Source organism: Nocardia takedensis NBRC 100417 (assembly GCF_000308695.1).
Classification (GTDB): domain Bacteria; phylum Actinomycetota; class Actinomycetes; order Mycobacteriales; family Mycobacteriaceae; genus Nocardia; species Nocardia takedensis.
This window is the reverse complement of record NZ_BAGG01000036.1, coordinates 56623-103921: the sequence shown is the minus strand read 5'-3', so window position 1 is coordinate 103921 and position 47299 is coordinate 56623. Positions and strand designations below refer to the sequence as shown.

General features: G+C 70.8%; 43 protein-coding genes and 1 other RNA gene (1 of these 44 cut by a window edge). 25 read left to right on the top strand and 19 right to left on the bottom strand.

What is annotated here, in order from left to right; all coding sequences use genetic code 11:
• The 4 genes from ON30_RS09100 to ON30_RS09085 all read left to right on the top strand — a co-directional run.
• The coding region (locus ON30_RS09100; protein ID WP_040705761.1) for a hypothetical protein at positions 1 to 618 on the top strand (618 nt) is incomplete at its 5' end.
• Positions 618 to 1703: a hypothetical protein gene (locus ON30_RS09095; RefSeq protein ID WP_040705742.1), complete on the top strand. Its 1086-nt coding sequence runs from the start codon at positions 618 to 620 to the stop codon at positions 1701 to 1703. The genes ON30_RS09100 and ON30_RS09095, both read left to right, overlap by 1 nt.
• Positions 1700 to 3184: a hypothetical protein gene (locus ON30_RS09090; RefSeq protein ID WP_040705741.1), complete on the top strand. Its 1485-nt coding sequence runs from the start codon at positions 1700 to 1702 to the stop codon at positions 3182 to 3184. The genes ON30_RS09095 and ON30_RS09090 overlap by 4 nt, the downstream gene beginning before the upstream one ends.
• A complete protein-coding gene (locus ON30_RS09085) occupies positions 3181 to 4518 on the top strand; it encodes an AAA domain-containing protein (RefSeq protein WP_051029105.1) in 1338 nt (445 codons plus the stop codon). The genes ON30_RS09090 and ON30_RS09085 overlap by 4 nt, the downstream gene beginning before the upstream one ends.
• A 32-nt stretch (positions 4519 to 4550) precedes the next feature.
• On the opposite strand, the gene ON30_RS09080 is transcribed toward ON30_RS09085, so the two are convergent.
• Positions 4551 to 5951, bottom strand: a complete 1401-nt coding sequence (locus ON30_RS09080) for a vWA domain-containing protein (RefSeq protein WP_040705740.1) — start codon at positions 5949 to 5951, stop codon at positions 4551 to 4553.
• A gap of 354 nt (positions 5952 to 6305) precedes the next feature.
• On the opposite strand from ON30_RS09080, the gene ON30_RS09075 reads away from it, so the two are divergent.
• On the top strand, positions 6306 to 6842 hold the full coding sequence (locus ON30_RS09075) for a hypothetical protein (RefSeq protein WP_040705739.1): 537 nt from the start codon (positions 6306 to 6308) through the stop codon (positions 6840 to 6842).
• A gap of 224 nt (positions 6843 to 7066) precedes the next feature.
• Here ON30_RS09075 and ON30_RS36010 read toward each other — a convergent pair whose 3' ends face one another.
• From ON30_RS36010 to ON30_RS09055, 4 genes are all read right to left on the bottom strand, one after another.
• Positions 7067 to 8062 carry an LppP/LprE family lipoprotein gene (locus ON30_RS36010; protein WP_051029104.1) on the bottom strand — a complete coding sequence of 332 codons (996 nt, stop codon included), beginning with the start codon at positions 8060 to 8062 and terminating at the stop codon, positions 7067 to 7069.
• 186 nt (positions 8063 to 8248) lie between these two features.
• Positions 8249 to 9079 (bottom strand): siderophore-interacting protein, encoded by an 831-nt coding sequence (locus ON30_RS09065; protein ID WP_040705738.1) that lies wholly within the window; start codon positions 9077 to 9079, stop codon positions 8249 to 8251.
• Positions 9080 to 9128: 49 nt separating this feature from the next.
• The gene (locus ON30_RS09060; protein WP_040705737.1) at positions 9129 to 9653 is read right to left on the bottom strand and encodes an MmpS family transport accessory protein; all 525 of its coding nucleotides are present in this window, start codon (positions 9651 to 9653) and stop codon (positions 9129 to 9131) included.
• A gap of 134 nt (positions 9654 to 9787) precedes the next feature.
• A complete protein-coding gene (locus tag ON30_RS09055) occupies positions 9788 to 10438 on the bottom strand; it encodes a maleylpyruvate isomerase family mycothiol-dependent enzyme (protein WP_245553982.1) in 651 nt (216 codons plus the stop codon).
• A 142-nt stretch (positions 10439 to 10580) separates the two neighbouring features.
• Between ON30_RS09055 and ON30_RS09050 the strand changes: the two genes are divergently transcribed.
• Entirely contained in the window at positions 10581 to 10859 is a 279-nt protein-coding gene (locus ON30_RS09050) for a hypothetical protein (RefSeq protein ID WP_040705735.1), read from the top strand.
• 4 nt (positions 10860 to 10863) lie between these two features.
• Here the strand turns inward: ON30_RS09050 and ON30_RS09045 are convergent, their stop codons facing one another.
• On the bottom strand, positions 10864 to 13500 hold the full coding sequence (locus tag ON30_RS09045) for a hypothetical protein (protein ID WP_040705734.1): 2637 nt from the start codon (positions 13498 to 13500) through the stop codon (positions 10864 to 10866).
• 295 nt (positions 13501 to 13795) lie between these two features.
• Here ON30_RS09045 and ON30_RS09040 point away from each other — a divergent pair, with 295 nt between their 5' ends.
• From ON30_RS09040 to ON30_RS09030, 3 genes are all read left to right on the top strand, one after another.
• The gene (locus tag ON30_RS09040; protein ID WP_040705733.1) at positions 13796 to 14050 is read left to right on the top strand and encodes a hypothetical protein; all 255 of its coding nucleotides are present in this window, start codon (positions 13796 to 13798) and stop codon (positions 14048 to 14050) included.
• 74 nt (positions 14051 to 14124) lie between these two features.
• Positions 14125 to 16320, top strand: a complete 2196-nt coding sequence (locus tag ON30_RS09035) for an elongation factor G-like protein EF-G2 (protein ID WP_040705732.1) — start codon at positions 14125 to 14127, stop codon at positions 16318 to 16320.
• Positions 16321 to 16372: 52 nt separating this feature from the next.
• Entirely contained in the window at positions 16373 to 17116 is a 744-nt protein-coding gene (locus ON30_RS09030) for a DUF4191 domain-containing protein (RefSeq protein ID WP_040705731.1), read from the top strand.
• 45 nt (positions 17117 to 17161) lie between these two features.
• Here ON30_RS09030 and ON30_RS09025 read toward each other — a convergent pair whose 3' ends face one another.
• Entirely contained in the window at positions 17162 to 17614 is a 453-nt protein-coding gene (locus tag ON30_RS09025; protein WP_040705730.1) for an RDD family protein, read from the bottom strand.
• Between the two features lie 252 nt (positions 17615 to 17866).
• On the opposite strand from ON30_RS09025, the gene glnA (ON30_RS09020) reads away from it, so the two are divergent.
• Both glnA (ON30_RS09020) and ON30_RS09015 read left to right on the top strand, forming a co-directional pair.
• On the top strand, positions 17867 to 19303 hold the full coding sequence (glnA, locus tag ON30_RS09020) for a type I glutamate--ammonia ligase (protein WP_040705729.1): 1437 nt from the start codon (positions 17867 to 17869) through the stop codon (positions 19301 to 19303).
• 169 nt (positions 19304 to 19472) lie between these two features.
• Positions 19473 to 19673 (top strand): hypothetical protein, encoded by a 201-nt coding sequence (locus ON30_RS09015; RefSeq protein WP_157183670.1) that lies wholly within the window; start codon positions 19473 to 19475, stop codon positions 19671 to 19673.
• Between the two features lie 2 nt (positions 19674 to 19675).
• On the opposite strand, the gene ON30_RS09010 is transcribed toward ON30_RS09015, so the two are convergent.
• A complete protein-coding gene (locus ON30_RS09010; RefSeq protein ID WP_040705727.1) occupies positions 19676 to 19873 on the bottom strand; it encodes a hypothetical protein in 198 nt (65 codons plus the stop codon).
• Between the two features lie 85 nt (positions 19874 to 19958).
• Here ON30_RS09010 and ON30_RS09005 point away from each other — a divergent pair, with 85 nt between their 5' ends.
• The 8 genes from ON30_RS09005 to ON30_RS08970 all read left to right on the top strand — a co-directional run bounded on the left by ON30_RS09005 (position 19959) and on the right by ON30_RS08970 (position 28234).
• A complete protein-coding gene (locus ON30_RS09005) occupies positions 19959 to 20507 on the top strand; it encodes a P-loop NTPase family protein (RefSeq protein WP_218006243.1) in 549 nt (182 codons plus the stop codon).
• A 332-nt stretch (positions 20508 to 20839) separates the two neighbouring features.
• A complete protein-coding gene (locus tag ON30_RS09000; protein ID WP_051029103.1) occupies positions 20840 to 21340 on the top strand; it encodes a GNAT family N-acetyltransferase in 501 nt (166 codons plus the stop codon).
• A gap of 34 nt (positions 21341 to 21374) precedes the next feature.
• Positions 21375 to 22598 (top strand): alpha/beta fold hydrolase, encoded by a 1224-nt coding sequence (locus ON30_RS08995; protein WP_051029102.1) that lies wholly within the window; start codon positions 21375 to 21377, stop codon positions 22596 to 22598.
• Between the two features lie 272 nt (positions 22599 to 22870).
• A complete protein-coding gene (locus ON30_RS08990) occupies positions 22871 to 23698 on the top strand; it encodes a hypothetical protein (protein WP_040705725.1) in 828 nt (275 codons plus the stop codon).
• A 140-nt stretch (positions 23699 to 23838) separates the two neighbouring features.
• Complete coding sequence (locus ON30_RS08985; RefSeq protein WP_040705724.1) at positions 23839 to 25503, top strand: CocE/NonD family hydrolase; 1665 nt, start codon at positions 23839 to 23841, stop codon at positions 25501 to 25503.
• The gene (locus tag ON30_RS08980) at positions 25500 to 26921 is read left to right on the top strand and encodes a M20/M25/M40 family metallo-hydrolase (protein WP_245553981.1); all 1422 of its coding nucleotides are present in this window, start codon (positions 25500 to 25502) and stop codon (positions 26919 to 26921) included. Before ON30_RS08985 ends, ON30_RS08980 begins: the two co-directional genes overlap by 4 nt.
• A complete protein-coding gene (locus ON30_RS08975) occupies positions 26918 to 27757 on the top strand; it encodes an alpha/beta hydrolase (RefSeq protein WP_040705723.1) in 840 nt (279 codons plus the stop codon). The genes ON30_RS08980 and ON30_RS08975 overlap by 4 nt, the downstream gene beginning before the upstream one ends.
• 9 nt (positions 27758 to 27766) lie before the next feature.
• Entirely contained in the window at positions 27767 to 28234 is a 468-nt protein-coding gene (locus tag ON30_RS08970) for a 6,7-dimethyl-8-ribityllumazine synthase (RefSeq protein WP_040705722.1), read from the top strand.
• A gap of 46 nt (positions 28235 to 28280) precedes the next feature.
• On the opposite strand, the gene ON30_RS08965 is transcribed toward ON30_RS08970, so the two are convergent.
• From ON30_RS08965 to ON30_RS08940, 6 genes are all read right to left on the bottom strand, one after another.
• A complete protein-coding gene (locus ON30_RS08965) occupies positions 28281 to 29729 on the bottom strand; it encodes a neutral zinc metallopeptidase (RefSeq protein ID WP_040705721.1) in 1449 nt (482 codons plus the stop codon).
• Between the two features lie 128 nt (positions 29730 to 29857).
• Positions 29858 to 30808, bottom strand: coding sequence for an endonuclease/exonuclease/phosphatase family protein (locus ON30_RS08960; protein ID WP_040705720.1), 951 nt, complete (start codon positions 30806 to 30808; stop codon positions 29858 to 29860).
• A gap of 68 nt (positions 30809 to 30876) precedes the next feature.
• Complete coding sequence (locus ON30_RS08955; RefSeq protein WP_040705719.1) at positions 30877 to 31446, bottom strand: uridine kinase family protein; 570 nt, start codon at positions 31444 to 31446, stop codon at positions 30877 to 30879.
• A gap of 283 nt (positions 31447 to 31729) precedes the next feature.
• Complete coding sequence (locus ON30_RS08950) at positions 31730 to 34759, bottom strand: bifunctional [glutamine synthetase] adenylyltransferase/[glutamine synthetase]-adenylyl-L-tyrosine phosphorylase (protein WP_040705718.1); 3030 nt, start codon at positions 34757 to 34759, stop codon at positions 31730 to 31732.
• A 51-nt stretch (positions 34760 to 34810) separates the two neighbouring features.
• Complete coding sequence (glnA, locus tag ON30_RS08945; RefSeq protein WP_040705717.1) at positions 34811 to 36151, bottom strand: type I glutamate--ammonia ligase; 1341 nt, start codon at positions 36149 to 36151, stop codon at positions 34811 to 34813.
• A gap of 167 nt (positions 36152 to 36318) precedes the next feature.
• Positions 36319 to 37866: an alpha/beta hydrolase gene (locus ON30_RS08940; protein ID WP_083911251.1), complete on the bottom strand. Its 1548-nt coding sequence runs from the start codon at positions 37864 to 37866 to the stop codon at positions 36319 to 36321.
• A gap of 187 nt (positions 37867 to 38053) precedes the next feature.
• Here ON30_RS08940 and panB point away from each other — a divergent pair, with 187 nt between their 5' ends.
• From panB to ON30_RS08920, 4 genes are all read left to right on the top strand, one after another.
• Positions 38054 to 38911, top strand: a complete 858-nt coding sequence (gene panB / locus ON30_RS08935) for a 3-methyl-2-oxobutanoate hydroxymethyltransferase (protein ID WP_040705715.1) — start codon at positions 38054 to 38056, stop codon at positions 38909 to 38911.
• Positions 38912 to 39040: 129 nt separating this feature from the next.
• A complete protein-coding gene (locus tag ON30_RS08930; protein WP_040705714.1) occupies positions 39041 to 39496 on the top strand; it encodes a hypothetical protein in 456 nt (151 codons plus the stop codon).
• Positions 39496 to 40458 (top strand): prolyl aminopeptidase, encoded by a 963-nt coding sequence (gene pip / locus ON30_RS08925; protein ID WP_040705713.1) that lies wholly within the window; start codon positions 39496 to 39498, stop codon positions 40456 to 40458. Before ON30_RS08930 ends, pip begins: the two co-directional genes overlap by 1 nt.
• Before the next feature lie 5 nt (positions 40459 to 40463).
• Positions 40464 to 41354: a CHAD domain-containing protein gene (locus ON30_RS08920; RefSeq protein ID WP_040705755.1), complete on the top strand. Its 891-nt coding sequence runs from the start codon at positions 40464 to 40466 to the stop codon at positions 41352 to 41354.
• Between the two features lie 15 nt (positions 41355 to 41369).
• Here the strand turns inward: ON30_RS08920 and ON30_RS08915 are convergent, their stop codons facing one another.
• Positions 41370 to 42797 carry an RNB domain-containing ribonuclease gene (locus ON30_RS08915; protein ID WP_174387436.1) on the bottom strand — a complete coding sequence of 476 codons (1428 nt, stop codon included), beginning with the start codon at positions 42795 to 42797 and terminating at the stop codon, positions 41370 to 41372.
• A 4-nt stretch (positions 42798 to 42801) separates the two neighbouring features.
• Positions 42802 to 43230 carry a hypothetical protein gene (locus tag ON30_RS08910; RefSeq protein WP_245553980.1) on the bottom strand — a complete coding sequence of 143 codons (429 nt, stop codon included), beginning with the start codon at positions 43228 to 43230 and terminating at the stop codon, positions 42802 to 42804.
• A 333-nt stretch (positions 43231 to 43563) separates the two neighbouring features.
• Here ON30_RS08910 and ON30_RS38380 point away from each other — a divergent pair, with 333 nt between their 5' ends.
• A complete protein-coding gene (locus ON30_RS38380; RefSeq protein ID WP_040705711.1) occupies positions 43564 to 43950 on the top strand; it encodes a hypothetical protein in 387 nt (128 codons plus the stop codon).
• 61 nt (positions 43951 to 44011) lie between these two features.
• Here the strand turns inward: ON30_RS38380 and rnpB are convergent.
• An RNA gene (gene rnpB / locus ON30_RS36015) (RNase P RNA component class A) lies at positions 44012 to 44434 on the bottom strand.
• A 75-nt stretch (positions 44435 to 44509) separates the two neighbouring features.
• Here rnpB and ON30_RS08900 point away from each other — a divergent pair.
• The gene (locus ON30_RS08900; protein ID WP_040705710.1) at positions 44510 to 45397 is read left to right on the top strand and encodes an alpha/beta hydrolase; all 888 of its coding nucleotides are present in this window, start codon (positions 44510 to 44512) and stop codon (positions 45395 to 45397) included.
• 61 nt (positions 45398 to 45458) lie between these two features.
• Here ON30_RS08900 and ON30_RS08895 read toward each other — a convergent pair whose 3' ends face one another.
• Together ON30_RS08895 and ON30_RS08890 are read right to left on the bottom strand one after the other, a co-directional pair.
• Complete coding sequence (locus ON30_RS08895; protein WP_040705709.1) at positions 45459 to 46163, bottom strand: S1 family peptidase; 705 nt, start codon at positions 46161 to 46163, stop codon at positions 45459 to 45461.
• A 115-nt stretch (positions 46164 to 46278) separates the two neighbouring features.
• Positions 46279 to 47299 carry the 3' portion of a bifunctional RNase H/acid phosphatase gene (locus ON30_RS08890; RefSeq protein ID WP_040705708.1) on the bottom strand. Its footprint extends 263 nt past the window's final position, so the window shows 1021 of its 1284 coding nt (coding positions 264-1284); the start codon falls outside the window, past its right edge — the gene reads right to left on this strand; its stop codon occupies positions 46279 to 46281.

Genomic DNA, 47299 nt, shown 5'->3' with positions numbered 1-47299 from the left:
GTCGTGGTGGAGCGGGAGGTGGTGGCGGTGCGCGATCACGTGCACCGCGCGCTGACGTTGCTGTCCGCCCCCGCGTCGCCGAAGGTGGTGATGGCCGTGCACGAAGGGTTCTTCTCCGGCCAGTTGGTGGCCGCCCGGCTGACGAGTCTGCGCCGCGACGAGGAGCGTTCCTTCCGAGCCGCCCCGTTCGGCCGCCCCTTCTACGTGTGCGCGGCGCTGACCACGGATCTGCTCGCGCCCGCGCGCGGGTTGCTGGCGGTGAGCACGTGGCCGCTGTCGCGCCGTATGATCGGGCCGCTCAGTCCGCGCGTGGATCTGCTGACGGCGGTGATCCGGTTGTCGGAGCACATGATCGATCAAGGCGCGACCGGACCGGCGGCGCGGCGGGTGCTGTGGCGGCTGGCGGTGTCGGTGCCCGGGGTCGCGGGCGCACCGGACGCGCTGGACCCGGCGCGGGTCGCGGAGGCGGCGCGGCGCGAGTTGGCGGTGCACGCCGACGACGACACGACGCATCGGGAGCAGGCGGCGCGGCGGGTGACCCGTCAGCTGGACGACGCGGCCGGTCAACTGTTCGGTGTTCGGCTGCGCGCGGCCGAACGGCGCGGAAACGAGTTGTGATGAACGATCTTTCGGCCCGGTTGGATCGGGTGCGGGACACGGCGCCGACCTGTCGGCACAACGCGCGCACGATCGCGGCACTGACCACCAACCCCGGCTGCGTGCGCCGCGCCCTGCTCGACGCCGCGGCGGTGGACAAGGCCGAGATCGCGCGGGAGTTGGGTCATCCGCCGCAGTTCGGTCAGTCCTCGTTCGCGATCACCCGCGGCAACACCTTCGAGGCGCAGGTGAAGGCGAACGGCTGCGCGGAGTTGCTGGCGCTGTTGCGGGAGACGCTGAACCTGTCGATTCCCGAGGTCGGCTACCTGGATCTGAACACGGTGGGCGACAACGCGAGCAACGCCGTCCGCCATCAGCGCACCAGGCAACTGCTGGGTCGGGCGATCCGCGACAACGACGCGACGCTGTTCGATCATCCGCTGCTGCGGCTCGACATCGCCGGAGCCCCGGCGTATCTGGAGCCGGACGTGGTGGCGGTGCAGGTCGAGGGGCTGTTCCACGTGATCGAGATCAAGTCGTTCCCGGTCATCGACGAGCAGGCCGACCCCACCCAGGTCGCCACGGCCGCCCGCCAGTCCGCGGTCTACGTGCTCGCGCTGCGCCAGATGTTCGAGGAGTTGGGCGAGGACCCGAACCTGGTGGCCCATCACGCGATCCTGGTGTGCGCGAAGGATTTCACCAACCGCCCGACCGCGGCGCTGGTGGATCTGCGCAAGCAGTTGGCGGCGGTGTCGCGGCAGCTGTCGCGGATGACCTCGGTGGATCGCCTGCTCGACCTGCTGCCGCCCGACGCGACGTTCGCGCCCGGCCCCGACCTGGCCGACACCATCGCCGCCATCCCCGCCCGTTACGCCCCGGACTGCATGTCGCACTGCGACTTGGCTTTCGCCTGCCGCGCCGAGGCGCGCGGCACGGGTTCGGTGGACGCGTTGGGCCGCGGCGTCTGCGACGATCTCGGCGGCATCGACAACATCGACACCGCGCTGGGACTGGCCGACGGTTCGGTCGCCCCCGGCCCGGAACATCTCGACATCGCGGCGGTGTTGCGCGCCGCGCACCGTCTGCAACTGGAGATCGCGGGATGAGTGTGCTGACCGCGCTGGCCCGGGTGCGGGCCATGCGCACCGGCCGCGCGCAACCGCTGGCCACGGTGCGGCACTACCACCTGTCCCCGCGTCCGTTCGTGCTGATCCCGCTGCGTCTGGCGGGCGAGGCGGCCGCACCGTTGGCGGTGATGTTCGGCACCGACCGCGACGAACCGACGGTGCTGATCGTGCCCCAGCCCCGCGACCGGGTGCTGCGCCTGCGCTTCCTCGAAGCGCTGGCCGGTCATCTGCTGCCGCACCTGGCCTCCTATCTCGACGCGGCCGAGGACATCACGGATCGGTCTGGCGAGGTCGTCGGCCGCCGCTGCCTGGACGCCGCACAACTGTGGGTGCCCAACACCGGCGGCGTCGACTTCCTCGGCCTGCTCGGCCGTTCCGTGCGCTACCACCGGGTGGACGGCCCGAATCCCGTCCCCGCGGAGATCCCGCTGCTCGGCCGCTGGCTGACCTGGTTCGCCGAACGGGCCGAACGCCCCGGCTCCGCGGCCCTGCTCCCCATGACCTCGGTCCTGGCGATGCACTGGGCCAGCGGCCAGTCCGCGCTCGAGGACGCCAACCTCGCCGCCCTGCTCGGCTGGATCGATCCGCCCGCCGGATTGTCCGGCGCGCAGGCCGCCGCGTTCGCCGAGGACCCGCTGGCCAGTCCGCCCGCCGGGCCCGCCACCGATCCCGGCTTCGACAACGAAGAGCTCGCCCCGCTGGTCAACGCCTACGACACCGCCATCGATGACGTCGACGGCACCGCGAAAACCGTGGCCGCGCAACGCCTCGAGGTCGCGCTGCGCGCCCAACTCGAACCCACCTGGCAGCTGATGTGGCGCGGACTGGACCTGCTGGCGCGCCTGCCCGAGGCCGCGAACGTGCCCACCCGCTGGCAGCGCGACCGCGGTTCGTTCACCTACTTCGCCGACAACATCGACGACAACATCGCCCAGGCCCGCCGCGACGCCGCCGTCTCCGCCGTGCGCCGCCTGCTCGACCGCGAAGCCGCCGCCGAAGCGTTCCAGGCCCAACGCGCCTACGACGACCCGCGGGTGATGGCCGAATACCGTGTCGCGGGCGCGGCGTTGCGCGGCGAAGTGACCGCCTGCGAACCCGACCGTGTCGACACCTCCGGCAAACGCGCCGTCCTGCGTCCGCTGATCCGCGTCGAGACCAGCGACCCGTTCACCGCCGCCCCCGGGGAAACCCTGTTCAGCGCCGAACGCCCCAACCAGAAAGCCAAAGTTCTCGACGTCGACGGCGGCGTCCTGGTTCTGGAACTGTCCGGCGGCATGGGCACCGGCCGCACCGCCAAGCCCGGCACCGTCCCGCAACCGGGCGACCAGGTCGGCTTCACCCGCTTCCCGCTCACCAACTCCGCCGGCAAACTCGTCCTGCCCGAACCCGAGGAAACCCCGTGGACCCACGGCGGACCGCCCCCGGAATTCGTCCCCGACCACACCGAGGAGTCCTGGTGACCCGTACCGCCGACGAGGTCACCGCCGACATCCTCGCCGACCTCGAACATCCCACCCACCGCGCCATCGTGGTCGATTCCCCGCCCGGCGCGGGCAAATCCACCCTGGTCGTGCGGGCCGCCCGGCAACTGGCCGCCGACGGCGCGCAGCGCATGATCGTCGCCCAGACCAACGAGCAGGTCGACGATCTCATCGACCGTCTCGCGAGCGCCGACCCCGCCCTGCCGATCGGCCGCCTCTCCGCGAGCAACTACCTCACCTCCGACCGCGTCGCCGCCCACGCCAACGTCACCGTCGCCAACCGGCCCGCGGACCTCGCCGACCGCGCCATCCTCATCGGCACCGCCGCCAAATGGGCCACCATCGACGAGGGCACCTGGGAGTGGGCCATCATCGACGAGGCATACCAGATGCGCTCGGACATGCTGCTGCGCATCGCCAACCGCTTCCAGCACGGTCTGTTCGTCGGCGACCCGGGCCAACTCGACCCGTTCGCCACCGTCGAAGTGGACCGCTGGAAGGGTCTGTCCTGGGACCCCACCATGAGCGCGGTCAGCGTCATGCTCGCCAACAACCCCGGCATCCCCATCCACCGCCTCCCCGTGTCCTGGCGGTTGCCCGCCTCCGCCGCGTCCGTCGTCTCCGCCGCCTTCTACCCCTTCACCACCTTCCGCGCGGGGACCGAACCCGACGCGCGCAGTATGGAATTCACCACCGCCGGACTGCTCGGCCCGCTCGACGACGCCCTGGACGAAGCCGCCCGTTCCGGTTGGGCCTGGTACGAACTGCCCGCCCGCCACACCCTGCGCACCGACGCCGAGGCCGTAGCCGCCATCGCCGACCTCACCAACCGCCTACTCGCCCGCGGTGCCCTCGCCCACTCCGAACACGGCACCCGCCCGGTCACCGCCGACCGCATCGCCATCGGCACCGCCCACCGCGACCAAGCCGAAGCTCTGCGCACCGCCCTGCGCGACACCCCGGGCGCGGCCGTCACCGTCGACACCGCCAACCGCCTGCAAGGCCGCGAATACGACGTCACCTTCGTCCTGCACCCCCTGTCCGGCCGCCGCGACGCCGGCGCGTTCCATCTCGAAGCGGGCCGCCTCTGCGTCCTGACCTCCCGGCACCGCCACGCCTGTGTGGTCGTCGGCCGCGCGGGCATCCCCGAACTCCTCGACGCCCACCCCTCCGCCGAACCCGTCCACCTCGGGGTCGAGATCAAATTCCCCGACGGCTGGGAAGCCAACCAGGCCCTGCTCGCCCACTTGGCCCACCACCGGATTCCCGCCGCCCCGACCACACCCAGATTGTCGATCAGCAACGCGCGCTGAAGCTTTCGCCCCTTCCTGTCTCTCGTCGTGGTTCAGCGCAGGATGCCCGCTGCCGTGGCGGCCCGCAACCAGTCCGGGAATTCACCGAGCAGGCGTCCGTAGAGTTCTTCGTCGGCGACGCGGTCGATATCGTCGATCGCGAAGAATCCCGCGTTGTCCACGACGCGGCCGTCCATCGTGTCCAGGTCACGCAGCAGTCCGTAGTTGGCCGCGCCCAACCCGACGAACTGCCAGAAGATCGGAAGAGTGGCGGCTTCGCGCATCAACTCGGTGATCTTGCGTTTCTCGTGGAAGCCCCCGTCGGTGAAGAACAGCACGAGCGTCGGGTCGGAATCGGGATCCAAGGTGGTCATGATCTCGCGCATGATCGGGATCTCGTTGTTCACACCGCCGATGCGCGAGTAGTCGATGCCGGCCCGCCTTCCCGACATGTGCAGGTAGGTGTCGCACCACTGGTCCGCGGTGTCGACGGTGATCGCGGGCAACGCGGCGAAACTCTTCGCGTACAAGTAGGGCTCCAGACGACCGTCGTCGTCGAGTTGGATCGCGACCGGAATCATCCGGTGCACGACCCGGTGCACCGCGCCGATGCGATACAACGTCGACATGCTTCCGGTCTTGTCGATGACCAGCACCACCCGCGCCCGCGCGGTAGGCGCGCCCTTGTGCGAGAGGACGGTGAGGATCGTCTGCTTGCGCAGGTTCAGTTCCCGACGTTTGTCCAGGGACAACCGCTGCTCGCCGGGCACGGTCCGCACGACCGGCCCCGGAGATGGACGGTGAGGCGTGGGCGCTGCTCCGTGCCCCGCTCCCGACGGGGTGAGCGCCCGCGGCGGCGGGACGGGCCCGGCGTGGACCGGACGGGCGATCGACGGAGCCTGCGCCGAATACGCTGCCGCGGGAACGGCACTCGTGACGGCGGGATCGTCGTCGACGACGATTCCGTGATCGGTCACCAGCGCCGCGAATCCGCCCGAATACCCCTGCCCCACCGCGCGCACCTTCCACGCCCGGTCGCGCCGATACAACTCCAGCGCGATGACCACCGACTCCTTGCCGAGGCCACCGATGCGGAACCGCGCCAGGGTGTTGCCCGCACCGTCCGCCACGGTGGCCACCGGCGCGGGCACCTGACCGAAGGTGGAGTTCTGGTCGTCCAGCGTGACCACCGCCCGGATCTCCTCGATCTCGGCCGGTATCCGACCGGTCGCGACCGCCAACACCGATCCCGGACCATCAGGACCATCGATCAATCGCACCCCCTGTCCGACCGGATGGTTGTAGAACACGAAATCCTCGTCGGAGCGCACCTTCCCGCGACCGGTCACCGATAGGGCCGAGAGGTCGACGGCCGCGGCGACCCGCACGGTGATCAGCAGATCCCCGGCGGGCAGCGGACTGTTCTGACCCTTGACCAACTCGATCGCGGACAACCGTGACTCCTCATCTCGAACGGAACCAACGCACGCCGGGGCGTCCCGTCACCGGCCGCGCACAACGAGCGAATCGTAGAGCCGACCTCCGCTGTCGCAAGCGGTTTCGATCGGTATCACTCCTGTCTCGACGCTTCGGAAACCCTCGGACCTCCGAACACTAACTCGAACGCGCCGCTCGACCCCGGCGTTCATCCACAGGTTGGGCGGTCGGCGAGAGTTGTCCACAACCGCCGATTTCGCGCCCGCGCATGCCCGTCCACTCGGGGTAACGTCGGCCGCGGTCGCTTCGGGCAGCGACGGGCGGCACAGCCTGTGCCGGACCACTTGTCACAGATCGAAGAGGAGATTCCGATGGCATCCACCTTCACCGCGCCGTTGGCCGTCATCGACGCGGTCGAGGACGCCTACGTGGTCTGGCACGTCGACATCGGGCAGGATCGCGCGCTGTCGCGGTTGTCCGGAGCGTGGGTGATCGACCGCGAGGACGTCGAGACGTTGCGCGATCTCGTCGACGGTCACCCGTGGACGTTCTGTCACGGGAACGTCGCACTGCCGGAGGGGATCACGAGCCCCCTCGTCGTGGATACGGCGGCGACGGCGCGGGCCGTGCGGGCGGAGATCGCGGCGGCGGACGCCCGGTTCACCGAACAGGTGACGACCAAACCCGGCCTGATCCGCCCGGATTGGCCCTCGGTCGAGGAGGTGGAGGAGACGGGAGCGCCCGTCGCGACCGACGAGCGGGCCCGCGCGGCGCTGGCCCTGGCACACGGGATGGCCGAATTGGCCACGGCGTGGCAGTCGTTCGAATCCCTGCGCACCGCACGGGACTATCTGCTCCCGCTCGGCGGCGAGTCCGCGCGGCCTCTGCCGTTGACGCCGGGAGTGTGAGTCGGGAGATCGTGCGGCGTACCCTTCCCGATCCGTTCGCGGACCGGAATGACGGGCTCCGCGGCGGAGGTCGAGCCCCGACGACGGCACCACGGCCCACGGCCGCCGAGGAGCGACGCGTCCGCTGTGGCGGGAACACCGCTTCGACACCCTGGTCTGCCGACGCGGAAGACGGTCTCGGCGTGGGTCGCGCGTTCGGAACCCACGCCGAGCGCCTCAGCCGCTCAGAAGCAGAGCTGATCGGCCACCGCGGCGGGCATCCCCCGATCGAGGCACGTGTCCCTGGCACGCAACGCGCTGCCGATGTCGACCGCCTGCCAGGCGCCGCCACTGTGCTGGAACAGGATCTGGGTCCGCTGCCGTTCTCCCCCGCCACTGGTCGCGAAGGCCCATCCGCCGTAGCAGGGGATCTCGTCGGCGAGTTCGACGGGCGGTTCCAACCGGTCCTCGAACGCGCTGCCGCTCAGCGCCTGTCGCAACGTCGCTTTGTCGACGGGGCACGTCCCGCTCGACGGGGCGGACGGGTTACTGACCTCGCCGGGAATCGCCGGGTTCGGCGTCACCGTCCGGCCGTCGGCCCCCAGGGTGAAGGTGATGACCGCTTCCCCCGAGGGGCAGCAGTTCGCCTCGCCCGCGCGCAGCCACTTGTAGCGGACCTGCACGTCACGATCGGCGGACCCGATCACCGAGGTGTAGGCGGTCGCCCGCTGGGTCGCGGTGCCCAGATAGCCGTCGTGATCGAAGAACAGGACGTGGAACGGCGAACTGGCCGTCCCACGCGGGGTCGCGGCCAATGCCCACAGCAACGCGGGGCAGGAACCTACCGCCGCGTCCGTGGTGCGCTGCACGACGTAGGACTCGCCCGGATAAGGCTCACCCAACGAGGCGATCGCGTCGCGCACCGCGGCCGAATCCGCGTCGACGCAGCGATCGCCCGCACTGGTCACCGGGTTGCCCGGGGGCTGCCCCGCTGGGTTCACGCCGCCCGGTCCGGGCGCGGGAGTCGTTCCCGACTGCTGTCCGCCCCCGTTGACCGGGCCGGGCTGCGCATCGCCCCCGCCGCTCGCCCCGGGCTGGGCCGAACCGCTCGGAGTCCGCGCGGTGACCGTACCGGTCTGGGACGTGCCGGTCGCCCCCGGCACGCTTTCGTCCTGACAGGCCGCCACCGTGGCGCACATCGCCACCGCGGCCAGTACCGCCACGAAGATCTTTTTTCTCATCTTGCCTCCCCTTTCGATGAATCCCCGACATCTTGGAAGTCGGATCAGGGGAGGCGCTGTTACGCCCCGGTATTCAGGGGCACCGTATCCGGGGCCGGCCCCTTCGCGGAGGTCGGCGATGGGACAGAACCCGCGGCACACACGCCGCGGGCGCCACGGGTTCGGTCGAAGGACACGGTGGCCGGGTCAGCTCGGGGCGGCCTTGCCGAAACGCCAGTAGCCGGTGAAGGTGATGTCGGCCTTGGGGATTCCGCGATCGTTGGCGAGGTGCCTGCGGGTGCCCGACGCCAACGCCTGCTCCCCCGCGACGAACGCGTAGACGCCGACGGGCGGGATGTCGGCGCCGCGCACGGTCTCGGCGGCGAGGGCGCCGATCGAGGCGTGTGGATCGGTGCGCGGCAGCCAGTGCACCTGCACACCCTCGGGCGCACCGAGTTCCTGCACGTCCTCGGCGTGCGGGATCTCGATGTAGGCCGCGCCGCGCAGGGTGCGGGGCGCCGAGCGCAGGACACCGGCCACGGCGGGCAGCGCGCTCTCGTCGGCCACCAGCAGCGACCAGTTCGACTCCTCCGGCGGCTGATACATGATGCCCTCGTCGAACAGGCCGACCTCGGTGCCCGCGCTGACGTTGTTGGCCCACGCCGCCGCGGGACTGTCGTCGCCGTGGGCGACGAAATCGATATCGATCTCGGGATGTTCGCCGTACTGGCCCGCGCCGGCGGGACGGAATTCCCGCACGGTGTAGTTGCGGACCAGCGGACGCGAATCCTTGCTCATCATCAGGTACTGGGCATACCAGAGGTTGTTCGCGACCGTCGGCAGCCGCAGCTCGGACTGCCCGTCCCGCTTCAGGAACAACCGGAACCACTGGTCGTAGCCCATGGGGGTGAAATCGTGCAGGTCCGGACCACCGACGGTGACGCGAACGAAATTGGGGCTGATCCGCTTGGCGGTCAGCGTCTCGGCGGACCTGATCCGCCGCGCCTCCGGTTTGACGTACTTCGCACGCTTGGCCATGACCTTTAGGTTAGCAAAACCTAACTGTCAGATCTCGTCGCAGGCGGATTCAGTCGCCCGCGTCGCCGCTACAACTCGCCGAGGCGTAGGGGCCGCTGGAAGTCTGCTCGGAGACCACCCGGTCGCCCGCCTTGATCCGGCAGGTGATCTCGCCGCCGTTCGCGCCGTTGGTCGCGCTGAGACTCACATACGAGCTGAATCCCTCGACGGTCACCTGCTTGCGCCACGGCATCGTCGCCGCGGTCTCCTGGGCGATGTCGAAATCACTGCCGGAGTAGGTGATCGACGCGTCCGTCCCGCTGCCCTCGACCTCATAGGTGACGGCGACCTGGCGGTTCAGTTCGTCATCGACCTCGTTGACGACGCCGGCGACCAACGCCACGCAACCGCCGACCACCACGAGCAGCACCACCGCGACGCCGCCGAGGATCCACGGCCAGACCGGCTTCTTCTTGGGCGGCTGCTGATAGTAGCCCTGGGGCGGCGCGGCGCCCGGTCCGTACTGGCCCGCCGGATAGCCCTGCGGCTGCTGCTGGCCCGGATACGGCGGTCGACCTTCCGGTGGATACGACATGGGACTCCTACGTCTGGACACGAACGAACGGGACTGAGACTTGGATCACACATCAGGAACGGGCAGATACTACCCAGACCAATCGGACGGATCGATCCGCACCCCAGCACCTTTCACCTCCGCGCCGCGGTCGATCAGGAGCGGGCCCGCCACGACTCGGCGCCGGCGCCGGTCAGTCGGCCGGGCTCGACCGCACGGCCGGAAACCAAGAGCAGCAGCGCCTCGGCCGTGCCGCGAATGGTCGCGCCCGCTCCGACCTGCCAGGCGTCGTCGTCGGTCACCAACCGGTACCCGGCGAATCCGGCACGGGCGCCGAACTGATCGTCCAGTTCCCACACCCGGTCGAGGGCCGCGCGCCCGGCGGCGTCCGGCAGCGGATGTGCGACACCGAGGGGGACGGCGATGTCCTGACCGTGCACGAGAACATCCATGAGTCGGTCGGCGGGAGTGGTGCCCAGCGCGGCGACGCGCAGCTCGATCCCGGCCGAGAATTCGGCGAGCAGTTGCTCGTTCGTGCGGCGGGCGGCGTGGCGGATCGCGGTGTCGCGGATCATCCGATGCAGATCGCCGCAGGCGCGGAGCAGGCCGAGCAGGATCGCGCCGACGGTCGGGCGCGCGGACAGGATCAGGTGCGCCACGACGTCACGGACGGCCCAGTCCGCGCACAGCGAGGCGTGTTCCCAGGCGCCATCGGGGAGGTCGCGCAGCAGTTCCGCCAGGCTCGCGCGTTCGACGGCGACCGCGCGCCAGATCTCTTCGGTGGTCATCGACGAGGTAGGGGGCATCGGCGTATCTCCTTGTGCTGCTGGTAGTCCGGCTACGCTAGGAACTCCAGCGGGGTGGAGGTTCCAGCGAACATGACGCAGAACACATCCCTTGCCGGGCTCGTGAGCATCGGAGAGCTGTCGCGGGTGACTGGTCACGGGCGTGGCCGAAGCCTGTTCCCTCGCCGACCCTTCGGTGGCGGCGGACGTCGACCCGCACCCGGGGCCCGCGCTCGACCGGTTCGTCACCGCCCACGCTTCGGCCCGCCGGGAACGCGACTCGACGGGTTTTCGACGGCGACTGCTCGACGCCGCGGCCACCGACCGTCGCGTCCTCCGATACTGGGACCTGACCGCCGAGATCCACACCGCGCAGACGTCGGGCGCGGCGCTGCACTGGCTGCATCGCGCGCTGGAGCGCGCGACCACGACCCCGGACTGACCGATCAGCAGTTGGTGGGCAGCGGGAAGCAGGCGGGCAGGGTGTCGAACGGGACCAGGGCGGGTTCCGTCCCCGGCGGCGGGGCTTCGACCCGGGAATTCGTGGGCCGCTGCTCCACGCCCTCGCGGTACGCGGTGGTGCCGGTGGTGGCCAGCATCCAGACGACGCCGGCGGTGAGCGCGATGACGCCGATCGCGACGGCGCGTTGCGGAAGGTGACCGTCGGCGTTGAGTTTCGCGAGCACCTTGCCCGCGGGGGCGACGCCCGCCCCGACCGCACCCGGCAGACGGGCGGCGACCACGGCGATCGACGGGATCGGACGGCGCTGCGGTTCCCGCTCGACCGGGGCGAGGACGGGGGCCGGGCGGCGCAACGGCGTCGGCGGCCTGTCAGTGTACTGGCGCGGTTCGATCCACGACGACCACTGGTCGGTGAAGGTGGCGCTCGCGTGCGCGGCGGGCGGCAGGGCCGCCGCCCCGTCCTCGTGCTCGAGTTCGGGATGGGGCACGACGGTCAGGGCCGGCCGCGGGGCGTCCTGCTCGCGGGCGCGGTCGTCGACGGGGCGCACCGGACGCATCGACTCGTCGTCCGGCGGAATCCACGGGGGACGCACGTAGGGCGGTTCGGGCGCGATGGTGTCGGGGCCGATCCACGGCGCGCCGTCGCCGCCCTGGCCGGGTGAGCGTGTCGGGCGTTGGCCGCCGACGACCGGCGCGCGCCCGGTGGAGCCGGGATCGATCGGGAGCGGCTGACCCGTAGTGGTCACGCCGTCGAATTCCGGGGGCTGCCCGTCGACGAACGCGCGGCCGAGATCCTGGTCGCGGACACCGGCGGGCGGCGCGTCCACGACGGCGATCTCGGGCTCGCGGGTGGTGGTGGCGGACAGCGCGGCCTCCAACGCGAGCATCAACGCCACCGGCGGCGTATCCCGACGAGCCGCCGGGGCCGGGGTGACAGGAACCTCGGCGACATCGGCCTGCTCCCCCGTCGTCGCGGCGACGGCGGGGACGGGCGGTTCGCGCCGGGCCTCGACGGCCGCACGGCGGTCGGCTTCCCGCGCGGAGAAGCCGGCCCAGGTCGCGCCCGGTTCCCGGCGGGCGAGCGTCGGTCGTTCCTCGGAGCCCCCGGAGACCTGTGCCGGCCCGCTCGCGGACTGCTCGACCCGCACGCGCGGCGCGACGGGAGAGTCAGCGGCCATCGAGTGTTCGGGGCCCACGTCAGTGGGAACCGCGGACACACCCGCAGCCGACCGCACAGGTGAAGCCTCGGTCGACCGCGCAGCTCCTTCGGCAGCCGACCACGCCGACTGCTCGGTGACCGACCGCCCGGGTCCGCCCGCCCCTCGAACACCCGAGACGACTTCGCCATCGACATACGCCGCGACCGGCTCATGTCGACCCGCGACCGCGAAACCCTCGGCATCAGCGCGCTCACGCGGACGACTGGCGGCGAACCAGGCCGCCACATTCGACGCGCTCCCCCGCCGTGAATCCGCCATCCCACCGGGGGACGCACCGCCCCGGTATGTGTCCGCCGCTTCCCCGTCGGCCGCGTTCGGGTCGAAGGCGGCGCGGGCATCCCTCCGGCGCTCGTCGGCCGAGCGCGCGTGCTCGGGTGCCTGGCGGAGCCCGGCTTCACCTTCCTCGTGCACCGCCACCGGGCGGCATGCACCTCTGACCGGATCGGCGAACGCGGACGGGTCGACGCCCGCCCGCTCGACCTGCCCGGCGGGTTCGCCCCGCGAGGGCTCGTCCACCCCGTCACCACGGGACGAACTCGGCGGATCGGTGTGGGGCTGATGCGCGGATTCCACGGCTGCGGCCTCCCTCGGTGCGCTCGGGATCTTCGGCTCGGGCCCGTTCGGAGCGTACGCCGAATCACCGGCGGGAGCGAGAAGCAGACCGGGCCGACCGGTTTCGGCGAGACGGCGTTGCGCGGGCCGGGCGAGGTGGTCCGGGTAGGCGGTGGTGGTCGCGAGGGGTTCGCCGGCGAGGGCGGCGCCGCGGCGGCGCCCGGTTGCCGACGGGAAGCCCTCGGCGAGAAGGGCTTCGAGGGAGACGAGGTGGTCGAGTTCGAGGTCCTCGAGCAGCGCGTGCACGGCTTCGGCGGTCCAGAGCAGTTTGCGGTTGGACGTGCGGTGCAGCCAGGCGCGCAGTTCGCCCGGGGTGGAGCCGAGGACGACGCCGCAGCCCTGCTGCGGGGTCTCGACCTCGAGGACGACGGTGGACTCCCACGGCGGCACCACGACGATCACGCCGTCGACGTAGGCGTCGGAATGGTGTTCGCGGACCAGGTCTTTCAGCGCCCCGAGGTTGTCGGCGACCTGCTCGAACGGTTCGGCGGCGTCGCGCAGCGGGTCGCCGTCGAATCCGGACAGCCGCCAGGGACCGGCGGCGCGGACGGACAGGACGCCGCTGGTGGCGTCGGGCACGGTGTCCCTGACTTCGACGACGACGACCGCGCGCGGGGTGATGACCACCAGTTCCGCTCCGCCGGGGTCGGTTTCGCCGTGTCGTCGCGGGACGTGACAGCCCGAGATCGCCAGGCCGACGATGATGTATTGGCCCTTCCAGGTTCGCATCCAGTCGAGGACTCGCTGTTCGGACCGCGGCACGGCCGCCCGTTCGTTGATGACCAGCATCGGCGGTCACCCTCCATCACGCTCGCACGATCGACCATCCCACGGTAGGGCGGCCGCGTGGTCGCCGACCGTGGGCCGAATACGAAAGGCACTGTAAGAGCAGCAGATTGGCAACAGAAAGTCCGGCGTGTACCGATGTGAGTGTCGACACATGTCCGGAAGATTGCCCGCCGGTCGCGACACGCCCGACATGCGGTGGCGTGTCGGTCGATACGCCGTATGAACCTCGAATCGGACACACCGCGCCGCAGCGCGTGGCACACTTCTGCTCCGCACTCGAATCGAATGGAGCACAATGCGTTTCGTCGCCACCCTCGGAATCTCGGCCCTGGCCGCCGGCTTCGTCGTCGCCGCGGCAGGCGCGGCCTCGGCCGCACCGCAGTCCGGTTGCCACCCCTCCTACACCCCCTGCGTCCCGTACGCCTCCGACGTCGACTGCGAAGGCGGCAGCGGGAACGGTCCGGCCTACACCGGGCGGGTCACCGTGATCGGTCCCGACGTCTACGACCTGGACCGCGACGGCAACGGCATCGGCTGCGAGAACAGCTGAGCAAACCGTGGACGCGACGCCCGCGATGGTGGGAAGCTCGAAGGACCCGGTGTCGAGGCGAGGATGCGTGACACATGGTGGACAAATCGAGTGGACCGGCCGCGGGCGACGGCGCGGCGATCACCGTGGACCGGCCCGAGCACATTCGCAACGTGGTGCTCGTCGGCCCCGGCGGCGCGGGTAAGACGACCCTGGTGGAAGCGCTCGCCTACACGGCGGGCGCGGTCACCAGGGCGGGTCGGGTCGAGGACGGGACCTGCCTGTCCGACTACGACGACATCGAACAGCGCAGGCGCCGGTCGGTGCAGTTGGCGGTGGTGCCGGTCGGCTGGTCCGGGACGAAGATCAACCTGATCGACACCCCCGGGTACGCGGATTTCGTCGGCGAGGTGCGCGCGGGGTTGCGCGCCGCCGACGCCGCCCTGTTCGTGGTGTCGGCCGCCGAGGGCCCCGAGGGGGTGAGCGGGGCCACGCGCGCGCTGTGGGAGGAGTGCGCCGCGGTCGGGATGCCGAGGGCGATCGTGATCACCCACCTCGACACCGCCCGCGAGGACTTCGACGACATGGTGTCGACCTTCCACGCCGCCCTCGGCGGCGGTGGCGCGGAGAACGTCCTTCCGCTGCATCTGCCGGTCTACGGACCGCGCGGCGGCGACGGGCACCGGCCGGTCACCGGCATGATCGAACTGCTCGCCGAGCGGGTTGCCGACTACGCCGACGGCGGGGCGCAGTTCGACGATCCGAGCGAGGACCAGCGCGCGCAACTTCGTCCCGCCAGGGAGCGGCTGATCGAGGCGATCATCGCCGAGAGCGAGGACGAATCGCTGATGGAGCGGTACCTGTCCGGGGCCGCGCTGGATCTCGACACCCTGGTGGGCGACCTGGAGCGCGCCGTCGCGCGCGGACAGTTCCATCCGGTGCTGTTCGCCGCACCGGCCCCCGACGGCGCGCGCCAAGGACTCGGCACCGTCGAACTGCTCGACCTGATCGCCGCGGGCTTCCCCACGCCCGCCGAACACGCCGTGGCCGCCGCCCCCGCGACCAACGGCAGCGCGCCCACCGCCCTGAGCTGCGATCCGGACGCCGCGTTGGCGGCCGAGGTGATCCGCACCACCTCCGACCCCTACGTCGGCCGGGTGTCGCTGGTGCGGGTGTTCTCCGGCACCCTGCACGCCGAGGACACCGTGCACGTGTGCGGACACGGCCTCGCCGAACGCGGACATCCCGACCACGACGTCGACGAGCGCGCCGGAGCCGTCACCGCGCCGTTCGGCCGCACCCAGCGGCCGCTCGGACGGGTCATCGCGGGCGATATCGCCTACGTCGCCAAACTCGGCCACGCCGAGACCGGCGACACCCTGTCCGGCACCGGCACGCCGCTGGTCATCGAACCGTGGGCGATGCCCGACCCGCTGCTGCCGATCGCGATCCGCGCGCACGGCAAAGCCGACGAGGACAAACTCTCGCAGGGCCTCGCGCGCTTGGTCGCCGAGGATCCGGCGATGCGGTTGGAGAACAACGACCAGACCCGCCAACTGGTGCTGCGGTGTCTCGGCGAAGCGCACCGCGACGTCGCGTTGGAGCGGTTGCGGGAGCGGTTCGGCGTCGCGGTCGACGTGATCGACCACGAGGTCGCCCTGCGCGAGACGCTCGCGGGGCCGGCGACCGCGCGCGGACGCCACGTCAAACAGTCCGGCGGACACGGTCAGTACGCGGTCTGCGTCCTCGAGGTGGCGCCGCTGCCCGCCGGGTCCGGGATCGAATTCGTGGACGCCGTGGTCGGCGGGACGGTGCCGCGCCAGTACATTACCTCGGTCGAGAAAGGCGTGCGCGCGCAGGCCGCGAAGGGAGTGGCGGCCGGCTATCCGCTGGTCGACATCCGGGTCACCCTCGTCGACGGGAAAGCGCATTCGGTGGACTCCTCCGACGCCGCCTTCCAGACCGCGGGCGCGCTGGCATTGCGGGAGGCCGCCGCGAGCGCGGGCGTCGCGCTGCTCGAACCGTACGCGCGGGTGTGGGTCCTGGTCGCCGACGACTATCTCGGTCAGGTGCTCGGCGACCTGTCCGGGCGGCGCGGGCGCGTGCTGGGCACCGAACCCGACGGCCGCGGCCGCACCCGCGTACGCGCGGAGGTCCCCGAACTCGAACTCAGCCGCTACGCCATCGACCTGCGTTCGCTCTCGCACGGCACCGGCGAATTCGGCCGCGCGCACGTCGGCCACGAACCCATGCCCGCCCAGCGGGCGCAGAGCGTGCTCGCCCGGCCGTGACCCGCGCGTCCCGCCGCCGACCGGCCCATACGCTGCCACTATCCTGGGCACCATGGCTGTAGGTAAGGGCGGCAAGCCGTCGAAGGAAGCGAAGGCCGCGGCGAAAGCCGAGCGCAAGGCCGCGTCGAAGCAGCGGCGTCAGCAGTTGTGGCAGGCGTTCCGGATGCAGCGCAAGGAAGACAAGCTGCTGCTGCCCCTGATGATCGGCGCGCTCGTCGCGAGCATCGTCGTATTCCTGGTGATCGGCCTGCTCACCGGCCTGCTGTGGTACCTGCTGCCGCTGGGCGTGCTGCTCGGTCTGCTCGCCGCGTTCATCCTCTTCGGCCGCCGGGTGCAGAAGAACGTCTACGCCAAAGCCGAGGGCCAAGCGGGCGCGGCGGCCTGGGTGCTCGACAACCTCCAGGGCAAATGGCGGGTCAGCAACGGTGTCGCGGCGACCACCCAACTCGACGCCGTGCACCGGGTGATCGGCCTGCCCGGGGTCATCTTCGTCGCCGAGGGCTCACCGCAGCGGTTGAAGGCGCTGCTGGCCCAGGAGAAGAAGAAGACCGCGCGACTGGTCGGCGACACCCCGATCTACGACGTCATCATCGGCAACGAGGACGGTCAGATCCCGCTCAAGCAATTGCAGCGCTACCTCACCAAACTGCCGCGCAACATCGACACCAAGCGCATCGACCTCATCGAGGGCAGGCTTTCCGCGCTCGGCGCCCGCGGCGGTCCGGCGCTGCCCAAGGGTCCGATGCCCGCGGGCGCGAAGATGCGCGGCGTCCAGCGCACCATCCGCCGCCGCTGACATTTCTCCGACGAAAGCCCGCACCCGGTGCGGGCTTTTCTCGTCTCAGCGGGAGTTGACCACGGCCGTTCCGGTCGCGCGGTCGTGCATGCCGCGGCCGTCGGCGTCGGTGAACAGCGCGGGCACCACGAACAAGAGCAGGACCTGGCGCGCCAAGGCCCGCACGAATCCCACCCCGACCGGCCGATCGATGCGGATCACCCGCAGCCGCAGAAAGTACTGCCCCGGCGTGAACCCGAACAGCGTGACCGCCAGCACACCCACCGCGAACCAGATCGCCAACGGCAGGTTCGCGTTCACATGACGCAGGATCAGCAGCGAGATGCCGACCGCCGTCAGCCAGTCGACGAACATGGCCGCGATCCGGCGCAACTGCCCCGCGATCGACCCCGCACCCGTACGTGGGAGGCCGAGATGTTCGCCGGGAAACTCGGGCGTAGCCGGGTCGTTCGACTCCGCCGAGGGTCCGGATAGCCAGGAACCGGTGATGCGCGCCATGGCTCCAGAGTAGGCGGCGGCCCTGTCCGGCCGGTCATCCACATAAGGGGAGTTCAGCGTCCCGGGCCGGCGCGGGGGTGGCAGGATGGGGCGGGAGGTCGCGCTCGGGTGACCATTCACACCCGGCCAGCCGCACGCGTAACACTGGCGAAACACAGCCTTGATAGCCGGGAAACACCGCCTCCATAGGTTCTGGACGCGACGAACCCACGCAATCGACACGGGCTGGGAACCGATCCGTAAGGAGAACAAGTGACGTTCAGCACGGCCGAAGAGGTCATCCAGTACATCAAGGAGCAGGACATCGAATATGTCGATATCCGCTTCAGCGATCTTCCGGGTGTGCAGCAGCACTTCTCGATCCCGGCCAAGGCCTTCACCGCTGACCTCGCTGAGGAAGGCCTAGCGTTCGACGGGTCCTCCGTTCGCGGCTTCCAGTCCATCGACGAGTCGGACATGCTGCTGCTGCCCGACTTCAGCACCGCCCGCATCGACTCCTTCCGCGCCGCCAAGACGCTGAACCTGAACTTCTTCGTCCACGACCCGTTCACCCGCGAGGCCTACTCCCGCGACCCGCGCAACATCGCCCGCAAGGCCGAGGAATACCTGCGCTCGACCGGTATCGCCGACACCGCCTACTTCGGCGCCGAGGCGGAGTTCTACATCTTCGACTCGATCCGCTACGACTCGGGCATGAACGGCGCGTTCTACGAGATCGAGTCGATCTCCGGTTCGTGGAACACCGGTGCCGAGTTCAACCCCGACGGCACCCTCAACCGCGGCTACAAGGTCCGCAACAAGGGCGGCTACTTCCCCGTCGCGCCCTACGACCACTACGTCGACCTGCGCGACAAGATCTCCACCAACCTGCAGAACGCGGGCTTCGAGCTCGAGCGCGGCCATCACGAGGTCGGCACCGCCGGACAGGCCGAGATCAACTACCGCTTCAATACCCTGCTCGGCGCGGCCGACGATCTGCAGCTGTTCAAGTACATCGTCAAGAACACCGCGTGGCAGGAAGGCAAGACCGTCACGTTCATGCCGAAGCCGCTCTTCGGCGACAACGGCTCGGGCATGCACGTGCACCAGTCGCTGTGGAAGGACGGCAAGCCGCTGTTCCACGACGAGGCCGGCTACGGCGGCCTGTCGGACCTGGCGCGTCACTACATCGGCGGCATCCTGCACCACGCGCCGTCGCTGCTGGCGTTCACCAACCCGACCGTGAACTCCTACCACCGCCTGGTCCCCGGCTACGAGGCCCCCATCAACCTGGTGTACTCGCAGCGCAACCGCTCCGCCGCGGTCCGCATCCCGGTCACCGGCAACAACCCGAAGGCCAAGCGCCTGGAATTCCGCGCGCCGGACTCCTCGGGCAACCCGTACCTGGCCTTCGCCGCCATGATGATGGCCGGCCTCGACGGCATCAAGAAGAAGATCGAGCCCCTGGCCCCCGTCGACAAGGACCTCTACGAGCTCCCGCCGGAGGAGGCCAAGAACATCCCGCAGGCCCCCACCAGCCTCGCCACGGTCATCGACCGCCTCGAGCAGGACCACGAGTACCTCACCGAAGGCAACGTCTTCACCGACGACCTCATCGAGACCTGGATCTCGCTCAAGCGCGAAACCGAGATCGCCCCGGTCAACCTGCGTCCGCACCCGTACGAGTTCGAGCTCTACTTCGACGTGTAAGCCGGATGTGCTGTCCTGCCCCTGATTTCGGTCTCGGGTAGGCAGTGGTGGGTTCTGAGTCCACCCGTCGAGCGGTTGCTCGGCGGGTGGACTCGTTTGTGTGGAGATGGGTGTACAGGAGAGCGAATCATTTTCCGCTGTCGTGTATCCGGCGTCCCAGCCCGAACCAATGCCCGATGAGCACGACGTGCAGGTATCCGTGGAAACTGTGGGCGGCCTGCGCGAATACGGCTGGTCGTTACGGAAGGTGGCCGGGGGGATGGCTTCCTCTCAGGAGGAGGCGCTGCGCGGAGTGCGTGATCTCGTGCGGGACGTCGTCGGCGATCTGGTTCGCGATGGCGAGGTCGTCCCGGCGGTTGCCGTGAGGTGAATCTATCGCGGGTTGGCGAGTAGGGCGTGCGGTGGCGTCGTTTCGGCGGTGAGGGGCCGGTCGGGGTGATGGGCGGGGATTCGGGTCACGAGTCGACGGCCGATGGCGATGAACAGCAGTTCGGCGACGGTCAGGTTTGCGGGTCGGCCGGTGTGATCGTGATCATCGATGGACAGTTTGGGGCACAGGGTTTCGGCCATCCGACCGCACCGAGCGCCCCGGCGCGACTGCGGTGGGCGGTGGGTGGAAAGGTGGGTGGGTCGCAAATCTCGGGGAGGAGTGGGTGTGGGGCGTCGGGTCTGGGTGATGGGGACTTCGGGGTCGGGGAAGAGTTCGTTGGCGCGGGAGATCGCGGGGCGGTTGGGGGTGGAGCACGTCGAGTTGGACGGGATCTATCACCAGGCGGGGTGGGTGGCGTTGCCGCGGGAGGAGTTCCGGGAGCGGGTCGAACAGATCGTGGCCGGGGACGAGTGGGTGGTGGACGGGAATTATCGGGGCGCGTTGGCGGAGGTGGTGTGGGATCGGGTGCAGACGGTGGTGTGGTTCGATCTGCCCCGGTGGCGGGTGATGGTCCAGTTGGTGCGGCGGACGATCGTGCGGGTGGTGACACGGCAGGTGCTGTGGAACGGGAATCGCGAGCCGTGGGGGAATCTGTGGTGGGTGGATCCGGACAAGTCGGTGGTGGCGTGGGCGTGGACGACGCACGCGCGGAATCGGGAACGGCATCTGGCGGCGCTGGTCGACCCCCGGTATCGGCACGTCGAGTTCGTGCGGGTGGGGTCGCACGCGGACGGGGCGCGATTCGTGGCGGGGCTCGGGCCGCGGAGGGGGTGAGGGCGCGACGCGGAAAACCGACCGCCTGACCGGGCGCGGAAACGAGGGGAACATCGGCCGGGGCGCGGCTCGTTCCAAGGGGCGGATGGGCGGTTCCGGACGCTCCTCGATCGGTTCGATACGCGGGTTCTCCGGATTGTCCGGCGGTTCGCTGACGCCCGCCGAAAACCGGACTGATCAGATCCTTCCGGACGGAATCGATCGCCGCGTTACGGGCACCGGGAGACGAAGGTGACTACGGCCCTCCCGTTTTCGCGGTACCCTGCTGGTTCCCGGCCGTGCGTTGGCCGTGTTCGTTTCACCGCTTGCCGTCACGATCGATGGGGGAGCGTATGGATAGCGACACCGAGGCACAGCCGCTCTACCGCTCGGCCCGTTTCGAGGATATCGAGGACATCGCCGCCATCGAGGCCGAGGCGTTCGACGAGCCGTATCGGTATCTGATGCTGCGGCAGTTGTTCGATCTGCACAGCGAGGAATGGATCGTCGCCGAACTGGACGGTTCCGTGGTGGGTTACGCGTTGACCCTCACCAGGGCCGGGCGCGCGCTGCTGTTCACCTTCGCGGTCACGGAGGGGCGTCGGGGGCGCGGGATCGGTCGGGCGCTGTTGGACCACGCGTTGCGCAACGACGCGCGACTCGGCGCGGAGATCGTGTACCTGACGGTGCGGCCGGACAACTCGGTCGCGCGGAAATTGTTCCTGGACATCGGTTTCGAGCTGGTCATGCACGACAACCACTATTTCGGGACGGTCGAGCCACGCGACGTGCTGGAGTGCCGGTTGGATCGGTTGCGCGACCCCGGCGCGGACCGTTCCGGTCGCCGGGGCTAGCGTCGGCCGCGAGACCGGCACGGCAGGGGGCGTCATGGCCAGGCAGATCGTTCGACCCGACGGCGTGGTGCTGCGCGGCGAGGAGGCGGGTGACGGGCCGACGGTGGTCCTGTTGCACGCGGGCGGCGAACGTCGGCGGGTCTGGTCGCCGGTCATCGAAGTGCTCGTCGCGGCGGGGTTCCGTTGCGTGGCCTACGACCAGCGCGGCCACGGGGACAGCGACGGTGCGGCCAGGTCGCTGGCGGTGTGCGCCGCCGACGTGGCCGCTGTCCTGGCCGCCGAACCGGTCGGCTGCGTGCTGGTCGGCGCGTCGCTCGGCGGGTTGGCGGCGGTGGCCGCGCTGGCGGATCCGGCGGTGCGGGCGCGGGTGGCGGGGTTGGTTCTGGTCGACGTCGTTCCGGGTCTCGATCCCGATCGGGTGCGGGCGTTCCTCGGTCGCACGCCGGGGGCGGAACGCCATTCCGGTCTAACGGAGGACATCCTGGCGCGGGGTGCGGAGTTGCGCCGGATCACCGGATCGCTGGATTGTCCGATCCTGCTGGTCCGTGCGGGCGGCGGCGGACCCCTGGTCGACGAGGATGTCGCCGACCTGACGGGCCTCGCCCCGCACGCGACCGTGACGGTGATTCCCGATACCGGACATCTCATCGCGCGCGAGCAACCCGTGCGCCTGGCCGAGGCTCTCACCGTCACCCTCGACTGGCCCGCGCGCGCCCTGCTGACCGACCTCGACGCGCGCCGACTCGACCATCCCGGCGGCACGCTGGTCGAGCATCTGGTGCGCGTCGGGCAGGTGGTCGCGGACGGGAGTCCACGCCTGCGACTGGCCGCGTTGTGTCACGCCGCCTACGGCACAGACGGTTTCGCGCACCCGCTGCTCCCCCTCGACCGGCGCGACCGGTTGCGCGCCGCGATCGGCACCGACGCCGAGCGCCTCGTCTACCTCTACGGGGCGTGTGACCGAGCGGCCACCTACGCGCGGATGGACGAGGTTCCGCTGCCGGTCGCCGATCGGTTCACCGGCGCGGTCACCGCGCTCGCGGGCGCGGATCTCGCCGACTTCGCGACGCTCACGGTCGCGAACGAACTCGACGTCGCGCGGACCGCGTCACTCGAACCCGGAACGCGGCGGCAGATCCGCGAACTGGTCACGGCGCTGGCCCCACACTGCCCGGCACTCGCGGCGACGGCGCTCGCCGATCCGGCGTTGTCCGACGCACCGAACGGATTCGACCGGGCACCGACGGGTCGGACGTAGCGGCAGCGTCCGACGACAACCTCCTTCGCATTGTCACCGGCTTCGTAGCGGCCCCGATGAACGACCGTGTCCGGCCCGCCTCGGGGACGAGAGCTCGGCTGAGCCCTCGGAACACACCCTTGTCGGCCAACCTCGACCGCGAGGAAAGCAGCGTGTCCGGGGCGGATACAGCCCATTCGCCGAGAGCGCGGGGCACAAAGCGGCGACCGTGTGCGGAAGCGATCCGTTAACGCCTATGGGGTGCGGGGGAATACACCGGTATGGGGTTTCGGATGCGGTGGATGGTGGCGTTGGCGGCGGGTCTGCTGCTGGCCGGATGCGATGCGCGGGCCGAACCGACTCCCGGGTCGGGTGAGGTGCTCGACGCCGAGGTGGTCGAGTTCGACGCTTCGGGTTTCCACGGTCCGCCGTTCGCGGCGGTGATCGACGATCCGCGCTCGGCCGACGCGTTCGCGGGGTGGTTCGCGGGGCGTGCGGACCCGCCGCAGGTCGTGCGACAGCCCGAGATGCTGGGTGACCTGGACGCGCACGCGTATGTGGCGGCCGTGACGAGCACCGGGTGCCGGTTGCCGTCGACGGCGACGCTGCGGCGGGTCGGCGCGCAGTTGCGGGTCGAACTGCTCGGCGGGATCGATCGGCCGGAATGTGTGCGGGCGTATACGCCGTTCGTGGTCTTCGAGGTGCGGCGGTCGGTGCTCGACGGGGTGGAGTCGATCGCGGGCGCGCCGCTCGATCGGGACGGGCCCGCGGAGTCGGTGGGCCGGGTCGAACTCGGGCCGGGAGCGGCGGAGTTCGCGCCCCGCGAGGTGACCGATCCGGCGGCGCTGGTCGCGGAATTGGGCGACGGGGTGCGCGAGGTGCTCGGGCGACCCTCGCGGCTGTCGAACGAGTACGGGTCGAACGGGGTGCGCCGCTACGCGTTTCCGGTGCGCGCCTGTCCGTCGGACCTGCTCACGCTCAGGGTGAGCGCCGCAGAACTGCGCGTCGAGGTGGCCGCGGCCCCGGACGCTCCGGTGACCTGCGAAGCGCCCACGCCGCACTTGGCGGTGTTCGACATACGGACCGTGTACGTGCCGGAGGCGGCGCGACCGGTGGCCTGAGCGCGAGAGCCTGGCAACGCATCCGGCACAACCTGATTCCGCAGGCCGGACGCCCGCACAAGCGCGCTTAGTCGCTCGAGCAGGAGGAACCCCCGTTCCGGGGGCTGGACTCGCGGAGGACCGGCCGACATAGTCCAGGGGTGGACTGGGTGTTGCGCGTGCTGGTGGGGTTGGTTTCGGTGCTCGGGCTGGCGGCGCCGGTGGCGTCGGCGGACCCGTCCACGGAGCCGGTGACCACGCCGCACGTGTACGAGGAGCACTGGTTGACCGCGCCGGACGGGACCCGGTTGCATGCCGATGTGCTGCGACCGGCGGGGTTGTCGCCCGAGGCGCGGACGCCGGTGTTGTTGGCAGTGAGTCCGTACCGCTCGCACACGGCCTACATTTCCGAGCCGCGCCTGGCGGGCGGTCCGTCGACCGATTTCCTGCCGGTCGACATGGCGTTGCGGGCGGGGTATTCGTTCGTGATCGTGGATCTGCGCGGGTTCGGCGGGTCGAACGGCTGTCCGGATTACGGCGGGCCCGGTGAGCGCTCGGATGTGGCGACGGCGGTGGAGTGGGCGGCGAGCAGGCCGTGGTCGACCGGCCGGGTGGGCATGGTGGGGATGTCCTACGAGGCGTGGACGGGGTTGCTGGGCTTGGCGGCGCGGCCGGCGGGGTTGGCGGCAGTGGTGGCCTTCGAGCCGGTGGTCGACCCGTACTCCTACCTGTACATGCAGGGGGTGTCGTGGAAGTTCACCGGGAAACCGGTGACGGAGAACGGGATCCGGCCCAGCGATCAGGTCGGGATCGAACATCTCGCGATCGCTTCGACGCCGGGCAGACCGGACGACTCCCCCGAGTATCGGGCCAACGCGGTGGCGATGACGGAGGACTGCGCCCGCGACTACTTGGCGTTGACACAGAACCACGACGCGGCCGACCCGGGCTGGGTGGCCCGCGATCTGGTGGCGGCGACCCGCGGCAACACGATCCCGCTGTTCCTCGGGCAGGGTTTCGTGGACCAGAACACCCGGCCGGACCGGGTGTTCGAGTTGTGGCGAGCCCAGGGGCCGGGCGAGCATCGCGCCTGGTTCGGGCAGTGGGGGCACAACGACTGCCGGTTCAAGTGCGGCACCCCGCATTTCGACGCCGAGGTGATGGCGTTCCTGGACCGGCACGTGGCGGGGCGCGACGTCGAGGTGCCGGGTCCGCCGGTGACGGTCCAGCAGTTCGACGGACGGTGGCGGGCCGAGGCCGCTTGGCCGCCCGCGGATTCGCGACGGCACACCGCCGCGGTGCGGGCGGGCACGTTCGTGGATCGCGGGTACGTGCCGGGCGCGGACCGGGAGATCTACTCGCTGTCGCGGCCTTTCGAGCGCGAGACTCACCTGTCGGGGGTGGCGACGGCGACGCTGGATCTGCTCGGTCCGCCCGCGGCCACCGTCGCGGTGGAACTCTACGACGTCGAACCGAGTGGGCGGGCCACCGTCATCACGCGCGGGATCGCCCCGGTCGCCGCGACCACCGCGATCAGGATGCTCGGTCAGGACTGGCCGATCGCCGCGGGCCACCGACTCGGAATCCGGGTCACCGACGTCGTCGACGACGTGTGGGTGCACCCGCCGACCGGCGCGACGGTCACCGTCGTGGCGGGGCGGGTGGAGTTGCCGCTGCTGGACCGGCCGCGGGTTCCGGATCTGGCGGGCGGCCTCAGCGAGGCGCACGAGAAGTGGCGGGTCCAGAAGACGACCACGATCGGAGCGGAGGTGATGAACAATGCAGTGGTGCCCATGAACCTCCCGAACGAGACAGGTCCGCGGTGAGTCCGGCATCGCGCGGCGTGACGACCCGCGCCGCCGGGGTGGACGACGTGACCGCCGAACGGCTCGCGGTGGCGCTGCGCTGCGCCACGATTTCCACCGAGGAGCCCGCCGACACCGCCGACGCCGAATTCCGTCGCCTGGCCGAACACCTCGAGGCGTCCTTCCCTCGGGTGCACGCCGAACTGGAGTTGCGGACCTTCGGCCACAGCAGGCTCTACCGCTGGGCCGGGCGCGAACCCGAGCACGTGGCGGCGATCCTGCTCGCCCACCAGGACGTGGTGCCGGTGGACGACGAGCAGCGCTGGAGCCACGGGCCGTTCGACGGCGTGGTCGACCGGACCCACATCTGGGGTCGCGGCGCGATCGACGACAAGAGTCGGGTGCTGGCGATCCTGGAGGCGGTGGAGGCGGCGTTGACCGCGGGTCTGCGGCCTCGGCACACCGTGTACCTGGCCTTCGGCCACGACGAGGAAGTGTTCGGCGACGACGGCGCGGTGCGCATGGCCCGCCATCTGCGCGCGCAGGGGGTGCGCGCGGATCTGCTGCTGGACGAGGGCGGGGTGATCACCGAAGGCGTCGCCGACGGCGTGCGTCGCCCGGTGGCCTCGATCATGCTCGGCGAGAAGGGCTACGCGACGGTCCGACTGTCGGTGCGGGAGGTGGGCGGACACTCCTCGATGCCGGGCAGGCAGACCGCGGTGGGCCGGATCGCGCGCGCGGTGGCCCGCGTGCAGGACAATCCGATGCCGTTGCGGCTGACTCCCGGCGCGCTGGACATGCTCGGCCGGGTGCGCCACGCGATGTCCGAACCGCGACGTCAACTACTCGGCCTGGCGCATCTGCCCGTGGTCGCGCCGGTGGTCGCCCGGATTCTCGCCGCCCGGCCGCAGACCGAGGCGATGGTGCGCACCACCACCGCGCCCACCGTCATCCGGGGCGGGGTGAAGGCGAACGTGCTGCCGCAGCGGGCCGAGGCGCTGGTCAACTTCCGCATCCTGCCCGGCGACTCGGTGACGACGGTGCTCGAGCACTGCCGCCGGGTCGTCGACGACGAGGGCGTGCGGATCGACCTGGTCGGGATGTCCTCGGAGCCGTCGCGCCCGGCCGAACCCGGCCCGGCCTTCGCGGTCATCGCGGGCATCGCCGAGGCCATGGTGCCCGGTGTCGCGGTGACCACCGGCCTCGTGCCCGGGGCGACCGATTCGCGGCACTACGACGATCTGGCGGCCGCGCGCTGCAATTTCGCGCCGATCGTGCTGACCCAGGCCGACCTGGACACGATCCACGGAACCGACGAGCGCATCTCGCGGGTCAACTACGCTCGGCTGATCGAGTTCAACAGCAGGCTGTTCGAGGCGTTGGCGACCGGGTCGCCGTCCACGCCCGCGGCAGGCGCGCAGCGGGAGGAGCGGCAGTGACCGGCACCGAGGAGGGCGAATTCGTCAGCGGCGGTCATCGGATCGCCTGGCGCGCCTGGCTTCCCGAGCAGGCGACGCGCGGCGTGGTCGTGCTGGTGCACGGCATCGCCGAGCACTCCGGCCGCTACGCCCACGTCGGGGCCCGGCTCGCGGAGTCCGGATTCGCCGTCTACGCCCTCGACCACATCGGACACGGCCGGTCGGGCGGCGGCAAGGCCAATATCGGGTCGATGGACCAGGCCGCCGACAGCGTGCTCGAACTGCTGGCGCTCGCGCGCGGCGAACAGCCCGGCGTGCCCGCGTTCCTGCTGGGCCATTCGATGGGCAGCCTGATCACGCTGTATCTGGAGACCCGTTCCCCCGTCGAGGTGGCGGGCACGGTGCTGTCGGCCCCGCCGCTGGACATCCCCGTCGGCAACCCGTTGCAGAAGCTGGCCGCGCCGCTGCTGAGCCGGTTCACCCCGGATCTGGGCGTGCTGACCCTCGACTCCTCGATGATCAGCCGCGACCCCGCCGTGGTCGCCGCCTACGACAACGACCCGCTGGTGTTCCGCGGGAAGGTGCCCGCGCGGACCGGCGCGGAGATCCTGCGCGCGACCGATCTGGTCAAGCGGAACCTGGGCGAGCTCACCGGGCCGCTGCTGGTGCTGCACGGCACCGAGGACGCGCTGGCCGCGCCGTCCAGTGCCGACCTGGTCGAGCGCGGCGCGGGCTCGAAGGATCTGACGGTCTTGCGCTACGAGGGCCTCTACCACGAGGTATTCAACGAACCCGAGTGGGATCGGGTGCTCGGTGACGTGGTGAGCTGGCTGGAGAGCCATCTGACCGGACCGTAGAATCACGGGATGGGAACGACTTCACCCGGATCGGTGGCCTTCATCCGTGCCACGTGGCACAGCCAGATCGTCGGTAAGGCCCTGGAGGGTTTCACCGCCGAATACACGGGGCTCGGATTCGACGGCGAGAACATCGACGTGTTCGAGGTGCCCGGCGCGTTCGAGATCCCGCTGCACGCGCAGCGGCTCGCGCGGACCGGGCGGTACTCGGCGATCGTGGCCGCGGCACTGGTCGTGGACGGCGGCATCTACCGGCACGATTTCGTCGCCACGGCCGTGATCGACGGCCTGATGCGCGTCCAACTCGACACCGATGTGCCGGTGTTCTCGGTGGTGCTCACCCCGCACCACTTCCACGAGCACAGCGAGCACGTCGACTACTTCACCGGGCATTTCGTCACCAAGGGCGCCGAGGCGGCCCGCGCGGTGGCCACCACGCTCGGTTCGCTCAGCGCGCTGCCCACCGCCGCCGACTAGGCGCGATCCGCCCGGGGGCGCGGTGCACAGCCCGCGCCGTGCCCCATCACGGGAACTTCGCGTAGCAGGAGCGCGCGCCGTCGAGCACCCCGGTGCGGAACGCCTCGAGGCGCTGGTAACCGCTCTCGGCGACGCGGCCGTCCACGTCGGCGGCGGCCAGGCCGTCCGAGAGCAACCCCGACACCGCCTCGTCCAGGTCCTTGGCCGACAGCCGCGGGTCACTGGTCGGTTCGCTCAGCGCGGTGGTGAACGCGCCGCTCAGGCAGGCGGTGCGCAGGCCCGCGGTCTGCGCGCCGGTCAGCGTCAGGCCGCGGTCGCGCTGCACGGCCAACATGTAGCGCGAGACGAACACCACGAAAGCGTTGTAGTCGCCGGTCACCGTCGAGGACAGGATCTTCTCCTCCCCCGCGTCCGCTTCCCCGCGCTCGGCCAGCGCGGGCACGTCGGTGCTGAGGGTGTTGGTGGCGGGGCAGAACGACACCGGCGCGGTCGGGGTGACACCCGCGCACCCGCGGGCCACGCCCTCGTATTCGAAGCGCGGGGCCTGGCGCGCGGGGAAGGCGGTGGTGAGCGCCTTGGCGAGACTGCCGAGCGAGTCGACGTCGACGGGCAGTTGGTTCTGTTCCTCGTCCTCGGTCTCGAAGGTGGTCGGCAGTGTTCCGCGCCGCTTCCTGATCTCGGTGCGGTCGATCTTCTTGCAGGCCGCCGCGCCGTCGGTGTAGCCGAGTTGCACGGCGGTGACCCGCTCGAACGCCGACCCGTGCACGTTGTCCGGGTTGCTCGGATCGGTGTCGCGGATCGCGACCGTCGCGCCCAGGACGCCGTCCAGGCCGTCGGTCATGTTCATCGTGAAATGCGGGGAATCGCCCTCGGCCACATGCCGCAGGAATACGCCCGCCAGGCAGTCGGCCTGCTGTTCCTGCACCAGCACGGGGGTGAGAAAGCCCGCGATCTTCGCCTGCCCCTGGATGGCGTGGCCGTACTCGTGGGCCAGCACCATCACCACCGCCATCGGCCCGAATTCCTCCTCGACCTCGGGCAACAGCACACCGCGGTCCCAGCCGATGGTGTGGTCACCGGAGCAGTAGGCGGCGTTGACCACCTGGTAGGTGTCGGATTTGCAGAACCGCGGGGCCTGCCCGGCCGGTGCGGTCGCGTCCCAGGAGATCAGCCGTTGCACCGGTTCCAGGGTGCCGGGAAAGGTCTTGGCGTATTCGGCGGTCCAGTACGCCTCGATGTCGGCGATGGCGTTGAGGGCCAGCCTGTCCACCGCGCCGCCGTCCCCGTTCTCCGCGGTCAGCGGCGCGTCCGGCACGCCGGGGCGCGGACCGCTTGTCCCGGCGGTGGTGGCCGCGCTCGCCAACTGCCACGGGTTGTTCGGGTCGAGCAACGGCGCGGCGTCGTCGGTCGCGGGCGTCGACTCGCAACCGCTCAGCACGGCGGCCAGGGCGGCCACGACGGCGAGCACCCCGAGGCGCAATCGTGCTGTCCTCATCAGGTTCCTCCCCGGATCCACTGCGGGACCGCGCCTTCCACGGCCCCGCCGGCGCAGACACGTCTGGGCCGATCGAGCGTTCACATGGTAATCGCAGAACGCGCGCCACGCGCAGCGTGACATGTGCCTCAGGAATCCAGGCGGGTCCTGGCCAGCACGGCCTTGTGGTCGGAACCCGCGATCGTCAGCGACCGGATGTCCTCGGCGGTGCCGCCCGCGACCAGGATGTGGTCGATCCCGACGATCGGACCCCAGCGTTTGTCGGTCGGATAGGTCGGCATCGGGCCCGCGCCCACGAGTTCGGCGGCCGAGGCGAAGCCGTTGTCCAGCAGGGCGCGGAACGCCGCGTGATCGCGGGTGGCGTTGAAATCCGCGCCCACGATCGCCGGACCCCGCTGCGCGCCGAGAATCGATTCGATCCGCCCCATCTCGGCCCGCCAGGCCGCGAAGTCCACCACCGGCGGAATCGGATGGAAGGCGTAGACTGCGACCTCCCCGCGCTGCGGATGGTCCAGCACCGCACCGATATTGCTCATCACGAACCCGTCGTATTTGCGGGTGTCGCGCAGCGGGTAGCGGCTGAAGATGCCGGTGCCCTGCGCGTACCAGCCGGGCTCGACGTAGCGGTAGGGCAGCAGGTCGGCGATGCCCGCGTCGTCCAGGCGCTGGACGGCCTCGGCGGTCAGTTCGTCCACGGTCAGCAGGTCGACGTTCTCGGTGCGGACGGTGTCCACCACTTGGGTGACGTCGGCCCGCCCGAACAGCAGGTTCGACTGGAGCACCGTGACCACCGGGCCACCCGCCGCCCGACCGTCGGGAACGAACATCGGCACCTGGGTCCACAGCACCCCCGCCAGCACGACACAGGCCGCTCCGGCGCTGCGCCACCCGCGCGCGAGCAGGCACAGCACCAACCCGACCAGCCCGCCGACCATCAGATACGAGGCCCCCGAAGCCGCGACCACGAACATCTCGACCTGACCGCCCGCACCCAGATACAGCACGATCCCGGCCGCTCCCGCGACGAGCGCGCCCCACCCCAGACCGAGCAGCGCCCGGTTCATCCACTTACGCACCATGCCCCGACTCTAGGTCGGGTTCGTGGGCGGGTTGCGCGGCAGTCGTGGAGATTCCGTGTGCACCCCCCTCAGCGGGGAGAGAAGCGGTAGCGCGAGCCTTGCCGTCGCACCGAGACGTCGGCGTGCGGACGTGACGGGTCGTGCGCGAAGTGGCGTTGTTCGGCGGGGATCCAGTCGTCCCAGAACGCGGCCTGCTCCGGTCCGTCGCGGTGGCGGCCGCGCGCCCAGGATTCGGCGGCCGCGACCTCCATCCACAGCAGGTGGGCCAGCGCGGGCCGCAGGGCGCGGCGTCCCGCGCCGACGCCTTCGATCAGCACCACCGGGGCGGCCGGCACGGTGCGGCGGGAGGCGAAGCTCCGCAGTCGCCAGTCGTAGACGTCGTGGTCCGCGGGCCGTCCGGCGGCGAACGGCCTCAGCACCTGGTCGGCCACCGCGTCGACCCAGCCGAAAGGGGCCGTGTGGGTGGCGAAGTCGTCCAGATGCAGGACCGGGGCGTCATCGAGCACGGCGGCCAGCGCACGGGCCAGGCTGGTCTTGCCGGAACCGGCGTGGCCGTCGATCCCGACCAGGCGCACCGGTCCGCACGAGGGCGGCAGTTCGCGCAGACGGCGCGCGAACTCGACCACGGCGTCGGTCACGCGGGCGCACACCACACAACTCCGAGCGAACTCGGAAGGTCCCCTGCCCCACCCCCGGCGCGCGGTGTCAGTCCTTGGGGAATCCGATCACGAAGCCCCAGGCGATGACCAGTGCGCTGACGACCGACAGCGGGAGAAGCGTCCACATGACCCCAGACCCTACGAACCCGCGCCCGCGCGCGAACCGGATTCGGCACATTCGGCCCGAATCGGTCAACCCGTTGCGGCGCAGCGCAATTCGCTGACCGATTGCGGAACGGCGCGGCTTCCGGACGATCCGCGCTCACGCCCCGAATACCCGCTCCACCACGGCCTTCGCGCGCCGGGTGATACGCATGTAGTTGTCGAGGAATTCGCTGCCGTCGTCGTTGGGCCAGCCCGCGACCCGCGCGACCGCCGAGAGCACCCGCCCGGGGCCGGGCAGTTGGTCGGCGGGTTTGCCGCGCACCAGCACCAGCGCGTTGCGGGCTCTGGTGGCGGTGAGCCAGGATTCGCGCAGCAGCGCGACGTCCTCGGCGTCGAGCAATCCCTTCTGCTCGATGACGTCCAAGGATTGCAGCGTGGAGGTGTTGTGCAGTTCCCGGATCTCGTGGGCGTGGCGCAACTGCATCAGTTGCACGGTCCATTCGATGTCGGCCAGGCCGCCGCGGCCGAGTTTGGTGTGGGTGGCCGGGTCGGCGCCGCGCGGCAGGCGTTCGGAGTCGACGCGCGCCTTGATGCGGCGGATCTCGCGGACCGCGTCGGCCGACACTCCACCCACCGGGTAGCGCACCTTGTCGATGACGTGCAGGAAACGCACGCCCAGTTCTTGATCGCCCGCGACCTGGTGCGCGCGCAGCAGCGCCTGCACCTCCCACGGCTGGGCCCACTGCTGGTAGTAGGCGGCGTAGGCGGCCAGCGTGCGGACCAGTGCGCCGTTGCGTCCCTCGGGGCGCAGGCCTGCGTCGACGTGCAGGGGCGGGTCGGTGCTGGGCGCGCCGAGCAACCGCTGCACCCGCTCGGCGACCGAGATCGACCATTTCACGGCCTTCGTCTCGTCCTGCCCCGGGCGCGGATCGCAGACGAACAGCACGTCGGCGTCGGAGCCGTAGCCGAGTTCGTGGCCGCCGAGGCGGCCCATGCCGATGACGGCGAGGTCGGCGGGCGCGCGTTCGCCGAATTCGGCCTCGTCGGCGCGGATGACCGCGGCCAGTGAGGCTTCCAGCACCGCGACCCACACCGAGGACAGCGCGCGGCACACCGCGGGCACGTCGAGCATGCCCAGCAGGTCCGCGGAGGCGACCCGGGCCAGTTCGTGCCTACGCAGCGAACGGGCCGCGGCCACCGCGCGTCTGGGATCGTCGTAGCGGGCGGCGGCGGTGAGGATGCCGCGCGTGACGTCCTCGGCCTTGGGGCTGAGCAGCAGCGGCCCGGACGGTCCGTCGGCGTACATGCGGATCGTGTCGGGCGCGTTGATGAGCAGGTCCGGCAGGTATTCCGAGGAACCGAGCACGATCATCAACCGCTGCGCGACCGCGCCTTCGTCGCGCAGTTCACGCAGGAACCAGGTCTGGTCGTCCAGGCCCTCGGAGACGCGCCGGTAGGCCAGCAGGCCCGCGTCGGGATTCGGTGTGTCACCGAGCCATTCGAGCAGGGTGGGCAGCAGCAGCGCCTGGATCCGGCCCTTGCGCGACACCCCGCCGGTGAGCGCTTTGAGGTGGCCGAGCGCGTGTTCGGGGGCGACGTAGCCGAGGGCGGCGAGCTGGCGGATGGCCGCGTCGGGGCTCAGCCGCAGCGCGTCGGAGTCCAGCTTGGCCACCGATTCCAGCAGCGGGCGGTAGAACAGTTTCGCGTGCAGGCGGCGCACCCGCACGGCGTTGCGCCGGATCTCGGAGGTGAGCACGCCGATCGCGTTCTGCCTGCCGTCGGGACGGATGTGGGCGGCGCGGGCCAGCCAGCGCATCCCCTCCTCGTCGTCGGCGGCGGGCAGGGTGTGGGTGCGGCGCAACCGCTGCAATTGCAGCCGGTGTTCGAGCAGCCGTAGGAATTCGTAGGAGGCGGTGAGGTTGGCGGCGTCGTCGCGGCCCACGTAGCCGCCCGCGGCCAGGGCCGTCAGCGCCTCGACCGTGCCCTGCACGTGCAGCGACTCGTCGACCCGCCCGTGCACCAATTGCAGGAGCTGCACGGCGAATTCGACGTCGCGCAGACTGCCGTGGCCGAGTTTGAGTTCGCGTTCGCGCAGGTCCTCGGGAACCAGATCCTCGACGCGGCGGCGCATGGCCTGCACGTCGGGCACGAAATCGTCGCGCTCGGAGGCCGTCCACACCATCGGCATGAGCGCGGCGCGGTAGTCGCGGCCCAGGTCCAGATCGCCGGTCATCGGGCGGTTCTTCAACAGCGCCTGGAACTCCCAGGTGCGCGCCCAGCGCTTGTAGTAGGCCAGATGCGAATCCAGCGTGCGGACCAGCGCGCCCGCCTTGCCCTCCGGCCGCAACGCGGCGTCGACCTCGAAGAACGCCTGACTGCCGACGCTCATCATCTCCGCCGCCAACCGGGTGGCGGTCGGGTCGGCGGGTTCGGCGACGAAGACCACGTCCACGTCGCTGACGTAGTTCAACTCGCGCGCACCGCATTTGCCCATGGCGACGACGGCCAGGCGCACCCGGCAGGGCCCGTCCTTGCACACCCGCGCCACGCCGACGGCCAGTGCGGCGGTGAGCGCGGCGTCGGCCAGATCGGTCAGGTGGCGGCCGACCACCTGGTAGGGCAGCACCGGTTCGTTCTCCACGGTGGCGGCCAGGTCGAGGGCGGCCAGCAGCATGAGCTGGTCGCGGTAGCGCCTGCGCAGCGCCTCGACCACCTCGGGACCGTGGACGCCCGCGCGGTAGAGCAGGGCCTCCGGTGTCTGTCCGTCCGGGCGCGGCGGGGCGGGTTCGGGGACCGCGGCCACCACGTCGAGCAGGTCGGCGAGCAGTTCCGCGCGGTCGGGCAGATCCTTGCGTTCGAGCACGTGCCAGGACGACGGATCGGCGACCAGGTGGTCGGCGAACGCGCTGGAGGACCCGACCAGGGCGAACAGGCGTCCGCGCAGCGAGGTATCGGTGCGGATGGCCGAATCCAGTGCGGCCCACTCGGTTCCGAGCTGTTCGCGGAGCCGGATCATGGTGTTCAGCGCCAGATCGGCGTCGGGCGCGCGCGAGAGCGCCCACAGCACGGGAACAGCATCTACGTTGTCCCATGCCAATTCGCGCAGGGACTCGGCGGCGGTCGGCTCGAGCAATCCGAGCCGACCGACGCCGGGGACCGCGGAGCGGGCGGACGGTGGCCGGACCATGACACCTAAATTACAGGGTCGAGGCCCTCCACAGTTCCGTCAGGCCGGGGGTTACAGACCGAGGTACTCGCGCAGTTCGTACGGGGTGACCTGGCTGCGGTAATCGGCCCATTCCCGGCGCTTGTTGCGCAGGAAGAAGTCGAACACGTGCTCGCCCAGCGTCTCGGCGACCAGTTCGGAGCGCTCCATCGCCTGCAACGCCTCGTCCAGGGTGCCCGGCAGTTCGCGGAAGCCCATCGCGCGGCGTTCGGCCGAGGTCAGCGACCACACGTCGTCCTCGGCCTCCGGCGGCAGGTTGTAGCCCTTCTCGATACCGCGCAGACCGGCCGCGAGCAGCACCGCGAACGCCAGGTACGGGTTGCAGGCCGAGTCGGGGCTGCGGATCTCGACGCGCCGCGAGGAGGACTTGTTCGGGGTGTACATCGGCACCCGGACCAGCGCGGAACGGTTGGACCGACCCCAGGAGGCCGCCGTCGGCGCTTCGCCGCCGTGGATCAGGCGCTTGTAGGAGTTGACCCACTGGTTGGTGATCGCGCTGATCTCCGGGGCGTGTTCGAGGATGCCCGCGATGAACGCGCGCGCGGTGCCCGACAGGTTCATCGGGTCGTCGGGGTCGTGGAAGGCGTTGGCCTCGCCCTCGAACAGGCTCATGTGGGTGTGCATGGCCGAACCCGGGTACTCGGCGAACGGCTTGGGCATGAAGGTGGCCCGCACGCCCTCGTCGATGGCCACCTCTTTGATCAGGTAGCGGAAGGTCATCACGTTGTCGGCCATCGACAGCGCGTCGGCGTAGCGCAGGTCGATCTCCTGCTGGCCGGGCGCGCCCTCGTGGTGGCTGAACTCCACCGAGATGCCCATCGACTCGAGCGCGTCGATGGCGTGCCTGCGGAAGTTGGGGGCCGAATCGTGCACGGCCTGGTCGAAGAAGCCGCCGGAGTCGGCCGGGCGCGGCGGGCTGCCGTCGCGGGGGCCGTTCTCGAGCAGGAAGAACTCGATCTCGGGGTGCACGTAGCAGCTGAAGCCGACGTCGCCCGCCTTGTTCAACTGGCGGCGCAGCACGTGGCGCGGGTCGGCCCAGGACGGCGAGCCGTCGGGCATGGTGATGTCGCAGAACATGCGCGCCGAGTGCTGGTGGCCTTTGCTGGTGGACCAGGGCAGCACCTGGAAGGTGGACGGATCGGGCCGGGCGACCATGTCGGCCTCGGACACGCGGGCGAAGCCCTCGATGGCCGAGCCGTCGAAACCGATGCCCTCCTCGAAGGCCCCTTCCAGTTCGGCGGGCGCGATCGCGACGGACTTCAGATACCCCAAGACGTCGGTGAACCAGAGACGCACGAAGCGGATGTCCCGCTCTTCGAGCGTCCGCAGCACGAATTCCTTCTGGCGATCCATGTCCGCGAGAGTAAAGACCCGGCGTTAAATCCGTGTTACGTACAGGCTCAGGTTTGCGTTGGAAGCGCCCGGGGGGCCATCCGGTATGAACCTCACGTCCGAACTGTCACGATTGTGAGGTATGACTCCGCTCGGCCACGACGGTCGATCGACCCCACGGTCACCGGTCAGCAGGTGAGCCCGGGAGCCGGTTGTACCAGGTCCACGAGGTAGGCGGTCACCGCGTCGTCCAGGCAGGCGTCGCCCGCGACCAACGCCGCCGTGTGCCGATTGCCACGATAGGTGATCAGGGACGCGCCCAGTTGCTCGGCCAGATCCACCCCCGCCTGATACGGCGTCGCGGGGTCGGCGGTGGTCGACACGACGACCAGCTTCGGCAGCCCGGGAGCCGAAACCCGATGGGGGGTGCTGGTGTTGGGCACCGGCCAACTCGCGCAGATGTCCAGCGGAGCGGCCCCGGTGCCACGACCGTCGTCCAGGAACGGCGCGGCCTTGCGGTACTCGGTGTCCTGCCTGCCCACCAGCGCCGGGTCCAGTACGCGCGGATCATCGACGCAGCGGATCGCGGTGAACGCGTCCTGGGTGTTGGCGTAGCTGCCGTCCTCGCCGCGCCCCTCGTACAGATCGGCCAGTTGCAGCAGCGTGTCGCCGCGCCCCTCGCGCAGTTCGTCCAGCCCCGTGGTCAGCACCTGCCACAGTTCGTCGCTGTAGAGGGCCTGCTGCACGCCGGTGATCGCGTCGTCGTAACCGAGCCCGCGCGGATCGGTCGTCGCGGCGGGCGTGTCGCGCAACGGCTCGAGCAGCGCGCGGAAACGGGTGACCGCGGCCGACGGGTCCGACCCCAGCGGACAGTCCGGTTTCGCCGCGCAGTCGGCGCTGTAGTTCTCGAACACCCGCTGGAACCCCGCCGCCTGCCGCAGCGACTCCTGCACCGGGTCCTGGGAGGAGTCCACCGCACCGTCGAGGACCATCGCGCGCACCCGGTCCGGGAACTTCTCCGCGTAGGCCGACCCGAGGCGGGTGCCGTAGGAGTAGCCGAGATAGGTCAGCCCGGGATCACCGAGCACCGCCCGCAGGACGTCCATGTCCTGCACCACCTCGCGGGTGCCGACGTGGGCGAGGAAATCCGCGCCGGTGCGTGCGGCGCAGCGGCCCGCGTACTCGCGGTTGTCGGCCTCCACCGAGGCGATGCCCGCCGGGCTGTTGTCGGCGGGCCGCTCGGCCCGGTCGGCGTCGGCCTCCGGGCCGGTCAGGCACCGGATCGCCGGGGTGGAGGCCCCCACGCCGCGCGGATCGAAACCGACCTGGTCGAAGCGCTCCCCCAGCGTCGTCCCGCTGACCATCCCCGCCATCGACAGCCCGGACGCGCCCGGACCGCCCGGATTCATCAGCAACGCGCCGACACGGTCGCCGAGCGCGGGAATCCGTGACACCGCCAGACGCGCGGTGGGGCCGTCCGGACGGGCGTAGTCGACCGGGACCTCGATCCGTGCGCAGCGCGCGATGGGCGGCAGGCGTACGTCCGGGCCGGTGAACTCCTGACAGGAACTCCAGTCGGGGGTCTGGCCGTAGAACCGTTCCAGGCCCGCGGGCGCCGGCGGCATCGGCACGGGCCGGCGATCGGCCGGATCGTCGGCGGATACCGCGCACCCCGCCACCACCGTCGCGAGAACCGCCCCGACCAGCACACCGCGCCATCGCCGCACCCGACCCATGCTCACGATCCTGCCGGCCCCCCGCCCGCGCGACCACCACCACCTGCGCGTATCGCGGCCGGTCGCTGTGACCGATCGCACCGTCCACCGGCCCTATTGCCCGTTCCGGGCGGGTGGCACACTGGAGAGGTCAGACACCCGGGGACCCGAACGGGCCTCGAGGAGACACGCAGCGAAAGGGACGATGATGTCCGCATCCGAATCGGAAACCCCTGCCTACGGCGCCGCCCCCGCTGACGGACCGAAGAAGGCGCGCAAGACCCGCGTGCCCCACCTCCAGCAGATGAAGGCCGACGGCGAGCGCTGGGCGATGCTCACCGCCTACGACTACTCCACCGCGCGCCTGTTCGAGGAAGCCGGCATCCCGGTACTGCTGGTCGGCGACTCGGCCGCCAACGTCGTCTACGGCTACGACACCACCGTGCCCGTCACCGTGGACGAACTGATCCCGCTGGTGCGCGGCGTGGCGCGCGGCGCGCCGAACGCCCTGGTGGTGGCCGATCTGCCGTTCGGCACCTACGAATCCTCGCCGCAGCAGGCCCTGGCCACCGCCATCCGCTTCATGAAGGAAGGCCAGGCGCACGCGGTCAAACTCGAAGGCGGCGAACGGGTCGCCGAGCAGATCGCGCTGATCACCGCCGCGGGCATCCCGGTGATGGCCCACATCGGCTTCACCCCGCAGAGCGTCAACACCCTCGGCGGCTTCCGGGTGCAGGGCCGCGGCGACGGAGCCGAACAGCTCATCGCCGACGCGGTCGCCGTCCAGGAGGCGGGCGCGTTCTCGGTCGTCATGGAGATGGTGCCCGCCGAACTGGCCGGTCAGGTCACCCGCAAGCTGACCATCCCCACCATCGGCATCGGCGCGGGCGCGGACTGCGACGCGCAGGTCCTGGTGTGGCAGGACATGGCCGGGTTCACCAGCGGACGGACGGCGAAGTTCGTCAAACGCTTCGCCGACGTCGGCGGCACGCTGCGCGAGGCCGCGAGCGCCTACGCCGACGAAGTGCGCCGCGGTACCTACCCCGGACCCGAGCACAGCTTCTGACCCGAAGGGGTTCGGGCGGAGCCGATCCGGCCGAACCCCCTCCGGTACCTCCGCGCCGCGACCGCCGCCGTCCCCGAGCGAGGGTGGCAGACTCGTAGCGACATCATCGACACGATCCACGAGGTACCGATGCCCCACAGCCGATGGCTCTCCCGCGGTGTGCCGCTGGCGGCCGGAGTTCTCGCCGCCGCCGCGCTCACCGCCTGCGGGACCACCGCCGACCCGAACCCCACCGGTAGCGCGGGGTCGGCCACCTCCAGCGCGGCGCCGTCGAGCGCGCCCGCGAGCACGGGCAAGTCCACCGGCACCGGCAAACCCGAACCGCAGGTCACCGATGCCGCGGCCACCTCGCTGTGCGATCAGATCCGCCCCGAGCTGTCCAACTTCCGGGTGCAGGGGCCGAGTCTGGGCCGGATCGGGATGAACCTGATCGTGCACCCGTGGGGGTTGCAGAACGGAATCGACGTGCTGGGCAACAAGACCGTCGTCGACACCGTCACCACCAAGGCGTGCCCCGACGTGCGGCAGCAGGCGGTGGAAGCACTGGGCACGCCGGATCTGGCCTCGGTCATCGTGGGTCTGTGATGCGCGTCCCGTATCCGCCGATCGAACCCCACGAGACCGGACTGCTCGACGTCGGCGACGGCCAGACGCTGTACTGGGAGGTCAGCGGCAACCCCGACGGCAAGCCGGTGGTCTTCCTGCACGGCGGTCCGGGCGGCGGCACCTCCGAAGGGCAGCGCCGCTTCTTCGACCCCGAGCGCTACCGGATCGTGCTGTTCGACCAGCGCGGATGCGGGCGCTCCACCCCGCACCTGGCCGACGGCGCGTCGCTGGCCGCCAACACCACCTGGCACCTGGTCGCCGACATCGAGGCGCTGCGCGCGCATCTGGGCGTCGAGCGCTGGCAGGTGTTCGGCGGGTCCTGGGGTTCCACGCTGGCGCTGGCCTACGCCCAGAAGCATCCCGAGCGGGTCACCGAGATGGTGCTGCGCGGCGTCTTCCTGCTGCGGCGCACCGAGATCGACTGGTACTACAACGGCGCGGGGGGCAACGTCTACCCCGACGAGTGGGAGAAGTTCCTCGCCCCCGTGCCGCCGGCGGAGCGCGACCGCGACCTGGTCGAGGTCTACCACCGACTGCTGCACTCCCCCGATCCCGAGGTGGCCACCGCCGCGGCGGTGGCCTGGTCCACCTGGGAAGGGGCGACGAGTTCGCTGCTGCCGCAACCGGACCGGGTCGCCGAGACGGGCGACCCGCGCTTCGCGCTGGCCTTCGCCCGCATCGAGAACCACTACTTCCGCCACGGCGGCTTCCTCGACGAGGGGCAACTGCTGCGTGACATCGACGCCGTCGCCCACATCCCGGTGGTGATCGTGCAGGGCCGCCACGACATCGTCTGCCCGGCGGTCAGCGCCTGGGATCTGCATCGCGCCTGGCCCGGGTCGACCTTGCACATCGTCGACGACGCGGGGCACGCCGCCACCGAACCCGGCATCACGCACCACTTGGTCGAGGCCACCGACCGTTTCGCGAAGGAGAGGTGAGCCCGGTGAACCCAGGACAGAGCGCGGGACAGGCGTTGGGCGCTGCCCTGAGCGAGGACGTCGACCGACTGGTCGCCGCCGAACCCGACGTGCGGGCCGACGCCGAGGATTCGGTGCACCAGTTGCGGGTCGCCACCCGGCGACTGCGCAGCGTGCTGCGCTCCTACCGGACGCTGCTGCGCAAGGACGCGGTCGCCGAGACGACCGAGGAATTGAAGTGGCTGGCCGACCTGCTCGGGGTCGCGCGGGACGCGGAGGTGCGGGCCGACCGCTTCCGCACCCTGCTCGCCGAGCGGACTGCGCAGGACACCCCGCCCGCCGAGATCGCCTCGGCGACGCACCGATTGGTGACCGCCGAGCGCGACCGCTACGAGCGCGCGCACGCCGAGATCCTCGCCGCCCTGGACGGGGAGCGCTACCGCGCGCTGCGGGATCGGCTGGTCGGCTGGCGCGGCGAGCCACCACTGCGCACCGCCCGCGCCGCCGCACCCGCCGCCGACTTCTTCGGCGTCGTGCTGGACCGTGACCGGCAGCGGGTGGAGGCCCTGGTGCGCGCCGAACCCAGCGCCGCACCCGCGGACCGCGTGGAACTGCTGCACGACATCCGCAAGAGCGCCAAGCGTCTGCGCTATTCGTGCGAGGCCGCCGAACCCGTGCTCGGCGAGGACGCGACCGGTCTGGGCAAACGCGCCAAACGCCTCCAGACCGTGCTGGGCGATCACCGCGACGCGGTCGAGTCGCGCAAGGCGATCCTGCTCCGCGCGGGCGAGGCCGGGGAGGCGGGCGAGTCGGTCGGGATCTACGAACGGCTGGCCCGGGCCGAACAAGCCGCGGCCGACAAGGAACTCGAGCGCTACCCCGCGGCCGCCGCAGCCGTCACCGACGCTCTGCGCTGACGCACGGCCGACGCCTCACTCCCCGAAGGCGAAGCCGATCTTGCGGGTGACCGGATCGGCCGCGGCCAATCGGACCCGCACGCGCGCGCCTTCGGGCGGTGCGCCCGCGCACGGGCCGAGGATCGGCGGGTGCGCGACGAAGATCTCCGCGGCCCGGCGGCCGTCGGCTTCGCGCAGCACCACGGCCTCGAACTCCTCGCCGACGCGGGCGGCCAGCAGGGTCGACTCGGTGAGGTCGAGGCAGGCGCGGTCCACCTTGCCCGCGACGGCGTCGGTGCGTTTCATCGTGTCGGCGACGGCGTCGAGTCCGTCGCGCACCCAGTCGGGGACCGGTGTGCCCGCGCTGCTGGCCAGGCAGATCTCGGTGGCGAACCGGTCGGCGAGGCGGCGCAGCGGCGCTGTCACGTGCGCGTAGGGCGCGCCGATCGCGCTGTGCGCGCGCACCTGCGGGTCCCGCTCGCCGAACACGGTGTAGCGCGCGCCGCGCAGCAGCGTGGTGGCCTCCGACATGAGCACCAAGCCCGCCGGGGCGTTGGGGTCGAGTCCGGCCAGCATCCGGCCCACCGACGTCTCGGCGGGCCACGGCACGCCCAGCGCGGCGGCGGTGCGCCGCAGGGAGTCCACGGCCGATTCCGGCGGCGACGGCATGGTGCGCAGGATGCCGAGGCGGTCCGCGACCGGGGCGAGCATGAGCCGCGCCGCGCACATCCCGGTCAGCAGCGAGACCTGCTCGTTCCAGTCGTCGACGGCGGTGCGCGGTTCCAGTTCCAGGCGCCAGTGGCCGTCGGCCGCGGCGTCGCGGACCACGCGCTGCGACGGGAGTCGCAGGCCGATCGCGCCGCGCGCCAACCCGGATTCGCTGCGCAACCGGCCGAATTCCGGCAGGGCGGCGAGGGGCGCGGGCAGGGTTCCCGCGTCGGCGGCGGCCTGCACGCCCGCGTAGTCCAGGCGGGCGCGGGACCGCACCAGCGCGCGACGCACGTCGACCCGCACGGGTTCGGCTTCGTGGTCGCAGTCGATGGTCCACAGCACGGCGGGACGGGTCCGATCGGGCAGCAGGCTCGCGGTGTCCTCGGCGAGGACGGGCGGATGCAGCGGGACGGTGCCGTCCGGCAGGTAGAAGGTCTGGCCCCTGGCGCCCGATTCCCGGGCGAGCGCGCCGTGCGGGGCGATCACGGCGGCGACATCGGCGATCGCGTAGTGGACGGTGAAGCCGGTGTCGGTGCGGAGGAGATGGACGGCCTGATCCAGGTCCAGCGCGCCCGGCGGGTCGATCGTCACCAACTCGAGGTCGGTGCGATCGATCCGAACGCCCGCGAACGCGTCGGACGCGTCGCGGGCTTCCGCGCCTGCCTCGGCGGGATACGCCGAGGCCAGGCCGAATTCGGATCGGACGGCGCCGAAGTCGACCGGCGCCGAGACGATCCGCTGGTGCAGTTCCAACGAACTACTGCAGCGCCAGCATCGTGCCGTTCAGCTCGTTGAACGGACCGAAGACGGTGAAGGTGACCCGCCCCGCCGGATACGTCGAGGACAGAGCCGCCGCCGAATCCAGGGCCTGGCCGAAGGAGGCCGCCGAGGGATGCGGCAGACCGGCGATGACCAGACCGAGGTTGGTCTGATCGACGAACCGGGTGTCGGAGGGGCTCAGGTCGACCTGAACACCACCCGGCAGCGGAGTCACCGCGACCGCGCCGGCGGACCCGGCGCCGAAGGCGGCGAAAACCGATGCGGCCCCGGCGATGAGAGCGCCGGCGACCAATGAACGAACTACCCGCATAGAGTTGAGACCTGCTTCCGCGATCGAAGTACGAAAGGCCCGCGCTGCCCGGCGACGGGCCTTAGCCAACGGCGAACACTCTATGACGTCGATCACGATCGGGGCCAGTGCGGATCCGATTCGGCCTCCGACCCGCCGGACTTCGGCGCGCCGCGCCCGGCTGCTACGGTTCCCCGGCGGGCCGGGAGATCCGTCTTCCCGCGATTCCGAACACAACCCGCGTACGTCGACAATTGGGAGTACCGCACTGATGTCCTCGATCATCTACGACTACCTGATTCCTCTGGTCGGCCCGGAGCAGGCCGCTTACTGGGCGCAGGTATTCCTGATCGACCCGGCCTGACCTCACAGTTTCGGTCCACACGCCGGTCGCCTCCCGTTAACCTGACGGGAGGCGACTTTCGTCAGGTACCGCTAGCATCCCGCTCCGTGATCAGAACTACCGCCGCCCTGGCGGCAACCGCCACCGCGTTCGCCCTGCTCCTCACCGGATGCGGTGACGACTCCACCGATTCCTCCACCGCCGCGTCCTCCTCCGCGACCGCGGCCGCCTCCTCGCTGGCCCAGGTCGTGGACAGCACCAAGGCGGGCACCTTCGTCGTCAGCTACAAGAGCGCCTTCCCCGCGCTGGCCCAGGGCCGGACCGACGTCCAGATCAGCGAGATCCTGAGCAAGACCTGCACCGACATCAAGGCGGGCAAGTCCGAGGACGCCGCTGTCGCGACCGTCATCAGCGCCACGAAGAACGGCGACAAGCAGGCGTCGAAGGAGGAGGCCCAGGCCATCTACCAGATGGCGCGGCTGATGTGCGGCTGATCGCCGCCGACCGACCGGTCGCTCGCCGCGTGGCGAGCGACCCCGACGGCTCGGGACAGGGCGGACGAGCCGGCCTGTAAGCCGGATCCTGTCCCCGGTCGAGACCGGGTGGCGACCATCCATCTGGGCACACCGTCGCCGGGTACCTCGAGCGGTCCACCCGCGGGCTCGGGCGAGCAGCCCTCGAACACCCGCGCAGTCGCACCGCGAGGTGCGACCTTCGACCTTGCTCCGGGCGGGGTTTACCTAGCCGCCCCGGTCACCCGGGGCGCTGGTGCGCTCTTACCGCACCGTTTCACCCTCACCGCACGACCGGCACCGAGGTGCGCGATCGTGGGCGGTCTGTTCTCTGTGGCACTGTCCCGCGGGTCACCCCGGGTTGCCGTTAGCAACCGCCCTGCTCTGTGGAGTCCGGACTTTCCTCGACGGCGGGCGGCGGCACCGAAGTGCCCGTTCCCGTCGCCGCGGTCGCCCGGCCGGCTCATCCGCGCAACCAGCGTACGTGATCACCCCACCACGGATCGGCACGCGGGTGGCGAACCCAGTACGGTGAATTCCCATGGAGCGTGTCGAGGTCGGTTTCACGTCGGGCGGGGAGCAGTGCGCGGCGTGGTTGTATCCTCCCGACGGCGTCCCCAAGCCCCGTCCCCTGGTGGTGATGGGTCATGGTCTGGGGGGAACGCGGGAGATGGGATTGGACAGGTACGCACGGCGATTCGCGGCGGCGGGAATGGCTGTGCTGATATTCGACTACCGCCACTTCGGCGCCAGCCAGGGCAATCCGCGGCAACTGCTGCACATAGCCCGGCAGCGCGAGGACTGGCGCAACGCCATCGCCTTCGCGCGCACCCTGCGCGGAATCGACAAGACCCGGATCGCGTTGTGGGGCACCTCGTTCAGCGGCGGCCACGTGCTCACCGTCGCGCCCGAGGACGACTACATCGCCGCGGTGGTGGCCCAGGTGCCCTTCACCAGCGGCTGGGCCTCGGGGATGGCCAAAGGGCCGATCAGCCTGACCAAAGTGGTCACCCTGGCGGCCACCGACCTGCTGGTGGGGCCGCTGCGCCGGAAACCGGTGCGCATCAAGCTCGCCGGACGCAAACGGGCCGCCGCGTTGATGAGCGCCCCCGACGTGCCCTCGGGGTACGGCAGGCTCGCCGAGGAGAGCGAGAGCTGGGAGCCGAAAGTGGCCGCGCGCATCGCGTTCCCGGCGTTCTTCGACGCACCGGGACGTCGCGCCAAGACCTTGAAGATGCCGGTGTTCTACGCGGTCGCGGACAACGACACCATCGCACCGCCCGCGCCGACGCTGCGCGCGGCCGAACGCACCAAACACGCGGTGGTCAAACGCTATCCGGTCGGCCACTTCGACCTGTACTTCGACGACGTGTTCGAGCAGGCCGTCTACGACCAGACCGAATTCCTGGTCTCGGTGCTGCGCCCGTAACCTCACCGACGCGAAACCCCCGCGCACCGTGACAGGCACGCGGGGGTTCTCGACACATCGATCAGAACGGGCGGAACCCCGCCCCGACACCGCCCTTGGCGTCGATGGCCGCCAGGATCAGATCGATCGGGGCGAAGAACGCGGGCGAATGGATCGGATTCGCGGCATCCGCGCACGGCAGATCGAACCCGATACCCGCCAGGCCGGTCAGCCTGCCCTGGTTCATGCCGACCAACTTGTCGCCGACCGTCACCGGACCACCCGAGTCACCCGGCTTGGAGCACGCCTGGTTGATCGTCACCGAATCGTCCAGGTTGCCCCACACCACACCGCAGCCCGGTCCGCTGGTGCGGCCGTTGGAGCACACGGTGGTGCCCGGTCCGGGCGGCGCGCCGACGCCGGTGATGGTCGTGGCGCCGACACTGCGCACCGGGTCGACCTTCTCCGGATCGAATTGCAGGACAGCGAAATCCAACGTCTCCCCGTTGTCGGAGAACGCGACCGTGCCGACCGCGCCCGCCCCCAGGGCGTTCTCGGCCCCCAGACGAGCCCCGGTGGGCGCGCAATGCCCCGCCGTCAGCCCGACCAGGCGGCCACCGCCGTCGTAGCCGATCGCCGTCAGCGAGCACGCGGAATTGTTGTCGAAGACGATGCCCGAACTCCCGCCGAGCACGACCTTGGCAGGCGCAGCCTGCGCGCCACCCGCCACCGCCGCGCCGACACACGCGACGACGGCCGCCGCGGCCGCCGTCCCTCTGAACCTCACAGCAGAAACGCTCCTTCTCGAAAGACACCGGCCGACACCGAGATCCGGTCGCACGACACCGTCGCGCCGACCGCCGTCGCAATCTACAAGGCCGCGCCGGACCCCGGTGCGGGAATCACACTATCGCGCGGTCCAAGAAGGAGGTCTCGTTGACCAGTCGCACCGAGGAACCGCCGTCCGGGTAGAACTCCGCGATCGAGAGCGAGGCCAGATCCAGGTGCAACCGGTACAGCAGTGACGGTCCCACCCCCAGCGCCAACTGCAACAGCGTCTTGATCGGGGTCACGTGGCTGACCACCACGACATTCGCCGCCGGATACAGGCCGATCAGGTCGCGGCGCACGGCCTCCACCCGTTCGCGCACCGCGTCGAAACTCTCCCCGCCCGGCGCGGGCACCGACGAATCGGCGAGCCAGCGCGCGTGCAGTTCCGGGTCGCGGGCCGACGCCTCGGCGAAGGTCAGCCCCTCCCACTCGCCGAAATCGGTCTCGATGAGACCGTCGAGCACCCGCACCTCGGCGCCGAGCGCGTCCGCGACGGCCTGCGCCGTCTGCCTGGTCCGCCCCAGCGGCGAACTCACCACCGCCGCGATATCGCCCTTGCCCGCCAACATCGCGGCCGCGCGGGCCGCCTGCTCGCACCCGAGATCGGTCAGCGGCGGATTCCCGCGCCCGGAATACCGGCGGTGCACCGACATCTCGGTCTGCCCGTGCCGCAGCAACAGCAACCTGGTGGGACGACCCAGCGCACCCGTCCACCCGGGCGCGCCCGACGGCGGAGCGGCGACCACGCCGGTACCGGCCCGGTTCCCGGCAGCCGATCCGTTGCTCGCGGTGGACGAGTCGGCGGCGTGTTCGCGGGGAATCGATGCCGTCTCGGCTCCGGTGGCCGTCGCGCCACGCCCGGCGCTGCGGGCCTGGTCAGCGGCATCCCGGGCCGGGTCGGCGCGCTGGGAGGGCTTCGCGGCCTCGCGCACCTCGGCGACCACGTGCGCGTCGTCCATGGCCTCGTTGGCGAGGCGGTCGGCGTGCGAGTTCTGCGCTCGCGGGATCCAGGTGAAGGTGACCCGGTCGAAGTCGGCGACCAGGCGGCGGGCGCGCTCGGCCAGCGGGATCATGGCCGCGTGCTTGACCTTC

Excerpts from the sequence above, each read along its gene's own strand:
- ON30_RS09095 (WP_040705742.1), top strand. The coding sequence starts at position 618 with ATGAACGATCTTTCGGCCCGGTTGGATCGGGTGCGGGACACGGCGCCG.
- ON30_RS09090 (WP_040705741.1), top strand. The coding sequence starts at position 1,700 with ATGAGTGTGCTGACCGCGCTGGCCCGGGTGCGGGCCATGCGCACCGGC.
- ON30_RS09075 (WP_040705739.1), top strand. The coding sequence starts at position 6,306 with ATGGCATCCACCTTCACCGCGCCGTTGGCCGTCATCGACGCGGTCGAG.
- ON30_RS36010 (WP_051029104.1), bottom strand. The coding sequence starts at position 8,062 with ATGAGAAAAAAGATCTTCGTGGCGGTACTGGCCGCGGTGGCGATGTGC.
- ON30_RS09065 (WP_040705738.1), bottom strand. The coding sequence starts at position 9,079 with ATGGCCAAGCGTGCGAAGTACGTCAAACCGGAGGCGCGGCGGATCAGG.
- ON30_RS09060 (WP_040705737.1), bottom strand. The coding sequence starts at position 9,653 with ATGTCGTATCCACCGGAAGGTCGACCGCCGTATCCGGGCCAGCAGCAG.
- ON30_RS09055 (WP_245553982.1), bottom strand. The coding sequence starts at position 10,438 with ATGCCCCCTACCTCGTCGATGACCACCGAAGAGATCTGGCGCGCGGTC.
- ON30_RS09045 (WP_040705734.1), bottom strand. The coding sequence starts at position 13,500 with ATGCTGGTCATCAACGAACGGGCGGCCGTGCCGCGGTCCGAACAGCGA.
- ON30_RS09040 (WP_040705733.1), top strand. The coding sequence starts at position 13,796 with ATGCGTTTCGTCGCCACCCTCGGAATCTCGGCCCTGGCCGCCGGCTTC.
- ON30_RS09035 (WP_040705732.1), top strand. The coding sequence starts at position 14,125 with ATGGTGGACAAATCGAGTGGACCGGCCGCGGGCGACGGCGCGGCGATC.
- ON30_RS09030 (WP_040705731.1), top strand. The coding sequence starts at position 16,373 with ATGGCTGTAGGTAAGGGCGGCAAGCCGTCGAAGGAAGCGAAGGCCGCG.
- ON30_RS09025 (WP_040705730.1), bottom strand. The coding sequence starts at position 17,614 with ATGGCGCGCATCACCGGTTCCTGGCTATCCGGACCCTCGGCGGAGTCG.
- ON30_RS09015 (WP_157183670.1), top strand. The coding sequence starts at position 19,473 with ATGCCCGATGAGCACGACGTGCAGGTATCCGTGGAAACTGTGGGCGGC.
- ON30_RS09010 (WP_040705727.1), bottom strand. The coding sequence starts at position 19,873 with ATGGCCGAAACCCTGTGCCCCAAACTGTCCATCGATGATCACGATCAC.
- ON30_RS09000 (WP_051029103.1), top strand. The coding sequence starts at position 20,840 with ATGGATAGCGACACCGAGGCACAGCCGCTCTACCGCTCGGCCCGTTTC.
- ON30_RS08995 (WP_051029102.1), top strand. The coding sequence starts at position 21,375 with ATGGCCAGGCAGATCGTTCGACCCGACGGCGTGGTGCTGCGCGGCGAG.
- ON30_RS08990 (WP_040705725.1), top strand. The coding sequence starts at position 22,871 with ATGCGGTGGATGGTGGCGTTGGCGGCGGGTCTGCTGCTGGCCGGATGC.
- ON30_RS08970 (WP_040705722.1), top strand. The coding sequence starts at position 27,767 with ATGGGAACGACTTCACCCGGATCGGTGGCCTTCATCCGTGCCACGTGG.
- ON30_RS08965 (WP_040705721.1), bottom strand. The coding sequence starts at position 29,729 with ATGAGGACAGCACGATTGCGCCTCGGGGTGCTCGCCGTCGTGGCCGCC.
- ON30_RS08960 (WP_040705720.1), bottom strand. The coding sequence starts at position 30,808 with ATGGTGCGTAAGTGGATGAACCGGGCGCTGCTCGGTCTGGGGTGGGGC.
- ON30_RS08950 (WP_040705718.1), bottom strand. The coding sequence starts at position 34,759 with ATGGTCCGGCCACCGTCCGCCCGCTCCGCGGTCCCCGGCGTCGGTCGG.
- glnA (WP_040705717.1), bottom strand. The coding sequence starts at position 36,151 with ATGGATCGCCAGAAGGAATTCGTGCTGCGGACGCTCGAAGAGCGGGAC.
- ON30_RS08940 (WP_083911251.1), bottom strand. The coding sequence starts at position 37,866 with ATGGGTCGGGTGCGGCGATGGCGCGGTGTGCTGGTCGGGGCGGTTCTC.
- panB (WP_040705715.1), top strand. The coding sequence starts at position 38,054 with ATGTCCGCATCCGAATCGGAAACCCCTGCCTACGGCGCCGCCCCCGCT.
- ON30_RS08930 (WP_040705714.1), top strand. The coding sequence starts at position 39,041 with ATGCCCCACAGCCGATGGCTCTCCCGCGGTGTGCCGCTGGCGGCCGGA.
- pip (WP_040705713.1), top strand. The coding sequence starts at position 39,496 with ATGCGCGTCCCGTATCCGCCGATCGAACCCCACGAGACCGGACTGCTC.
- ON30_RS08900 (WP_040705710.1), top strand. The coding sequence starts at position 44,510 with ATGGAGCGTGTCGAGGTCGGTTTCACGTCGGGCGGGGAGCAGTGCGCG.